At 68.0% G+C, this 55,412-nt stretch carries 60 protein-coding genes (2 of these 60 running past the window's edge); 17 read left to right on the top strand and 43 right to left on the bottom strand.

Annotated features, from left to right (window positions below; genetic code table 11):
* Positions 1–420, top strand: partial view of a VaFE repeat-containing surface-anchored protein gene (locus WFJ01_RS09230; protein ID WP_292883845.1) — the 3' end only. Its footprint begins 915 nt before the window's first position; the window shows 420 of its 1,335 coding nt (coding positions 916–1,335); the start codon falls outside the window, past its left edge; the stop codon is at positions 418–420.
* A gap of 92 nt (positions 421–512) precedes the next feature.
* Here WFJ01_RS09230 and WFJ01_RS09235 read toward each other — a convergent pair whose 3' ends face one another.
* Positions 513–1,397 (bottom strand): hypothetical protein, encoded by an 885-nt coding sequence (locus WFJ01_RS09235; RefSeq protein WP_292883843.1) that lies wholly within the window; start codon positions 1,395–1,397, stop codon positions 513–515.
* Between the two features lie 25 nt (positions 1,398–1,422).
* Positions 1,423–2,490 carry an acyltransferase family protein gene (locus tag WFJ01_RS09240; protein ID WP_336628856.1) on the bottom strand — a complete coding sequence of 356 codons (1,068 nt, stop codon included), beginning with the start codon at positions 2,488–2,490 and terminating at the stop codon, positions 1,423–1,425.
* Between the two features lie 305 nt (positions 2,491–2,795).
* Here WFJ01_RS09240 and WFJ01_RS09245 point away from each other — a divergent pair, with 305 nt between their 5' ends.
* From WFJ01_RS09245 to WFJ01_RS09260, 4 genes are all read left to right on the top strand, one after another.
* Positions 2,796–3,983: an ABC transporter permease gene (locus tag WFJ01_RS09245; RefSeq protein WP_292883839.1), complete on the top strand. Its 1,188-nt coding sequence runs from the start codon at positions 2,796–2,798 to the stop codon at positions 3,981–3,983.
* Between the two features lie 39 nt (positions 3,984–4,022).
* Positions 4,023–4,583 (top strand): acyltransferase, encoded by a 561-nt coding sequence (locus WFJ01_RS09250; protein WP_336628857.1) that lies wholly within the window; start codon positions 4,023–4,025, stop codon positions 4,581–4,583.
* Positions 4,570–6,459 (top strand): glycosyltransferase, encoded by a 1,890-nt coding sequence (locus WFJ01_RS09255; RefSeq protein WP_292883835.1) that lies wholly within the window; start codon positions 4,570–4,572, stop codon positions 6,457–6,459. Before WFJ01_RS09250 ends, WFJ01_RS09255 begins: the two co-directional genes overlap by 14 nt.
* A 310-nt stretch (positions 6,460–6,769) precedes the next feature.
* Positions 6,770–7,654 (top strand): glycosyltransferase, encoded by an 885-nt coding sequence (locus WFJ01_RS09260; protein WP_292883833.1) that lies wholly within the window; start codon positions 6,770–6,772, stop codon positions 7,652–7,654.
* A gap of 81 nt (positions 7,655–7,735) precedes the next feature.
* On the opposite strand, the gene WFJ01_RS09265 is transcribed toward WFJ01_RS09260, so the two are convergent.
* The gene (locus tag WFJ01_RS09265) at positions 7,736–9,466 is read right to left on the bottom strand and encodes a glycosyltransferase WbsX family protein (protein ID WP_292883831.1); all 1,731 of its coding nucleotides are present in this window, start codon (positions 9,464–9,466) and stop codon (positions 7,736–7,738) included.
* 362 nt (positions 9,467–9,828) lie between these two features.
* Between WFJ01_RS09265 and WFJ01_RS09270 the strand changes: the two genes are divergently transcribed.
* The 4 genes from WFJ01_RS09270 to WFJ01_RS09285 all read left to right on the top strand — a co-directional run bounded on the left by WFJ01_RS09270 (position 9,829) and on the right by WFJ01_RS09285 (position 14,770).
* Positions 9,829–10,728 (top strand): glycosyltransferase family 2 protein, encoded by a 900-nt coding sequence (locus tag WFJ01_RS09270; RefSeq protein ID WP_292883829.1) that lies wholly within the window; start codon positions 9,829–9,831, stop codon positions 10,726–10,728.
* 225 nt (positions 10,729–10,953) lie between these two features.
* Positions 10,954–12,039, top strand: coding sequence for a glycosyltransferase (locus WFJ01_RS09275; protein WP_292883827.1), 1,086 nt, complete (start codon positions 10,954–10,956; stop codon positions 12,037–12,039).
* Positions 12,036–12,980, top strand: a complete 945-nt coding sequence (locus WFJ01_RS09280) for a glycosyltransferase family 2 protein (RefSeq protein WP_292883825.1) — start codon at positions 12,036–12,038, stop codon at positions 12,978–12,980. The genes WFJ01_RS09275 and WFJ01_RS09280 overlap by 4 nt, the downstream gene beginning before the upstream one ends.
* Positions 12,977–14,770 (top strand): ABC transporter ATP-binding protein, encoded by a 1,794-nt coding sequence (locus tag WFJ01_RS09285; protein ID WP_336628858.1) that lies wholly within the window; start codon positions 12,977–12,979, stop codon positions 14,768–14,770. The genes WFJ01_RS09280 and WFJ01_RS09285 overlap by 4 nt, the downstream gene beginning before the upstream one ends.
* A 129-nt stretch (positions 14,771–14,899) precedes the next feature.
* Here WFJ01_RS09285 and WFJ01_RS09290 read toward each other — a convergent pair whose 3' ends face one another.
* The 9 genes from WFJ01_RS09290 to WFJ01_RS09330 form a co-directional block, all read right to left on the bottom strand.
* On the bottom strand, positions 14,900–16,699 hold the full coding sequence (locus WFJ01_RS09290; RefSeq protein WP_292883821.1) for a hypothetical protein: 1,800 nt from the start codon (positions 16,697–16,699) through the stop codon (positions 14,900–14,902).
* 233 nt (positions 16,700–16,932) lie between these two features.
* On the bottom strand, positions 16,933–19,179 hold the full coding sequence (locus WFJ01_RS09295; protein ID WP_292883820.1) for an N-acetylneuraminate synthase family protein: 2,247 nt from the start codon (positions 19,177–19,179) through the stop codon (positions 16,933–16,935).
* Entirely contained in the window at positions 19,176–19,925 is a 750-nt protein-coding gene (locus tag WFJ01_RS09300) for an acylneuraminate cytidylyltransferase family protein (protein WP_292883818.1), read from the bottom strand. The genes WFJ01_RS09295 and WFJ01_RS09300 overlap by 4 nt, the downstream gene beginning before the upstream one ends.
* Complete coding sequence (locus tag WFJ01_RS09305) at positions 19,922–20,962, bottom strand: RNA-binding protein (protein ID WP_292883816.1); 1,041 nt, start codon at positions 20,960–20,962, stop codon at positions 19,922–19,924. The genes WFJ01_RS09300 and WFJ01_RS09305 overlap by 4 nt, the downstream gene beginning before the upstream one ends.
* Entirely contained in the window at positions 20,953–21,942 is a 990-nt protein-coding gene (locus WFJ01_RS09310) for a CgeB family protein (protein WP_292883814.1), read from the bottom strand. Before WFJ01_RS09310 ends, WFJ01_RS09305 begins: the two co-directional genes overlap by 10 nt.
* The gene (locus WFJ01_RS09315; RefSeq protein ID WP_292883812.1) at positions 21,939–22,967 is read right to left on the bottom strand and encodes an NAD-dependent epimerase/dehydratase family protein; all 1,029 of its coding nucleotides are present in this window, start codon (positions 22,965–22,967) and stop codon (positions 21,939–21,941) included. Before WFJ01_RS09315 ends, WFJ01_RS09310 begins: the two co-directional genes overlap by 4 nt.
* A 69-nt stretch (positions 22,968–23,036) precedes the next feature.
* Positions 23,037–24,629 (bottom strand): polysaccharide biosynthesis tyrosine autokinase, encoded by a 1,593-nt coding sequence (locus WFJ01_RS09320; RefSeq protein WP_336628859.1) that lies wholly within the window; start codon positions 24,627–24,629, stop codon positions 23,037–23,039.
* Positions 24,630–24,799: 170 nt separating this feature from the next.
* Positions 24,800–25,849, bottom strand: a complete 1,050-nt coding sequence (locus WFJ01_RS09325; RefSeq protein WP_292883808.1) for a glycosyltransferase family 4 protein — start codon at positions 25,847–25,849, stop codon at positions 24,800–24,802.
* Positions 25,846–27,018, bottom strand: a complete 1,173-nt coding sequence (locus tag WFJ01_RS09330) for a hypothetical protein (RefSeq protein ID WP_292883807.1) — start codon at positions 27,016–27,018, stop codon at positions 25,846–25,848. Before WFJ01_RS09330 ends, WFJ01_RS09325 begins: the two co-directional genes overlap by 4 nt.
* 93 nt (positions 27,019–27,111) lie before the next feature.
* On the opposite strand from WFJ01_RS09330, the gene WFJ01_RS09335 reads away from it, so the two are divergent.
* From WFJ01_RS09335 to WFJ01_RS09350, 4 genes are all read left to right on the top strand, one after another.
* Positions 27,112–27,396 (top strand): hypothetical protein, encoded by a 285-nt coding sequence (locus WFJ01_RS09335; RefSeq protein ID WP_294979880.1) that lies wholly within the window; start codon positions 27,112–27,114, stop codon positions 27,394–27,396.
* Between the two features lie 115 nt (positions 27,397–27,511).
* Positions 27,512–28,165, top strand: coding sequence for a nucleotidyltransferase family protein (locus tag WFJ01_RS09340; RefSeq protein WP_292883805.1), 654 nt, complete (start codon positions 27,512–27,514; stop codon positions 28,163–28,165).
* Complete coding sequence (locus WFJ01_RS09345; protein WP_336628860.1) at positions 28,162–28,446, top strand: hypothetical protein; 285 nt, start codon at positions 28,162–28,164, stop codon at positions 28,444–28,446. Before WFJ01_RS09340 ends, WFJ01_RS09345 begins: the two co-directional genes overlap by 4 nt.
* An 86-nt stretch (positions 28,447–28,532) precedes the next feature.
* Entirely contained in the window at positions 28,533–30,542 is a 2,010-nt protein-coding gene (locus WFJ01_RS09350; protein WP_292883802.1) for a DUF4012 domain-containing protein, read from the top strand.
* 39 nt (positions 30,543–30,581) lie between these two features.
* Here the strand turns inward: WFJ01_RS09350 and WFJ01_RS09355 are convergent, their stop codons facing one another.
* The 4 genes from WFJ01_RS09355 to truA form a co-directional block, all read right to left on the bottom strand.
* Entirely contained in the window at positions 30,582–31,604 is a 1,023-nt protein-coding gene (locus WFJ01_RS09355; RefSeq protein ID WP_292883799.1) for a hypothetical protein, read from the bottom strand.
* Between the two features lie 92 nt (positions 31,605–31,696).
* Positions 31,697–33,007, bottom strand: coding sequence for a UDP-glucose dehydrogenase family protein (locus tag WFJ01_RS09360; protein ID WP_292883796.1), 1,311 nt, complete (start codon positions 33,005–33,007; stop codon positions 31,697–31,699).
* 112 nt (positions 33,008–33,119) lie between these two features.
* Positions 33,120–33,788, bottom strand: coding sequence for an endonuclease/exonuclease/phosphatase family protein (locus tag WFJ01_RS09365; protein ID WP_292883793.1), 669 nt, complete (start codon positions 33,786–33,788; stop codon positions 33,120–33,122).
* A gap of 80 nt (positions 33,789–33,868) precedes the next feature.
* A complete protein-coding gene (gene truA, locus WFJ01_RS09370) occupies positions 33,869–34,780 on the bottom strand; it encodes a tRNA pseudouridine(38-40) synthase TruA (RefSeq protein ID WP_292883790.1) in 912 nt (303 codons plus the stop codon).
* A 376-nt stretch (positions 34,781–35,156) separates the two neighbouring features.
* Here truA and WFJ01_RS09375 point away from each other — a divergent pair, with 376 nt between their 5' ends.
* The gene (locus WFJ01_RS09375) at positions 35,157–36,731 is read left to right on the top strand and encodes an AMP-binding protein (protein ID WP_292883787.1); all 1,575 of its coding nucleotides are present in this window, start codon (positions 35,157–35,159) and stop codon (positions 36,729–36,731) included.
* 181 nt (positions 36,732–36,912) lie between these two features.
* Here WFJ01_RS09375 and WFJ01_RS09380 read toward each other — a convergent pair whose 3' ends face one another.
* Positions 36,913–37,377, bottom strand: a complete 465-nt coding sequence (locus WFJ01_RS09380) for a GtrA family protein (RefSeq protein WP_292883784.1) — start codon at positions 37,375–37,377, stop codon at positions 36,913–36,915.
* Between the two features lie 70 nt (positions 37,378–37,447).
* Between WFJ01_RS09380 and WFJ01_RS09385 the strand changes: the two genes are divergently transcribed.
* Together WFJ01_RS09385 and WFJ01_RS09390 are read left to right on the top strand one after the other, a co-directional pair.
* Positions 37,448–38,260, top strand: a complete 813-nt coding sequence (locus WFJ01_RS09385) for a glycosyltransferase family 2 protein (protein ID WP_292883782.1) — start codon at positions 37,448–37,450, stop codon at positions 38,258–38,260.
* Entirely contained in the window at positions 38,257–39,765 is a 1,509-nt protein-coding gene (locus WFJ01_RS09390; RefSeq protein WP_292883780.1) for a hypothetical protein, read from the top strand. The genes WFJ01_RS09385 and WFJ01_RS09390 overlap by 4 nt, the downstream gene beginning before the upstream one ends.
* Before the next feature lie 74 nt (positions 39,766–39,839).
* On the opposite strand, the gene rplQ is transcribed toward WFJ01_RS09390, so the two are convergent.
* The 7 genes from rplQ to WFJ01_RS09425 form a co-directional block, all read right to left on the bottom strand.
* Positions 39,840–40,412: a 50S ribosomal protein L17 gene (rplQ, locus tag WFJ01_RS09395; protein WP_292883778.1), complete on the bottom strand. Its 573-nt coding sequence runs from the start codon at positions 40,410–40,412 to the stop codon at positions 39,840–39,842.
* A gap of 35 nt (positions 40,413–40,447) precedes the next feature.
* Positions 40,448–41,437 carry a DNA-directed RNA polymerase subunit alpha gene (locus WFJ01_RS09400; RefSeq protein WP_045249904.1) on the bottom strand — a complete coding sequence of 330 codons (990 nt, stop codon included), beginning with the start codon at positions 41,435–41,437 and terminating at the stop codon, positions 40,448–40,450.
* A 117-nt stretch (positions 41,438–41,554) separates the two neighbouring features.
* Positions 41,555–41,953, bottom strand: coding sequence for a 30S ribosomal protein S11 (gene rpsK / locus WFJ01_RS09405; protein WP_045249905.1), 399 nt, complete (start codon positions 41,951–41,953; stop codon positions 41,555–41,557).
* Positions 41,954–41,980: 27 nt separating this feature from the next.
* Positions 41,981–42,355, bottom strand: coding sequence for a 30S ribosomal protein S13 (gene rpsM / locus WFJ01_RS09410; RefSeq protein ID WP_292883774.1), 375 nt, complete (start codon positions 42,353–42,355; stop codon positions 41,981–41,983).
* A gap of 145 nt (positions 42,356–42,500) precedes the next feature.
* Positions 42,501–42,617: a 50S ribosomal protein L36 gene (rpmJ, locus tag WFJ01_RS09415; RefSeq protein WP_005050492.1), complete on the bottom strand. Its 117-nt coding sequence runs from the start codon at positions 42,615–42,617 to the stop codon at positions 42,501–42,503.
* Positions 42,618–42,683: 66 nt separating this feature from the next.
* Positions 42,684–42,905, bottom strand: coding sequence for a translation initiation factor IF-1 (infA, locus tag WFJ01_RS09420; protein WP_018171468.1), 222 nt, complete (start codon positions 42,903–42,905; stop codon positions 42,684–42,686).
* Between the two features lie 147 nt (positions 42,906–43,052).
* Positions 43,053–43,724 (bottom strand): DsbA family protein, encoded by a 672-nt coding sequence (locus WFJ01_RS09425; protein WP_292883771.1) that lies wholly within the window; start codon positions 43,722–43,724, stop codon positions 43,053–43,055.
* Positions 43,725–44,068: 344 nt separating this feature from the next.
* On the opposite strand from WFJ01_RS09425, the gene WFJ01_RS09430 reads away from it, so the two are divergent.
* The gene (locus WFJ01_RS09430; protein WP_336628861.1) at positions 44,069–45,088 is read left to right on the top strand and encodes a hypothetical protein; all 1,020 of its coding nucleotides are present in this window, start codon (positions 44,069–44,071) and stop codon (positions 45,086–45,088) included.
* A 107-nt stretch (positions 45,089–45,195) separates the two neighbouring features.
* Here WFJ01_RS09430 and map read toward each other — a convergent pair whose 3' ends face one another.
* From map to rplB, 19 genes are all read right to left on the bottom strand, one after another.
* Positions 45,196–46,047 carry a type I methionyl aminopeptidase gene (gene map / locus WFJ01_RS09435; RefSeq protein ID WP_336628862.1) on the bottom strand — a complete coding sequence of 284 codons (852 nt, stop codon included), beginning with the start codon at positions 46,045–46,047 and terminating at the stop codon, positions 45,196–45,198.
* 1 nt (position 46,048) lies between these two features.
* Entirely contained in the window at positions 46,049–46,663 is a 615-nt protein-coding gene (locus tag WFJ01_RS09440) for an adenylate kinase (protein ID WP_336628863.1), read from the bottom strand.
* On the bottom strand, positions 46,660–47,982 hold the full coding sequence (secY, locus tag WFJ01_RS09445; protein WP_251445572.1) for a preprotein translocase subunit SecY: 1,323 nt from the start codon (positions 47,980–47,982) through the stop codon (positions 46,660–46,662). The genes WFJ01_RS09440 and secY overlap by 4 nt, the downstream gene beginning before the upstream one ends.
* Positions 47,983–48,085: 103 nt before the next feature.
* Positions 48,086–48,613: a 50S ribosomal protein L15 gene (gene rplO / locus WFJ01_RS09450; RefSeq protein WP_336628864.1), complete on the bottom strand. Its 528-nt coding sequence runs from the start codon at positions 48,611–48,613 to the stop codon at positions 48,086–48,088.
* On the bottom strand, positions 48,613–48,798 hold the full coding sequence (gene rpmD / locus WFJ01_RS09455; protein WP_045249910.1) for a 50S ribosomal protein L30: 186 nt from the start codon (positions 48,796–48,798) through the stop codon (positions 48,613–48,615). The genes rplO and rpmD overlap by 1 nt, the downstream gene beginning before the upstream one ends.
* Positions 48,798–49,487: a 30S ribosomal protein S5 gene (gene rpsE, locus WFJ01_RS09460; protein WP_442928055.1), complete on the bottom strand. Its 690-nt coding sequence runs from the start codon at positions 49,485–49,487 to the stop codon at positions 48,798–48,800. Before rpsE ends, rpmD begins: the two co-directional genes overlap by 1 nt.
* Positions 49,484–49,843: a 50S ribosomal protein L18 gene (gene rplR / locus WFJ01_RS09465; RefSeq protein ID WP_336628865.1), complete on the bottom strand. Its 360-nt coding sequence runs from the start codon at positions 49,841–49,843 to the stop codon at positions 49,484–49,486. The genes rpsE and rplR overlap by 4 nt, the downstream gene beginning before the upstream one ends.
* Before the next feature lie 2 nt (positions 49,844–49,845).
* Complete coding sequence (gene rplF / locus WFJ01_RS09470; protein WP_336628866.1) at positions 49,846–50,382, bottom strand: 50S ribosomal protein L6; 537 nt, start codon at positions 50,380–50,382, stop codon at positions 49,846–49,848.
* Between the two features lie 6 nt (positions 50,383–50,388).
* Positions 50,389–50,787 carry a 30S ribosomal protein S8 gene (rpsH, locus tag WFJ01_RS09475; protein ID WP_045249914.1) on the bottom strand — a complete coding sequence of 133 codons (399 nt, stop codon included), beginning with the start codon at positions 50,785–50,787 and terminating at the stop codon, positions 50,389–50,391.
* A 140-nt stretch (positions 50,788–50,927) separates the two neighbouring features.
* Complete coding sequence (gene rplE, locus WFJ01_RS09480) at positions 50,928–51,518, bottom strand: 50S ribosomal protein L5 (RefSeq protein WP_336628867.1); 591 nt, start codon at positions 51,516–51,518, stop codon at positions 50,928–50,930.
* On the bottom strand, positions 51,518–51,877 hold the full coding sequence (rplX, locus tag WFJ01_RS09485) for a 50S ribosomal protein L24 (RefSeq protein ID WP_233312360.1): 360 nt from the start codon (positions 51,875–51,877) through the stop codon (positions 51,518–51,520). Before rplX ends, rplE begins: the two co-directional genes overlap by 1 nt.
* 3 nt (positions 51,878–51,880) lie before the next feature.
* Complete coding sequence (gene rplN / locus WFJ01_RS09490; RefSeq protein WP_045271048.1) at positions 51,881–52,249, bottom strand: 50S ribosomal protein L14; 369 nt, start codon at positions 52,247–52,249, stop codon at positions 51,881–51,883.
* The gene (gene rpsQ / locus WFJ01_RS09495; protein ID WP_052674221.1) at positions 52,246–52,563 is read right to left on the bottom strand and encodes a 30S ribosomal protein S17; all 318 of its coding nucleotides are present in this window, start codon (positions 52,561–52,563) and stop codon (positions 52,246–52,248) included. Before rpsQ ends, rplN begins: the two co-directional genes overlap by 4 nt.
* Entirely contained in the window at positions 52,563–52,877 is a 315-nt protein-coding gene (gene rpmC, locus WFJ01_RS09500) for a 50S ribosomal protein L29 (protein ID WP_336628868.1), read from the bottom strand. Before rpmC ends, rpsQ begins: the two co-directional genes overlap by 1 nt.
* The gene (gene rplP, locus WFJ01_RS09505; RefSeq protein WP_251445556.1) at positions 52,877–53,296 is read right to left on the bottom strand and encodes a 50S ribosomal protein L16; all 420 of its coding nucleotides are present in this window, start codon (positions 53,294–53,296) and stop codon (positions 52,877–52,879) included. The genes rpmC and rplP overlap by 1 nt, the downstream gene beginning before the upstream one ends.
* Entirely contained in the window at positions 53,296–54,051 is a 756-nt protein-coding gene (rpsC, locus tag WFJ01_RS09510; RefSeq protein WP_233312362.1) for a 30S ribosomal protein S3, read from the bottom strand. Before rpsC ends, rplP begins: the two co-directional genes overlap by 1 nt.
* A complete protein-coding gene (gene rplV, locus WFJ01_RS09515; protein WP_336628869.1) occupies positions 54,051–54,431 on the bottom strand; it encodes a 50S ribosomal protein L22 in 381 nt (126 codons plus the stop codon). Before rplV ends, rpsC begins: the two co-directional genes overlap by 1 nt.
* Positions 54,431–54,712, bottom strand: coding sequence for a 30S ribosomal protein S19 (gene rpsS, locus WFJ01_RS09520; protein WP_251445553.1), 282 nt, complete (start codon positions 54,710–54,712; stop codon positions 54,431–54,433). Before rpsS ends, rplV begins: the two co-directional genes overlap by 1 nt.
* A gap of 12 nt (positions 54,713–54,724) precedes the next feature.
* On the bottom strand, positions 54,725–55,412 hold the 3' portion of the coding sequence (gene rplB, locus WFJ01_RS09525; RefSeq protein WP_251445550.1) for a 50S ribosomal protein L2. Its footprint extends 152 nt past the window's final position; the window shows 688 of its 840 coding nt (coding positions 153–840); its start codon lies off the right edge, out of view; its stop codon occupies positions 54,725–54,727.

Raw genomic sequence — 55,412 nt, forward strand, 5'->3', positions numbered from 1 at the left:
GAGCTCATCCGCAAGTCCGACGGCACCAGCACCGGCATCACCGGGAAGACCACCTTCACCCCGACCGAAGCCAACGGCACCACCACCGTGACCTTCACCGTCCCGGCCGGCTACGACGGACAGATCCTCGTGGCCTACGAAGAGCTCTACACCGGCACCACCAGCACCGGGCAGCCCATCGCCGTCCACAAGGATTTCAACGACACCGCCCAAACCATCACCATCAACAACAAGCCGAAGGTTCCGACGACTCCGCCGGATCACGGCACGACCCCGTCGGGCCACGGCACGACCCCGTCCGACAACGGGACCCTCGCCTCGACTGGTGGGGTCGCTCCGCTCGCGCTCGGTGGTCTCGCGATCCTGACCATCGTCGCCGGCACGACGCTGCTCGCTGTGAGACGCCGCACTCGTAGCTGAGGATGACGTCGGAGGGCGGTGGGGTTTCAGAGCCCACCGCCCTCTGTCATGTCATGGCGCAGTCAGGTCATTGGAGCGCTGCTGCGCGCGTCTCATCCCTCGCCGCCGTCGCCTGCTCCCCGGCGCCCGGGGAGCAGGCCTGCGAGAGCCGCAACGCCCGACGAGAGCGCATGACGGATCCTGTCCCTCTGCTCGGCCGCGATCTCCTGGCGGGTCGGCTCATGCCCCAGTTCCATGCGCAGCCGGGCCCGGTTCACTCGCATGGCCTGGACGACGATGCGACTTCTCTCTCGCATCCCCTGTGCGCTGCGCAGGCGCGCGACCCACTCGACCACCCTGTTGTCCTCCGGCGCCGACCAGTGCTTCCACAGCGCATAGTCACGCGCGTCCCGGAACGAGGCGAGCTCACCGAGACCCGCTGCGAACGCCACCTCTCCACCGAGTTCAGCGGCCAGCGCGCGCGTCCTCTGCCGCAGCTGATCATCGGCTTGGCTCCAGGTCTCCGATTCACCCGTGCCGTGGGAACGCGCCACATGGGTCACCTGGATGAGCACCTGCGCAGGCGGCGCGGGGATCGAACACTCCCGATGGGCGATCTCGGCCGTCTGTCGTGCGTCCCACAGACGATCGAAGACCTGTGCGGGATCGAGCGACAGGCCCGGGATCGAGCGGTGCACGTCCGCCGCAGCCCACGAGGAGTGCCCGAAGTTCGCGGCGTGACCGAACGGCGATCCATTGTCGAAGTTCGTCAGACGCGACCAGCCGTCCGCTTCCAACGCGTCCAGGAACCTGCTCATATGCGCGGGACGGACGAGGACATCGGTGTCGGTCGAGTAGTGCGGCCGCGCCCGCAATGCGGCATCCGTCGGCCCCTTGATGTGCAGGATGTCCGCGCTCGCCCGATCGGCGATGACCTGGATCGCCGCATGAGTGAGATGCACCATCACCCATACCGGTGTCTGACGCGTAGCAACCATGATTCGAGTATGGCCGACGGAATCGCTACGAGCGCTCGGGCGTCCGCGCAAGTCTGTCCGTCCGCGCGAGGCGATCGCGCAGCATCCGCTGCAGCGGCAGGAATCCCGCGTGCATGCCGGCGCCGATCACGATGGCGAGCGGGACGGCCCACCATGCCACCACGGCAGGGGTCACTCCGAGCGCAAGCGTGGCGCCGATCAGCACCGGATAGTGCACGAGGTAGATCTCGTAGCTGATGCGGCCGAGATAGACGAGGGGCCGAGTCTCAAGGAATCGACGCAGCATGCTTCGATCGCCCGACATGACGCCGGTGATCGCGATCACGGCTCCGAAGTCGGCGATGAGATAGCCCGCGGTCGAGAGGGGGCCATCGTTTGCGAGGAAGGCGCCCGCGACGATGATGGCGACCCCGCTGGTTACCAGACCCCGGAGCGGGTGTCTCCAGGAGTAATGCCGAAGAAAGACCGCCAGCGCGCAGCCGATGGCGATTCCTCCGACACGGAACTGCCCTGCGGATGCCGTATGGCTGGGGTCGATGATGTTCTTCGCGACGAGGAGGAGGATTCCGGCACCGAGAGCAAGGCTTGCGGCGGTACGCCAGGACAGACGTCTGCGGAACATCCATCCGAGCACGACAGGCCAGAAGAGATAGAAGTACTCTTCGAGGCCGAGCGTCCACGTATGCCCGAACCAACTGCCCGGCGTGGGAACGATGATGCTCGTGATCGGCGTCAGATAGAGCAGCGCGAAGATGCCGCCTAGGATGACGTCGCGGTGCTGCGAACTGATGAGAAGCGCGATCGGAATCGTGAGCACAACGGTCAGGATCAGTGCCGGGGCGAGCCGGATCATGCGCCGAGCGGAGAACGTGACCAGCGACAGCGTCGATGCAGCAAGATCGCTCATGAGGATCGTCGTGATGAGGTACCCCGACAGCACGAAGAACACGTCCACGCCGACGTCGCCCCCGAAATGAGCTGGATGAACGACGTGACTCGCGATGACCAGAGCGATGGCGATGCATCGGAGGCCGTCGAGCGCAGGAGTGTAGACGAGGGACGCTGCGTTGTTTCCTGCCACGGCGACGGTCATGCGATCGCCTCAGGAGAAGCGCCGCGAGTTGCCCTCCGACAAGGGCTCCAGGTGCCATCGAAGGCGACCGAAGACACCAGCAACCCGACCATGCCGACAAACACTACCGGACGTCGGAGAACGTCAGCGCGACGACCTGACCATGCATATGGTAAAAAGGGAAAAGGGTCTTGCCGTGTGCCCGGGCGACAGCGTGTCGTTGATCCGCGCATCCGGTAGTGGGGAATCAGCATGGGGCGGGCAGGATCGATCGCGTCATCGCACGCCGCCTTCGCCGGGACGGAATCGGGCAGGAGCCGCCTGTCATGACCTCTGTCACAACAGGTGCTCCGAGCACCTCCTCACCGCGAACGAAACCAGCGAAGACGATCGACCCCGTCGAGCCCGCCTTCGCCTGGCGCGAAGTGCGGCTCTACGAATTCGTCCTCGGCCTGACCGTTGGCCTGTGGCGCTATCCGGTGATCGCCGGAATCCCGGGCGAAGTCCTGATGATGCTGATCGTCGTCGGCTTCGGCATCTTCACACGCCCGCGAGTCAGCTCACCCAATCTCGTCTGGTTCGGGCTTGTCTATGTCGGGGCGATAGCGAACGCTGCTCTCGTGTCGTTCAACGCAGGCGAATCGTGGGCACAGCGCGCCTTCCGGCTCCTGCTGCTAATGGCGTTCGCGATCATGATCGCGGGCGGACGCCTGCACTGGCGTTCGCTGGTCGCGGGCGCGATCTTCGGGCTCGCGATAAACGCGGGTGCGTTCTATCTGCACCTCACGCCCAACCTGTATCCGCCCTACCTCACCGGCTGGCTGGGCGACAAGAACGTTTCCGGTCTGTATTATGCGGCGTTCGGGCTGCTCGCGCTCAGCCTGGTGCGGCGCAGATGGACGCAGCTGTGCCTTGTCGTCGGGTTTTTCTGCCTGCTCTGGCTCACCGGCTCCCGAACCTCGCTCGCCGCCTTCGTCGCCGCGCTGGCCTGGTGGCTGCTCCGCAATCGGCTCGGACTGTTCCTGCGACTGGTCGTCTTCGCCGGCGGTGCGCAGTTCCTGGTGTGGTTCGAGGCCGAGTTCTCGCAGGTCGGGGTCTTCGCGGACCGCGAGGGCACCGACCTGCTCCGAGGGACGATCCACGCGGCCGAGGCCGCGAAGGTCGCGCTGACCCCCTGGTATGGACAGGGCCTGAACACGGCATGGGTCAGTATCCGCAACTACCCCCACATGTGGTTCCACGATTCGTACGCCGCACTCTTCGTCGAGGGCGGATTCCCGATGCTGCTGATCGTGCTGTTCCTCGTGTGCATCGTCGGGCTCGGCCTGTTCAGCCGCCGCCGTCGCGTGAGCGCCGGGCTGCGGGCCGCGGAGGGAGCCCTCATCGTGGTGCTGGTGACTGCCTGGCAGCTCGGCGAGGTGTTCTTCACGTCGGTGGCCTTCCTCGCGCTCGGGATCGCCTGGTACGAGCGGTTCGGTGTTCCGAACGACGACACACAGCGGCTCCCTGGATGAGGCGTTCCGAGGGGACAATCCAGAGATGAGGCGAACGGGATGAGACTCGCACGACTGCTGGTCGAGAAACGCGCGGGCATGAAATACCACCTCGCCCGGCTGGGGATGCCGATCATGCGGGCGGCTTTCGCGTCCATCGGTCAGCGCACGGTGATCATCCGCCCGCAATACCTGCAGGGCGTCGACCGCATCAGCGTGGGCGACGACGTGATCGTGCGCGATACCGCCTGGCTTGCGGCCGAAGGCGCTGCGGGTCGATTGACCATCGGATCGCGCACCTACGTCGGGCATCGCTGCCATTTCCACTCCATCGACCCGATCACCATCGGCGACGGCTGCGTCTTCGCCGACAATGTCTTCGTCGCGAGCACGGATCATGGGCGCGTCGACCGGCATGCGGTGGTCGGCACCGGTCCGATCGTAATCGGCGACGACGTCTTCCTCGGGCAGAACGCCGTCGTGCTCGGAGGAGTGAGCATCGGCGACCGGGCGACCGTGGCCGCCGGGGCCGTGGTCACCCGCGACGTTCCCGCCGGCGGCGTCGTCGGCGGCGTCCCCGCTCGTCCACTGCACGGATCGGTCGCCCATGCCCGACGCTGACGGGACCGCATCCTCTGGCACGGTGCCCCCGGCCGCATCCGTCATCATCCCCTGTCGCAACAGCACTCGAACGCTGGGTCTGCAGCTCGAAGCACTCGCACGCCAGGTCGACGTCCCGCCCTTCGAGGTCATCGTCGCCGACAACGGCTCTGCCGACGACCTCGCCGGTCTGCTCGACCAGTGGCGCGGCAGGCTCTCGCTGAAGCTCGTCGATGCGGCGGAGCACCCGGGCGCCGCCTACGCGCGCAACGTGGGGATGTCCTCCGCTGGCGCGGACAAGCTGCTCTTCTGCGACTCGGACGACATCGTCGCCCGGGACTGGGTGTCCCGCGGATGCGAGGCGCTCGACCTTGTCGACGTCTTCAGCGGCCCGGGTCTCCGGGTCGCCGACGGCGCCATCGGCGACGACCTCGACGACGTCTGGCGTCGGCTCGATCGGGAGCTCGAACCGGATCTGCCCGTGCGAGCGGGGGCGCCGGTGCCGTGGCCGATCATCCTGGGCGGCAATTCGGGGATGCGGCGCGCGACTGCAGGGGCGGTGCGTGGGTACGACGCCGGACTGCCCGGCGATGTCGAAGACAACGACCTCGCGATCCGGCTGCAGGACGCGGGCTTCGCGATCGCCTCGGCCCCTGGCGTACGCATCGTGTACCGGTCGCGCACCGGGGCACGGTCGGCGTTCCGCAGCGCGAGATCCCGTGGCGTCTCGCATGTATCCCTCTGCGCACGGCACGACATCGCAGAACGGTCTCCCGTCCTCGCGAGCGGACGCTGGCGGTCCGAGCCGATCCGCGTCGCTGCCAGCGGATGCCGGATGCTCCTGCGCCCGACGACGCGCGATCTCGAGGGCCTCGCCTCCCGCGCGGGGCTCGCGATCGGGGTCTACGAAGGACAGGTGCGACAGGCGATGGGACAGGGCCGCGCCCTCCCCTTGATCGGAGTCGGTTGGGAGGAAGGAGTCAGCGAACAACTGCTCCATCGTCCGACGCTCATCCTCTCCCCCCATCTCGACGATGCGCTCTTCAGCGCCGCTGAGCTCATCCGCCGCGGCACGCCGGAGGTCTGGACGGTGTTCGCCGGCGAGCCGAGCCCGCCGATCACGACTGACTGGGACCGCTCGTGCGGCTTCAGCGACTCGCGGCAGGCTCTGGAGGTACGGCGCAAGGAGGACACAGAAGCGTTCGCGGGATCAGCCGCCCGGGTTCGCCGGCTCGACCATCTGGACGGGGCGTACACGACGCCCGAGCGCCGGCGTCGCGATCTGACCAGCCTGATCGCCGAAGTGACCGCGTGGGTCTCCGCTCATGCCGGCTCCGACCCCGTGGTGGTGCTGCCCGCGTGCGCGGGCGTCCCCGTCGCACGCGCGACCGAGACGAACGACGGCAGGAGCACCGAGCTCGCCCGGCGAGCGGAGCGCTCGCCACTGGCTCCCCTGCTCGCGCCGTTGCGCACCCTCAAGCATCGGCTCTATCTGCGGCGCCGTCGGCATGCGCAGGCACATGGTCTTGCGGTGAACAATGACCATATCGCCGTCCGAGACGCGATCGGTAACGCTCTGGCGAACGATCCCAGTGTCACGCTGGCACTGATGGAGGATCTGCCCTATCTCTGGTGGTATCCAGCCGACGAGGCCGTCGCCAAAACGGCGTCACGCTGGCGGCGCGCGGTGGTCCCTCTCAGCAGCCCCGTCGATCGTGCGTGGAAGCACGAACGTATTCGTCGGTATTCGTCTCAGTTGGAGGTCATGGACAACGGCGAGCGGCGCCTCTCTCGTGCCGAAACTCTCCCGACGCGTGAGCGTCTCTGGCTCTTGCCGCCGGTCACGGCGCCCGGTTCTCGGCAGAGCCTCACCGAGTCACCAGGGTCCGGTTCCTGATCCTTCGAATGGCGTCGCCCACGTTGCGGGCGCGGATGCGATCACGGAGAGACGCGATCACGGAGCCGACTCTGAAGCGTGCCGACGCTACTCACCTGTAAAGAATGAGAAGTCGTAGTGCGTTTCCATATCGCTCTTTCTTAGCCGCAGCGGCCCAACAGAAAGTCGACGTCTTCCGATCCATCGATATGTCGCCCGAGCGTTGGCAGGGCGTTCGAGAGGGACGGACGCAACACCCCTCCGCGAGACGGACTCGACGTAAAGTGCCCCCAGTTGGCCAATCGGAGGGTTTCCGGCTACAGTCCGGCATGTGGACCTCGTTCAAGGACTGAAGAACGCCAAGCACCGCGCCCATATTGCGCGGCTGCAGGCCCTGCATAAGAAACGTGTGCTGGGCGCGCGCATCTTCGATATCGCGGATCGGATCCGCCCCTTCGAGTGGGTCCCCGAACGGTACGGAGACGCATTCTTTGCCCAAAGCGATCCTAAGATTCTCTTGCAGCCGGAATCAGTACCCGAGAGGCTCTGGTTGATCTGGACGGGCGAAAACGAAATGAGCAGTGATCGTAAGGATCGCTTGCGGGAAATATACGAAAAGAACAGTGATATTGAAGTCACGCTCGTGACTCCGCGCAATCTCGGCGACTTTGAGGTGCACAACTCCCCCATCAATCCCGCCTATGAGCATCTATCTCTTGTGCACAGGTCTGACTATCTGCGATGCTACCTGTTGCACCATCATGGCGGCGGATACATCGATATCAAGACACCTCGGATCTCCATTTCCGAGACCTTCGACGCATTTCGTGACCCAAATATCTGGCTGACCACCTACAGCGAGCCCCTCACGATTCTGACCGCATGGATGGAGGGACCCATCAATCGCGATCTCAACGTGCACCGACGATGGGTGCCGGGGCAAGCCTCAATGGTGAGCCGACCCCGGACACCCATCACGTCAGAGTGGTACACCGAGCTCGAGAGACGGATCGACGCAAATGCCGATCGGCTCGCGGCGGAGCCAGGCGGGGTCTATGGACAGGGCGTGCCCGGCGGAGCCCCACCCTCGAACCCGAGCTACCCTTTCCACTGGGCCGATCTGCTTTCGCGGATTTATCATCCGCTCGGCCTAAAGTACCGCGATCATGTCTACTACGAGGAACGGATGTTCCCGTCGTTGTCCAACTACCGCTGAGAATCCTGCACCGTGGATGCGTTCCGCCTCACGGAGTCACGAGTACCGTCTCTTCGCCCGTCCGGGTCCGACCACGCAGGATCAGCCTTCCGCGAGGTCCCTGAGGACTCCCAGATATGAGTGACCGAACTCGACTGATGGTTCGAGGACGGCGCCTTCGGCCCATTCGTTCCACGCATTGACGAACACCAGGCGGTGTTCGCGCGGCCGACTCGCGACGCTCTCGGCGGCTGCGAGCAGCCAACGGCGGAACGTGTACGGATTCGCCCCGAGCCACGTATGCGCACCTGACTGCCGGCGCGGCGTGTTGTCCCAGCCGACCATCACTCCCGGGAATTGGTCATCACGATGCCGGTCGAGGTTCGCGATGTCTGCTTCCACCAGCCCGCGATAGGAGAACAGCGCTCCCCGAAAACCGCGGTCCAGGCGAAGCCCGGCGCCGTTGGCACGGACATACTTGCGGTTGTGGGGCGGGAATGCCATGGTGCCGTCGAGTGCGCTGCGAGACGCCGGGCTGATCGTGCCGTACTCGACCCCGAGGATCATGAGCTCCAAACCATGTTCGAGCGCAGATTCTCGCCAGCGCATCACGACGTCCGGAAAGCCGGGAACGGAGTCCGGGCGGTACACCGCAAGCACTTTCTTCCCTCCCACCGAGATATATCGTCCGTCACGGAGGTACGGCATCAGGTCGTCGATAAACCCGTCAGCGGAGACCTCGTCGTATCTCTGCCCCATCAAGATCTCTGCGGGGTTGCCGTCCCATGATCTGGTCCAGTCCTCGTTCGCCCACATGACACAGAACGGCTGCGCCAGGTCGCTTTGCAGAAGCGCCTTCAGCGGATCGGCGAGCAGCCGTTCGCCCGCAAACCAATAGTGGTAGTACATGAACGAGTCGATGCCTGCCCCTGCCGCGAGAGCCGTCTGCTCCTCCCGGACGCTGTCAAGCCTGAGATCGTAGAAGCCGAGGTCGGACGGGAGCTTCGGCTGATAATGACCCTCGAAGTTCGGCACCGCGGCCGCAACATTCGTCCACTCCGTGAACCCTCTGCCCCACCACCGATCGTTCTCGTCGGTCGGGTGAAACTGCGGAAGATAGAACGGAACGAAACGCGGCGACAATGGGCGTGATTCGACATCTGCGGGCCGTTCGGGTGCCATCGATGCCGTGCCCGCTGCCGCCTCGTGGGCGAGCAGGCCGATCAGCGCCGTGAGCCGTGCACGGTGATCGTGCGCGTCCAGGTGATGCACCGAGGCTCGCAGACCTCGAAGTCCCTGCAACAGGAATGCCCTGCAGACGAAGTCGAGAGTACCGGGACCATCGACCTCGTCCGAGGGGATCTCCCATTGGCGCTCCCGAAATCGCCTGGCCGCCCATTTCCTCGCGGACGACGACGGGAGGGAGCGCGATTCGGCGACAACGCCGACGCGAGGGTCTCGCAGCGCAGCCATCGCGTGCCCCAGACCGCTCGCTGTCACATGCTGACGATCCGCGAGTACCACCGTTCGATAGGGATCGAAGAGGCCCGCGTTCGCCCCCGCGAGAACACGCTGAGCGGCGTTCCAGTTCCGAGGAGAGGCAAAAGAAAGCTCGTCTTGACCAGCAGCCCCACTCGTGAGATCCAGAACGTCGCATGTGAAGCCCTGCTCCGTCAGGTACGTCTGTTGATCATCCGGACGGCGTCCGTTCAACCAGACCAACGCGACATCCGCCTGGCGCGACTGCGCACGCCACGACTTCGGGAACAGAGTCCCATCTCTCCGCGGGCTGCGAAGATCGCGCAGCGCCTCCGGGTACAGCTGCTGTGACATCTCGGTGAGGAACCGCCGACGTCCAGCCTGGCGACTGTCCCGAGTTCCTCGGAGACTGATGGCATCACGAGCCAGGCCCGTCAAGTGTCGCAGCTTGCCCATGAAAAACTGTCCCCCGGAGTGCTCGCCAAGATACCGATGGCCAAAATCCTAGTTGGAGACAGCTCTCGGGCGGACGCAGCCGTGACCCCGCTGCCTCCCGAGGCGTGCTTGAGAGCCCGCCACGGTGTTCCCGTCCGAAGCAGGTGCACCGGTAGCTCGATCCGGGGAGCGCGGGACGCATTTGCACCCGAGACGGGGGTCCGGCAACCTTGTGAAGGCTGGCGCGCGACGCCGGCCCCCGCATCGACGATCGGATACCGATGGACAAGACGGTCAGTGTCGTAGTCCCGCACTACGGCGACCCCGACCCCACCACCGCGCTGATCGATCAACTCCGTCCGCAGGTGGAGTCCATTGGGGAGATCATCGTCGTCGACGACGCCTCCCCCGTGCCCTACCCGGAACAGCCCGGCGTCACTGTTATCCGCCGCCCGCGCAACGGCGGCTTCGGTTCCACATGCAACAGCGGTGCGCAAGCGGCGAGCGGAGCGCTGCTGCTCTTCCTCAACTCGGACACCCAGGTCGCGCCGACATTCATCGGCGACCTGATCGCCGCAGCGGCGCCCTGGCAACCTTGCGTGGCGGGCCCCCGGATCGCGGAGGCCGCAGGCATGAACGCATCCGCTCGGCGCTTCCCCACGATCAGCCAGCAGTTCGTCGAGTGGTTGGTTCCCCTCGCCCGGTTCCACCACACCCGCCGCATGTCGAAGCTGCTCGGACACGACACGATGGTGCTGGAAAGCGAGACGCCGGGAGTGACGGACTGGCTCGTCGGCGCCGCGATCCTCGTTCCTCGCGATGAATTTCTCGCCGTGCACGGATTCGACGAGACATACTTCATGAACTGCGAAGAGGTCGATCTTCAGCTGAGGCTGAACAAGCGGAACATCCCTGCTGTCTTCCTGCCCGGCATCGTCGTGGAGCACATCGGGGGAGGATCCTCGGCCGATGAAAAGCGCCGCTTCTGGGTGGCCTCTGCCCGCGACCTCTATGCGAGGAAATGGGGACACCCCCGTACACTGCGCGCGGCGCTGACCACGGCGACGTTCGTGAATCTCGCGTGGAACAGCGTGAGACGTCTGAAGAATCGCGAGATCCGCCCCCTGTCCACCGCGCGGCTCGAACTCGCTCTGATCTATTCCGGGCAGGGCTCGCACTAGCCCGGCGAGACCGATCCGTCGGCAGAAGCGTGGTCACGATATCATTTCCGTGTTGGGGATCCCGGTGGTCGGGCAGGCACGCCAGCATTCGCAATCGCGCCGCAGAACACACGCACCGGTCCATGGGGGCACGGGAGGTGCTTGTCTGATGATGCGACGCACTTTCTCGTCTCAACCGCGCGCAGAACGCGCGGGCATCACGACAGGACACCAGAACTGAACGGAATGCCGAACCCCATCGCGCTCTGGGTAAGCCCCGTCTCGGAGCTGGCCGGGGTCGCCCGCCACATCATCGACGTGGCGACCGTCGGCCTCCCCGGCTGGCGCCTCGTCGTGGCTGCACCGGAGGGCCCTCTCCTCGATCGCCTCCGGGAGCTCGGGGTCGCCGTACTCCCCCTGCCGATGACATCCACCAGGCGCACGACACTCGCACTGCGGCACATCCTGAAGCGGCTCCGCCCGACGATCGCACACTCGCATCTCGCCAAGGCCGACATCCTCCTCGCCGCCGCATCCGCAGGGCTCCCCGTCGTTCTCGTCACGACTGAGCACCACATCTCGCCTGACCGCTACATGTTCCATCCCACGCGCACCTCCGCGGCGACGATGGAGACCGTGCATCGCATACGCCTGACCCGCTTCCGCGGTGCGATCGCCGTGAGCGAGTCGACCAGGCGCGACATGCTGGCGCGCTGGCATCCACGACTGCCGATCCACACGATCCTCAACGGAGTCGACCGCCCGGTTCCATCGCCCGCGCGACAGCCCGGGCTTCGTCTTCTCTCGCTGTCGCGACTCGCGCCCGAGAAGAACGTCGCCATGGCTCTGCGCGCCTTCTCGCTCCTCGCCTCCGAGCACCCCGATGCCCGGCTCACCGTGGCCGGACAAGGCCCGGAGGACGAGGCTCTCCGTGCCCTAGCGGCCTCGCTGGGCGTCGACGATCGGACATCCTTCCCCGGCTTCGTCGATGCTCGGCGCGCGATGGCCGAGCATGACGTCCTGATTCAGCCTTCACTGTCCGACAACTGCTCTTACTCACTCCTCGACGCGGTCGCGAACGGCATGGGCGTCGCCGCCAGCCCGATCGGCGGCAACCCCGAGATCCTGCCCGCACGCTGCATCGCTGACTTCGGCGACGACCGGGGGCTCGCCGACATCGCCGTCGCCCAGGGGCAGGAGCTGCGGCTTCGCGCGGCCCTCGCCGATCACGTGCCCACCGTCGCCGGGATGGCCGAGCAGATCACCGAGGTCTATCGCGAGGTCGCCGCACCGGGTCGCACGCGGGATGCGCGAACGGAGGGCACCCGATGAAGGCATCGATCATCGTTCCGACGAGAGGCGGTGCCCGCCGGCTGCCCACACTGCTTGCCTCGCTCGCTGCGCAGACTCATCACGATTGGGAGGCGATCGTCGTCATCGATGGCGACATCGACGAGTCGGAGGCCGTCGTTCGGCGGTATGCGCATCTGCCGATCCGCTCCGTGGTCTTCCCCGAGAATCGAGGACGCGCAGCAGCGCTGAACGTGGGTCTCGCTGCCGCCAGTGGAGATGTGCTGATCCGCGCCGACGACGACTTCGAGTTGGATCCTGGCCACCTCAGCGCCCACGTCCAGTGCCACGAAGCCTCCGAGTGCGGCGTGATCGGGCTGCCCCGAAACATCGCCCCTCCCACCCGATACATGCGGGTGTACGGCCTCGACGCCGACGGCCGAGGCCGGGAACACGCCTACCAGTCAGCGCCCGATGCACGGTGGCGACTCTGGGGCGGCAACGTGTCGATCAGCCGGGAGTCGTACGAGCGGATCGGCGGATACGACACCCGCTACCGTGGCTACGGCTGGGAGGATGTCGACTACGGCTACCGACTGCAGCAGGCGGGGATTCCGATCGTGCTCGCCCAGGGTGCCGAAGTCCTTCATCACGTCGCCTCCACGACCACCGCGATCCGCGCGCTCCGCGCGTTCGACTCCGGAGCGGCGCGATGGACCTTCGACACGATCCATGGCATAGGCGCAAGCGGACCTGCGGAGCCCGAGGCTTTCTCTCCGTGGAACCGTACGGTTGTCGGCCTGTCCCGGTGGCTCACGCGCCGCCGCAGCGACATCATCGCACGATGCGTCGATGGGACCATCCACGTGCTGCCATCCGCCATCGCTCGTCGCACTGTCGGAATGGTCGTCGAAGCGTCGAGCGTCGCGGGGTATCGGAGCGCACGAGATGCCGATGATGCGAACGGAGTGCCACGCGGATGAGATCTGACCTGTGGTATCTCATCCAGTCGTTCCCCGCGCGCGATCGCCTCCTTCTCGGGCTTTATGTCGTCCTGCAGTTCTTCGTCTCCCTGATGGACCTCGTCGGGCTGGCAGCGGTGCTCCCCCTGATGAACGTGCTCCTCGGAGCGGACATGTCCCCCGGCTACCTCGGAGTCATCAGCGGCCTGCTCGGCCACCCGGGACGTACCCAGTTCGTCATCATCCTCGCCGCCTTCATGGTGCTTGCCTTCGCACTCAAGGCCGTGCTCAGCCTCGCGATCCAGTGGTGGAGCCTCGGGCTCGTGCTCCGCCTTCAGGTCCGCACCTCATCACGCATGCTGGGCGCCTTCCTCAACGAGGACTATCTGACCCACCGCCAGCGTGACGTGGCGGAGCTCAGTCGCACCGTTGACGCGGCTGCCACGGACGCACACAACAAGGTGCTCGGCGGCGTTCTCTCCCTGATCGCATCCGGGCTCTCGATCGTGATGGCCCTTGCACTCGTGATCGCCGTCATGCCGCTTCCGGCCCTTGCCGCGATCGCCTACTTCGGGATCGCCGTGTTCGTGATGCAACAGGTGCTCAGCCATCGCAACCAGCGTGCCGGCCATGATGCCCTGGTCTCGGCTCGCCTGAAGAGCCTCGCGCTGATCGATGCCATGCACGGCTTCCGCGAGGTGCGCACGCACGGCGCGGTCGCGCACTTCGTCGAGGCCTTCGACGAAGCGAATCGCGCCCAGGGGCTGGCGAGCCGTCGTGCGAACTTCTACTCCCAGATGCCCCGCTACCTCCTCGAGGCGGTCGGAATGGGCGGCATCGCCCTCCTCATCGCGCTGGTCACGCTGTCCGGCCAGTCGACGGAGGCGGTGGCCACGCTCAGCCTTTTCATTGCGGCGACGCTGAAGATGCTCCCCTTGATGTCGTCGCTGACGGCGACCTTCGGGTTCATCCGCAACGGCACACCGGGTCTCGCGATCACCGTCGAGACTCTCCGTCGTCTCCCTGCCGCTCACGAGAGCGTGACGGCCGCGAAACGTGCGCCTCTTGCCAGAGCCGAGACCATCACGGTGGACCGGATGTCGTTCCGCTACCCGGACGGCCGCAGCGACGTGCTCTCCGACATCGACTTCTCGATCCCCCCCGGCTCATCGCTCGCACTGTGCGGTCAGAGCGGGTCGGGCAAGACCACGCTCGTCGACATCATCCTCGGACTGATCACGACCGACCGGGGCGTCGTCTCCTACGGGTCCACTCCTGTTTCGGAGATGGGCGACTCCTGGACGGATATCGTCGCGTACGTGCCGCAGGACGTCTTCCTGCTGCACGACACCCTCGCGGCGAACGTCGCGTTCGGACAGGATCCCGCCGATCGGGACGTGGCGAGGATCCATGATGCGCTGGCTCGTGCGCAGTTGACCGAACTGGTCGCCGCGCTGCCGTACGGCATCGATTCCGAACTCGGCGACCGCGGCTCGAAGATCTCCGGCGGCCAACGTCAGCGCGTGGGCATCGCGCGGGCGCTCTACCGCAGTCCGCAGGTCATCGTCTTCGACGAGGCGACCTCCGCGCTCGACAACGAGACAGAGGATCGCATCGCCGCCACCATCCGAGGTCTCTCCGGCGAGATCACGACGATCCTGGTGGCGCACCGTCTCTCGAGCGTTCGCGACGTCGATCAGCTCCTGTTCCTCGAACACGGTCGTGTGGCCGGTCGCGGGACCTTCACCGAGGTCCAGAGCACGACACCCGGTTTCGCCCGGCTCGTGGAGCTCGGCCGCCTTGACGACTGAGCGAGGACGTCAGGGCCCCTTCGGCCGGACGAGCGAGACGGCGACGGGTCCCGCCGGCCTCGCCGCTCTCGTCCCGATCACGGGCTGCTACAGCCACGCCTCCAGAGCACGGCCGAATGCTGGGGTGCCTCAGCGCGTAGCGCCGCGATCCTTCGTCAAGATGATCGGATCTTCGCTGACCTCACGATAGCCGGTAGGTACCTGGTCAAGTTTATCCCAGGGGCTGAGGAAAAGATCTGGACCATTGATCGAAGATGCATCCGAGATATGCCGAATCTTCACCGAACCAGAGTCGCTGAGATATCTCCACCAGATGTACTCATGGTAGTAGGAATGCGGCCCGAAAAGACTCACCGTCTCCGGGTTCTCCTCACTGACGGTCGATAGCGTCGAGGCGACCCTTGCACGGTCGGCTTCTGACAATGCCGCTGTCAGTTCAGCGAAGTCGCTGCGAAACAGCACGCTGTCCGATCCGACGAGCGGTCGCCATTTCTGCGCCAATGTCCAAGGCAACGCCTGCATCGCGCAGATCGTGACGATAGTTCCGATGTATATGCCCTGGCGATGTCGCATTCCGTTCAAGGCAAGCGCCACCAGCACTGCACCCATCGCCAATGCCGGAAGCAGGAACCTTCCGCCCCAGGTCTGATAGCGAACGAGCGCCGAGAACACAAAGTATCCCGTGACGAGCACCAATACGACCGGCCATCCTCGCCTTCGCAGACGCGGGACTGCCAGCACTACGATCGCGGCCACCGCGATCAGAAGGGCTTGGACGATGTTTCCCGCGCGGTCCTCGTTACGTTCGGAAGCCATGCTGAATGGTGTGAACGACGATGCGGGATCGTTGATAGGCGCGCCTGAAACAGTCTCTGCCATCTTCGTCAAGATCGAGGTGATCACCACATTGACACGGTCGGAAGGAACTGCCAGTTCGTGCCCGAGGTTCTTGACGCCGTTCAGCGCTCCCGACTGAAGCAGATTCCCTTGCACCGTCAGCCCAAGATCAGGACCAGTCGCGTGACCATACTGCTCGAGGTTGCGGGCCACCCAACCAGCGTTGATCAGTGCCACCGCCAGCAACGCACTTGCCAGCCCCAGCGCCACCTTGAGGAAGGCCTTGTCGCGCAGTAGCAGAACGACTCGGAAAGCGGCCCACACCCCGATGGGTACCGCAAAGAGCCCCACGGGCGGCTTTACGGCCAGCACCGCCCCACACATCACCAACGCAAGTACCAAGGACACGAATGGTTCCCGAGTGCTCGACCTCGGACGATACCCTCGCGCCGAGTCTGTGACGGCAGGCACCCCGGCCGAATGAGTGACAAGCGCAAGAGCCGCGATGACGTATGCGGTCGCCAACAGGTCGTTCTGAGTTGTGGCAGCCTCGCCGATGATGCTCGGCGCTGTCATGGCAACGATAGCGCCAGTCAGGCCGCTGAGTCTGGAACAGCCGAGGTTCCGACTCGCCGCAAAGGTCGCACAGCCGAGCGACCACCACGCCGCCCACTGAACCAAGAACATTGCATGATCGGTTGCGAATGCTGCCAACATGATCGCCATAATCTGTTCCGCGCCGGGCGGAAGGTAGAGCTGCGCCGGATATGGCGTGGCGAAGGCCTCGATTCGACCCGCTTGCAGCCACTCGAAGATGCGAGGGAGATGATATGAGAGCGAATCAATATTGTTGGGCGCCGTCGCCAAACCGGTGGCCAGCGTGACAAGGCCGAAAACCCCGATAGTCGCGATCAGCACCCATTCGGCACGCGCCGCGCCTCGCACCGAACGCCACAGCCTCTGCCATAGTTCGCTGAACGCACCGGAAATCGATGCGACTACCGTGACCACCGAGCCGCACACCCAGAGAAGCACAGCCAACGACGTCAGGCTGTAGAGGCCCGCCGCCGATAGCAACTCGCTCCCCAGCATGAGTCCGACCCCAAACACAAGTGGCGCGCAGGCGACGCTGAGGACGCTCGACCGGACCGCTCTGAACAGAAGGGCAGCGCACCCAGCCAGGCCACCTGCCGCGGTAACCACAGATAGAATGACCAAGAAGGGCGGAATCATCGTCATCTAGGCCGTGCCGTTCGAATATCCTGGGCCGTTCTTGCGCAGATGAGAGCCGCTCAAAAAACAATGCCTAGGAGCTAGATCAGGCATCACAGCCACGCCTCCAGCCGGTCCAGCGCCGTCCAGAAGCCCGAGCCGTTGTCGACGTGACCCTGCCAGATCTCGGGGATGAACGGAGTACCCGGAGAGAGCCGGTCCATCCGCTCTGCGAACTCCGGCCAGTCGATGTCACCTTCGCCCACCTGCACGCCTTCGCCGTCGACGCCGGTGGCGTCGACCAGGTGCCAGTGGATCGTGTACGGCGCGAGCAGGTCGACGGCCTCGGAGAACGCGAGTCCCAGCCAGTTGGTGGCGAGCTTGGTGTGCGAGGCGTCGAAGCACAGCGCGGTGCCCGTCTCCTCCGCGAACCGGGCGGTGTCGCGCGGGTCGACGAACAGGTTGTGGAACTGCTGTCCGCCCATCAGCCACGGATACGGCGGCAGGGTCTGCGCGGCGATCCGCACGCCGGTGGTGTCGAGGCGCTTCAGCGCGGCCGCGATACGGGCGTACTTGTGCGCGCGCCCCTCGGGGGCGATGTGCTTGTCCTTCGTGAACCCGCCCATGGTGACCACCATGATCGGGTCCTCCTCGAGGGTGAACCAGGTGCGCAGCTTGCGGGTGACGTCGATCGTGCGCTGCACCTCGCGGATGGAGCGCTCCCAGATCTCGTCGTCGTCGGAGCCCAGGTCGACGAGGAAGTCGCCGGCGAACAGGTCGGGCAGATGCGTGGTGAACCCGATGGGCAGCTTCTCGGTGAAGAAGTCGTCCATGTCGACGTCGAGATCCTTGTACGAGAAATGGAACTCGAGGAAGTCCGGGTTCGACTGCGCCAGCAGGGCAGCGGCGTCGTGATAGCGCACCGGCAGACCCCAGGGCCGGCGGAACGCGAACGGCCGTCCCTCGGGGGCCGCGTCACGCAGATCGCCGTCGAAGAAGAAGTCGCCTTCGGCCATGTCGCGCTTGACCGCCCGACCGAGCAGCTGCGGCAGCGCGTTGGGCTGCAGCCCCCGCCCCGGGCTCTTCACGACCACGTCGGCCGCGGTGAGCACGGTTCCCGTGGCGAGCGGACGCGAGGCCACCAGCGACTTCGCCAGGGTCACGCGGTTCATCTGCTCGCCGGTCGAGACGACGCGCGAGTCGCCGGATCCCATCGACGTCTCGATGTCGCGGATCTGCTCGACCATGGTGCGAAACTCGTCGGGCAGCAGCGACACGGTGTGGTCGTTGCCCTCCATCGTGCGGTCGATCGTGAAGTGCTTCTCGATGATGTGCGCGCCGCGTGCGACGGCCGCGACCGGCACATGCCAGCCGCGCTCGTGCCCGGAGTAGCCGACCACGCACTGGCCGATCTCGGCCAGACGGTCGAGATAGCGCAGGTTGAGGTCCTTGTAGGGCGCCGGGTACGTCGACTGGCAGTGCAGCAGCGCGAAGGGCGCGCCCCTCCCGCGCAGCAGCGCGACGGTCTCGAGGATCTCGCTCTCCCTCGACATTCCCGTGCTGAGCACGAGAGGCAGTCCCTTGTCCGCCGCATCGGCGATGAGCTCGTGGTTGGTGAGATCGGCCGAGGCGATCTTCAGCGCCGGGATCCCGTAGTCGGCGAGCGCCTGCACGCTGGGCGCATCCCACGGCGTGCACATCACGTCGATGCCGGCGTCCCTGGCGTGGTCGAACACCTCGAACAGCTTCTCCGCGGGCAGCGAGAACCGGCGCAGCAGGTCGAGGGTGTACTGCACGCCCAGGTCCTCTCCCCCGGTTGCCGCACCACGCTGCCGGTACAGCGCGTCCAGGTCGCGCAGCTGGAACTTCACCGCATCGGCGTTCGCCTCGACCGCGAGGTCGACGAGCCGTTTGGCGAGGTCGACGGATCCGTTGTGGTTGTTGCCGACCTCGGCGATGACGAACGCGGGGTGACCGTCGCCGATCTCGTGCGCACCGATGCGCAGCGTGTCGCTCTCATCGATCGCGATCGCCCAGAGGTGCCCGCGTTCGTCGACGAGCGGCACATGGTGCACTCCGCCACGCCCGAGGAGCGGCGCGATGTCAGCGGGCGTCGCGGTGTGCGGCGCGGTCTGCACCCCGCGGTTCGCCACGGTCGCGCAGGAGACATCGAGCGAAGCGGTCGGGTTCTGGATGATCCAGCGCCGGAAGTCGCCGTCGGAGAGGGACCCGCGCAGGATCCCGTGCTCGTCGACGCAGAACACGATGCGCTGCCTGTTCGCGTTGATCTTCGCGAGACCGGTGAGGACCGGATCCTCCGCGAAGACGATGTACGGTGCGAGATCACGCTCGATGATCATGCCTCGTCCCCCTTCTCCCCCGCCGGATCGCCGGCTCCCGCCGCGCGGTCGAGCGGCTCCGACTGCAGGTCCCCCAGAACCTGCTCGGCGATCCTCAGATCAACCAGCGTATCGATGTCGACGCCCTCGGCCTCGTCCATCACGAACAGCCCCACCCGGCCGCCGATCCTGTTGTTGTCCCGCTCGTAGATCTCGGTGCGGGTGAGATACAGCGAGCCGGTCTCCTTGTAGAAGTAGTCGCCGGCCGCCAGCTCCTGACGGCGCGGGCGCGCCGCCGGATCGTACTCGGCGGTCGCGCCGCCCTGCCCGTCCGCGGCCGGATGCCAGAAGAACGGCGTCTGCGGGACGACCCCGACCAGGCTGTCGACCCCCGTCTCACGGAACTCCCGCACGGCGCGGGCGATCGTTCCCGGCAGCCGCACCGGCGAGGTCGCCTGCAGCAGCATCACCGCCTCCGGGCGCCGGCCCCCGGCGACGCGATGCGCGATCGCGTGCAGGATCACCGGCTCGGTGGGAGTCGTGTCCTGAGCGAGCTCAGCAGGCCGCAGAAACGGCACGTCGGCCCCGGCCCTGCGGGCGATCTCGGCGAGGTCGGCGTCATCGGTCGAGACGAGCACGTCGAGGCCTGCCGCGAGCGCCTGCTCGATGCTCCACACGACGAGAGGCTTACCCGCCACGGAGCGGGCGTTCTTTCCGGGGATGCCCTTCGACCCGCCGCGCACGGGGATCACGCAGAGGATGTTCATGAGGCTCCTTCGGCCAGGGCGAGCACGGCATCGGCGATCGCCTGGGCGGGTTCGACGGCAGGTCGGGCAGGGGCGGGGGTGGGATCGGCATCGACCTCCCAGCGACGGATCCCGTAGCGCTCCCAGAACTCGGCCAGCCAGCGCGGCGGATCCGGATAGAAGGACCACGACGGAAGCCCTGCCGCGGCGGCTTCCAAGATGCCCGTGGAGAAGGCCGCCACCACCGGGCCGCCGAGGGCGGCGAGCGGCCGCTTGCTACGGTCGATTCGCATGCCCTGCCGTTCCCAGAGCGCGTGCTGAACGCGGGAGAGCCGATCGACCTCCGACGGATGCGGACGGTAGACCGCGCCGGTCTCGTGCCAGAACCGGCTCGCCGCCCGCGCCATGCCTCTGCGCGGCAGCTCCGCCCCGTGCAGCTGGCCGAGGTACTGCGGCACACCTCCGGCCGCCGGCTCCGCCGACGCGTCAGCGGCGTCCCAGAACAGCTGGGATCCGACCACGGTCCATCCGACGTCGTCACGACCCGACGCCCAGAAGGCGCCCTCTGCCTCGCTGAAGGCCAGCACGTGCGCCTGCGGCGGCAGCGGCGGGTTGAACGGGGTCAGCAGGCCGTGCTGGACCACCGTCATGGGAAGCCCGCGCCGCGTGGCCAGCATCCATGCGGCCGCGCCGGCCGGCAGGTAGTGGCCCGCGCCGACGACCAGAGCGAGCGAGTCCGGGAGCACATCGATCTCGGAGATGCGCGCGCCGGTCTCCTCTCCCCCGAGAAGCTCCCTCAGCTCGGACGGGCTGTGCACGCAACTGACCACGGCGAGCTCCGGGACGCGGGAGAGAAGACCGTGCAACGAGGCGATGCCGGACGGGGAGCGGGAGTCGATGGCGAGGAGCACAGTCGGAGCGGCTCCCCGCACGGCGATGCCGAGGGTGGGAGTCTCCCGTGCCGTGCCGCTCAGACGCGCGCGCATCCGCTGCAGCCGGTGCTGGCCCGCCTGCCAGCGCCGCCAGTCGTCGAGCTCCGTCGGGAAGTTCAGGCCCACAGCTGCTCCAATCGGCGCAGCCGGTGTGCGAGGGTGTGCTCCGCGAGGGTCCGGGCCCGTGCCCGCGCGCGGATGCCGTCCGCCCACCGCGGGTCGGCGATAACGCGGCGGCACTGCTCCACCAGCTCGTCGGTGCTCGCGTAACTGAGCACCTCGGCACCGGGCTCATAGAATCGATCGACATCGGGCCGGTCGCAGATCTCGACAGCTCCGACGCCCGCGGCCTCGAAGGTCCGCATCGTGAACCCGTCCTGGTCCGCGTGGAGGTTGAGCGTCGCCGCAGAGTCCCGCATCGCACCGTAGGCCTGACCTCGCGACAGTTCACGACCGGATCGGACGCCGGGGTGCGCGTAGGCTCCGGTCCGGAGCACGTCGACGGGGTGACGAGACCAGTCCCTCCCGAAAGCCGTGACCTCGACGCCCGCTCCGGCCAGCCGTCGCAGTGCTTCCTCTCGGCTCGGGTAACGCGCTCCGATCAGAGTGACCCCGCGGGTCGGCCTGGCGCGGATGGGCTCCAAAGCGTCGAAGCCGAGCGGGACGTGATGCGCTCGCACACCGCGAGTCCGCAGGGCATCGGCGTCACGCGCACTGTAGGTCGCCAGCACGCCGATCCGCCCGAGAGTCTCGTCACTGTACGTCATCCGGCGCAGCTCGTCGTACATCCACGTCACCCGACGGGCGGGGTGGCCGGCGAGTGCGTCCCACCACGCCTGGTCGAGAAGATCGCCGCGCACCACCAGGACCGCATCCGGGCGATACATCCGAAGCGCGTCGATCGCGCGCTCCGTCAGGTTCCGTCGGGTCCGCTGCGCCAGCGCGTGCTCCGGGCGGCGATGCAGCAGCCGCATGCCGATGCGGTCGACCCCCGCTCCCGCGTGGTCGTACACGTGCACGCGAGCGTGATGGCCCAGCGAGGCGAAGGTGCGCCCGAAGGACGACGCGTATCCATGGAAGCCGGGGCTGACGACGAGGATCCTCACGACCCGTCCACCAGACCGCGACTGCTGAGCTCGTCGAGCGCCTCGTCCCACACCCGGGAGGGCGCCACATCGCCCTGCCACGAGCCGACGATGAAGTCGGCCACGGCCTCGGAGGTCGTCCGTGACGGCAGGGGAGCTCCTACAGCGCGCAGGCGGCCGAGGTCTGCGCACGCATGCTCGATGTCGCCGGCGCGATGGACGTCCACGTGTTCGATCACGGACGCACCCGCCGGCGATGCGGCGGCCGCGTACTCGGCGAGGTCCGTCAGCGAGGTCCGCACACCCGTCCCGCAGTTGAGGACGCGGGGCTGGGACGCCTGCGGCAGGTTGTCGAGGTTCCAGGCGATGAGCACGGCGAGGTCCGCCACATGCACGAAATCCCTCGTCTGCGAACCATCGCCGTAGATCGACAGCGGGCGCCCCTCCCGCAGCCTCGCGAGGAAGGCGGCCAGCACTCCGGTGTAGGGGTTGCGCAGCGCCTGTCCGAGACCGATCACGTTCTGAGGCCGGATGATCACGGCCGGTGCGGCATCCCCGACCTCGTCGATGACGGCCGCTTCGGCCTGAGATTTCGTCTCGCCGTAGAACGAGACCGGTCTGTGCGGGTCGTCCTCGCGAGAGGCGCGGAGCGCGCCGTCCTCGTCACGGAGCCCTTCGCCGTACACTGCGCGGGAGCTGAGCGAGATGATCGGCACCCCGAGGTGGGCGGCGGCGCGCGCCGCGAGGCGGCTGCCTTCGACGTTCACGCGCTCGTAGCGTTCACGCTCGTACATGGACTGCGCGGTTCCGGTCTCGGCCGCCAGATGGATCAGCGCGTCGAACGGCGGCAGCTCCGCCCACGCCTGCGCGTCTGCGACGTCGGCACGGATGACGTCCCCCGGGAACCGCCGGACGGCGCCTTCCGGATCCGAATGCACCTGTGCCAGGAGCAGGTCCATCGCGACCGTCTCGTGGCCGCGATGTGCCAGCTGTGAGGCGACATGCTGCCCGATGAAGCCGGTGCCGCCGGTGATCAACACCTTCATGAAGGCCCCCCTTGCTTCCTCACGGGCCGTCGCGCACGTTCCCTCGCGGGAGTCGTCGGCCGTCGCATATCAGGATCGAGAGCTGCGTCGCAGCGGGGGCGTCTCGGCCCGGGCTCCCACCGGTTGCGCCGACGGGGTGGGCTGCGCGTCGCGGGCAGCGGTCGCCGGATTCTGAGCGGCAGCTTCGACGGACGCCGGCTGAGCCTGCGCAGGAGCGGATCCCTGAACCTGCCCCGCAGACGTCCTCCTGATCGGCGTGGCTTCCCGCTCGACGGGAACGTGGGGAACGACCGCGGGTGCGGGCGCGGTGCGCCTCCCCCCGCCCTTCTCCTTCTTGTCCTTCGCCGGCTTCAGGTAGTAGCTGTTGTTCTGCCGGTAATAGCCGTAGCTGTGGCTGTCGACGCCCTTGAGCGGCACCATGTTCAGCACGATGCCGAGGATGCGCGCGTGCACCTGCTCGAGCTGCGCGCGGGCCGCGGCTCCTGCCGCCTTGCGCGTCTGCCCGACGGCGAGCACGAACACCACGCCGTCGACGAGGGTGCTGACCACCGTGGCGTCAGTCACCGGGAGCACCGGCGGGGCGTCGATGATGATGAAGAAGTCCTTGCGGAACTCGCGCAGCAGATTGCTCAGTGCGACGGACCCGAGCATCTCGGATGGGTTCGGCGGGGTTCCCCCCGACGGCAGCACGAACAGGTTCGGGTCCTTGGTGGGCTGGATCGCGTTGCGCACCGCGACCTGACCGCTGAGCACCTCGCTGAGCCCGATCGTGCCGTCGATGCCGAAGTTGCGCGCCACCTTCGGCCGGCGCAGGTCGCCGTCGACGAGCAGCGTGCGCTGACCGGACTCGGCGATCACACGTGCCAGCGATGCGGCGGTCATCGACTTGCCCTCGCCCTGGCTGGCGCTGGTGATCATGACGACGCGCACTTCGCTGTCGACGCTCGAGAAGCGCAGCCCGGTGCGCAGTTGCCGGAACGCCTCGTTGGCGATGGTCTCGGTGCGCGAATCGCCCTCGGGCGTGCCGTTGCGTCCGAGCTTCGGCACACGGGCGAGCACGCCGGTGCCCATGAGCTCCCTCAGGTCGGTGTGAGCGCGGACGCGCACATCCAGAGCGCGACGCAGGAGCAGCCACACGTATCCGAGGACGAGACCGGCGGCTGCACCGATGCCGATCGCGAGCTTGAGGTTCGGCGTCGCCGGCGAGGTGGGCACGACGGCGTCGTCCATGGGGACGATCTCGATCGAGGATCCGTCGTTCTGCGTCTTCGACTCGATCTCGCCGACAACCGTCGCGAGCGCGTGCAGCGCACCGTTGGCGAGCTTCTGCGCATTCTGCGGCGAGCTGGACGTCGCCGTCACCTGGATCAGGGTCGATCCCGCGGCCAGGCGCGCGCTCAGCGATCCGTCCAGGGTCGCCGAACCCGCCTTGGTGTCCTTGAGGATCGCCTCGCGCACCTGCTTGCTGTTGATCAGCGCCAGATAGGAGCCGGCCTTCGACGTCGCCGCATCGGAGCCCGCGAAGACCGTCGTCCCCTGGGTCGCGATGAAGCCCGAGGACTGCGCCTCGTAGGTCTTGGGGGCGAAGAACCCGTAAGCGGCGCCGACCAGTGCGCCCCCGACGATCAGCAGGACGAGGATCTTCCATCCACGCCTGGTCATGGCGAAGAAATCAAGGACTGTCACGTGTCGGATCCCCCAATGTATAAGTCAGACGTCTACCGCGTTCGGCCGCATGCGGACGCACGCCGATCGTCATTCCCCGCAACGATGATACCCAGTGCGGATGAACGATCGGGAAACCGCCGCCCGCACCGCTTCTGCGCGGGCTCTCACTCCCCGAGCCGCCCCGCCGCACGGGTAGCCGTCTCCATCAGCTCCGCGACGCGCTCACGGCCGGCGGCGGGCGAGAACATCCTCTCCCACCGCAACCGCTGATCGACGGTCCGCGCCTCGGACTTCTGCTGCGCGAGCGCGGCGATGGCGTCCACGAGCGCGCCCCGGTCGCCCGCCGGAACGGTCGCGCCGTGTTCCGGCCCGACGACCTCGGGGAGTCCGCCCGCGTCGCTGACGATCACGGGAACCCCCGCCGACATCGCCTCGGCGGCGACCAGCCCGAACGGCTCCGCGACGACGGAGGGCACGACGAGCACGTCCACCGCATCGAAGAGATCCTGCGGCCGCACCCAGCCGACGCGATCCGTCAGCGCCGAGACGCCGGCCAGCGCCTCGGCGACGACTTCGCTCGATCGTGAGTCCACGAAGCGGGACTCGCCGGCGAGACGCAGGCGCACCCGACCGGGCATCCGCTCGGCCAGCTCGCCGATCGCCCCGGCCAGCACATGCACGCCCTTGTCCATGCCGAGACGCCCCAGATAGCCGACCACGAAGGGGTCCTCCGGCCGGCGACGCCGGGCGGTGGGTTCGAAAGCACTCGTCCAGTTCAGCAGCACGACCGACCCCGGCACCGTCCCCGCGAAGTGCTGCGAGGGAACCACCGTCAGCAGCGCGCGCACCCGCGCGAGACGGGCGACGATCCCCTTCTTCCCCTCCGGGTACTGATGCAGATGCACGATTCGGTTGCGCCGCCCCGCCGTCGCCGCGGCAGGCACCAGCCCGTTGCACCACAGGATCCCGTCGCGATGGCGACGATCCCACCGGCGCAGCGCAAGCATCCAGGTCACCCGGTCATGCGCGTCGAGCACCTCGACGTCCAGCGCCTTCGCCCGCGCTGCGTCGGCCAGGTCCGACGGATGACGCGGCGCGACCACCGTCACATCGCGGCCGAGCTCGCGCAGCGCCTCCGCGATGTGCATCAGCATCACCTCGCCGCCACCGATCGCACCGTTGTTCGTGGCGATCCAGACCCGCGACGCGCTCACGATGCCCCCTCCGCGACCGCGACCGTCACAAGACGACGCGCACTCAGCTCCCGCAGCGCCGTCTGCATCAGCGTCGCGGCGTCCGGATGCGGACCATGCTCGCGCGCGAGCACATCGTGCAGTTCGGCGACGGTGAGCGGGCGAGCGCAGGCCAGCCAGATGGTCACCGCGATACCCGCGAGGCGTGTGAAGGACGCCCCGGCCAGCACCGACACCTCGCCGTCCTGCTCGACGGCATCGGTCCATGGAGCCCGCGAGACGACGACATCATCGTCGACGTCGCCGCTGAACACGGCTCCCCCCTCCTCGTCATCACGCCACCGTTCGCCCTCAGGCGGGCGGTGCTCGCTCCATTCGAGGACACCGTCGGGGCGGTCCGCTTCCAGCAGCCCGCGCACGAGCGGCTCCGCATCGGCGATCTCCGCATAGGCCAGCCGAAACAGACCTCCTCCGCGCCGTGCCGCCTCCGCCAGCCTCTGCAGCGGGCGGTCCACCCGCCACAACGACGATGTCTGCGGCACGACCTCCGCGATCAGCTCATGCAGACCGATCGAGTCGAAGCGCGGCGGCACGGCCTCTTCGGAGCGAGAGAGGCAGACCATGGCCGCGAGACGGGGCGGTGCGATCGGGGTGGCGCCGAGCGCGAGGGCATCCGGTGAGGACTCCTCCTTCCCCCCGGGAAAGCCCGGCACGATCAGCGAGATCGGCTTGGTGAGCCCGTGCAGCTCCTCGTGCTCGTCGATCATCATCAGCTCGTCGCTGAGATATCCGAGCCGTCGTCCCAGGTGCCGGGCGGCCGTGCTCTTGCCCGTGCCGGAGGAGGCGACGAGCACGACCCCGCGACGTCCGTCCTCGGAGGCGAGCCCCGCGGCGTGCAGCAGCAGAGCGGAGCCGGCGTGGCGCTCGATCACGGCCTGCGTGATCGCCCTGGAGAACGCGTAGGGGAACGATCCATCCGTACGATCCGCGATCCGGGGGCTCAGGGTCGACAGGGCGTCCTCCCCGTCCGGAACCGGGCGGAAGCGGACATCGTCGTCCTCCCCCGAGTCGTCGATGACGCGACCCCACAACTCGCGCAGGGAGACGATGAACGCCGCAGGATTCGCGTAGGCGGACAGGTCGACCCGCCATCGTTCGCCGAGCAGACGCAGCACCACCGAATCGACCACGCCTCCCCCTTCCCCCGCGGTTCCGAGCGGACCGCCTCCTCCCCTAGGGTAGAGGCCATGGGGGGTGTCGGAGGTCCTGGGGCGGGGCGGATCGTGACCGCGCACTACGCCATCGCCCCCGAGATCGCCTGGGTCGACGGCGCCGACGGCGGCCGCGAAGAGAGCGCCGCCTGGATCGCCCGCCTCGACAACGCCGAACTCTACGAACTCCGCGACGCAGCCTGGCTCGTCTGGGTCCTCATCGCCGACGGCATCTGCACCGTCGACAGCATCCGCGCCGAAGTCGCAGACCTCCACGCCACCATCGACTTCGGCGAACAAGGACTCCAAGGCTTCCTCGACGACCTCGAACAACGCGGACTCGTCACCCGACGCTGATCCCGCAGCAGGCGGCTGCCCCGGGACGAGAAGCACATGGACGCACCGCGGAGATTCGCATCGTCATGCCGTCCGACCTCTTGGCCGACCGCTGTTCTCCCCTAGGGTAGAGCGCATGGGGGTGCCGGAAGTTCCGATCTGGGCGTTGACGCACCTCACCCATGCGTCCCTCCAGCGCACGGCGGAGCAGCGCTCCATCGACCTCCTGCACATCAAGGGTCCCGCGACCCGGCTCTCTCTGCGCGACGGCTGGCACGACTCGTCCGACGCCGACGTCCTGGTACGTCCGGCGCACCAGGACCGGTTCCTGAAGGCGCTGGTCGAGGACGGATGGACCCTGTTCAGCGGCTTCGACGAGAATGCGCCGTTCGAGTACGCGGCCAACTTCACGCACCCCTCGTGGACCTACGCGGACGTGCACCGTCAGTTGTCCGGACCTCGGGCGACGCCGGAGGCGGTGTTCGAGCGGCTCTGGCGCGATCATGAGACCGCCGACATCGGCCACCACCCCTGCCCCGTGCCCTCCGTGAGCGGGCAGATTCTCGTGCAGACCCTGCACATCGCCCGGTCGCACGACCCCGAACGCGCCGAGGCGTGGGCGCTGTCCACGCCCGAGCTGCGTGATGCGGCGCTGGTGCTGGCGCACGAACTCGACGCCGACGAGGCCTTCGTCGCCGGCATCGGCGACCTCGACGCACCATCCTCCGGAGCCTCGTCCAGGTGGGATTCGATGCCGCAGGATCCGCGTCACGGGCGGGGCGGATCGTGACCGCGCACTACGCCATCGCCCCCGAGATCGCCTGGGTCGACGGCGCCGACGGCGGCCTCGAAGAGAGCGCCGCCTGGATCGCCCGCCTCGACAACGCCGAACTCTACGAACTCCGCGACGCAGCCTGGCTCGTCTGGGTCCTCATCGCCGACGGCATCTGCACCGTCGACAGCATCCGCGCCGAAGTCGCAGACCTCCACGCCACCATCGACTTCGGCGAACAAGGACTCCAAGGCTTCCTCGACGACCTCGAACAACGCGGACTCGTCACCCGACGCTGAGGCGCATCGTCCGCTCCGGATCCTGCCGCAGGATCCTCGACGTCGATTGCGGGGGATCCCTCAGCCGTGATCCCTAGAATCGTGCCGTGACGTCCCGCCGCGAAGCCCGTGAAGCCCGCCAGTCCTCCGACGCCGCGACTGCCGGCACCGATGCCGCGGAGCCGCGCGACGACCTGGCGGCGATCTTCGGCGACGCGTCGACGGCAGCTCGCGACGAATCCGCCTCCGAGGGCGGTTCCTCCGACGGCGGCTCTGGGCGTGACGACTCGGGGCGAGGCGGATCCGACGATGGCGATCGATCCCGCGGACGCAAGCCCCGTCGCCCCCTGCTGAAGAGCGCACGGTTCTGGGTGCCGATCTCGCTGCTGCTGGTACTCATCGTCGCCGGCGTCGCCGGAGGAGTCGCCGCCAAGAAGCTGTACGACCAGGCGATGTCGGCGAAGTCCGATCTCGAGCAGGCCATCCCGCTTGTCGGGCAGGTGCAGCAGAGCATGCTCGCAGGTGACACCGCGACGGCCAAGACGACGATCGCGCAGATCGCCGCACTGACCGCGCAGGCCAAGCAGAAGACCAGCACCGGGCTGTGGAAGAACCTCGAGTGGGTGCCCGTGGCCGGCCCCAACCTGACCGCCGTGCGTGTCGCCGCCGACTCCGCCGATACGCTCGTGCGCGACGCGATCAGCCCCCTGACCGCGATCGATCTGCAGGCCGTGATGCCCAAGGACGGCGCGGTCGACGTGAAGAACCTCACCGACCTCGCCGGCAGGGTCAGCACCGCGGACGAGACGGTCACGCGGATCCAGCACGACCTGAACGCGCTGGACCGCTCCGTGCTCATCCCCCAGGTCGCCTCGGGCATCACGAAGCTCGATGACGAGCTCGACAAGGTGGGCCCCGTGCTCACCCCGGCGCACAACGCCCTCATGATCCTGTCGAAGGCCCTCGGATCGGACGGACCGCAGCACTATCTGCTGATCTTCCAGAACAACGCCGAGTCCCGCGGCACCGGCGGCAACCCGGCCGCGATCGCGATGCTGACCGCCGAGAACGGCCGGATCACGCTCACCCAGCAGGCAGGATCCGCCGACTTCCACAACGGCCGCGACACACCGATCATCCCGCTCGATCCGCAGCTGGAAGCCCTCTACGGCACCAAGATCGGACGCTGGATCCAGGACTCCACGCTCTCCCCCGACTTCACCGACACGGCGAACATCGTGCGTGCCTACTGGGCCGAGTCGTTCGGCACCCCGGTCGATGCGGTCGTCTCGTTCGACCCCGTGGCGCTCAGCTATCTGCTGCGGGCGATCGGCCCGGTGACGCTTCCCACGGGCGACGTGCTCACGGCCGACAACGCGGTGCCGCTGCTGCTGAACGAGGTCTACGCGAGGTACCCCGAAGGCCCCGAGCAGGACGCGTTCTTCGCGGCAGCGGCGAAGGCCGTGTTCGAGGGGCTGCTCAGCTCGCACCCCGATCCGAAGACCCTGCTCGACGCGCTCAGCAAGGCCGCGAACGAGGGCCGCCTGATGTACGCACCCGGAGCGAAGGAGCAGGCCGCACTGCTGGCAGGCACCCCCGTCGGCGGCAACATGCCCGCCGACAACACCCAGACGACCGACCTCGGCGTCTACCTCGACGACATCACCGAGGGCAAGCTCGACTACTACATGCGGATGAGCATCGCGGCCACGAGCACTCAGTGCCGGGCGTCCGCCGCACCCACCTTCACCAGCACCGTCACCCTGAAGAACACGCTCGACCCGGGCGCCGCGGACGGCCTCCCGGTGTACATCTCGCCGGCGCGGTTCTTCCCCAAGGGCGACGTCTCGACCGACATGTACCTCTACGGCCCGGTCGGATCCACGCTCACCGGCGTGACGATGAACGGCCAGCCCGTGGCCGCGACCGGGCAGCCGCATCTGGGCCGCACCGCGGTCAAGGTGAACGTGCTGACCCACCCGGGCGAAGCGGTCACGGTCGAGGCGACGTTCACCGCACCGGTCGGAGCCTTCGGCCCGCTCGAGGTGCGGCACACGCCCATGGTCGCCGAGACTCCGGTGACGATCGACGCCCCTGGCTGCACCGCGAAGAAGTAGCCGGGATCCGGTCCTCGTCGAGCCCCTGAGCCACCGGCGTCACGGTGTGGGCGGCGTGGTCGGATCCGGCTCGGGCGGCGTATCGGGGACCGGCGGCTGCGTGGGCGCCGGGTCGACGGGCGGCGCCGACGGCGCTGCCGGGGCGTCGCCGCCACCAGGCCCGCCCCCGTCGCCGTTCGACGGCTGGTCGCTGGAGGATCCGCCCGCATCCGCGATGAGTGCGGCGAGCGCTGCGCGCCATGCGTCCCACGGACCGAACCAGGGCGGCGTGAACGGATCCGAGGACGCCATCGCGATCGCCGCACTGGTCGCCGCCTTGCGCAAGTCGCTGGATCCGTCGGCGTTGTCCTCCACGACCCGCACGGCATAGCCCGGCATCGTCCCGAGGAACGTCGAGATCGCCGAGTGGAACGCCGCCCGTGCAGTGATGATCGCGTCCTGGGCGGCGGCCGTGTTCTTCTCGATCACGGCGAGGGTCGCGTCATCGGCGGTGCGCGGGGGCTTGGCCGGGACTGTCACCTCGCTCAGCGCCTGCACGAGCGCCTGCCGCGCGCTCTCCGCCGCGGCGCGTGCGGGCTCGTCGCTCGCGCCCTGCAGCGCGGCCAGTCGAGGCCCGAACTCCGTGGCCACTCCCTGGGACTCCTCGAGCTGTGCGGCCACACCGTCGATCGCGGCGGCAGCCTTGACGGCGCGCGCAGGATCCGCGGTGGCCGATGCCGTCGGAGCAGGGCGCATCGAGCCCGGAGCGGCGACCGCCCAACCGACCCCGGCGAGCGTCACGACGACCCCGACGCCCATCGCGATGAGCTGTCCGCGGGTCAGCCGCATGGCGCCGCCGGTCCGCTGCGGTCCGCCCGCGTGCTCCGGCGCCGGCTGCGGCCCCCGCCTCTCGCTGCGCGGAGGCCTCCCGAACCCGTCGAGCAGGGATCCCCCCGTCTCCGTGTCGGAGCGCGCGGCCGTCTCATCGCGGTCGCTCACGGGGGATCCGTCGGTCGTGGGCGCGCCCGCTTCCGGGTCGATCCCTCTCTCGGTGCGCTCCCGATCGGCATCCGCTTCAGACATGCTTCCCCATCCCCCGGTGACGCGGGCTGATGCCGACTTTACCGGCAACGCCCCCGTTCCGATGGCCAGGGCCGCCGGAGGATGGTGCCGGGCTACGGCCGCCCCATGCCCAGGTAGGTCCAGCCCGCGGCGCGCCAGGCCTGCGGATCCAGGCAGTTGCGCCCGTCGACGATGATACGGCCGCGGGCCAGCGTGGACGCATGCTCGGGTGCGAGCTCGCGACGATAGAGGTCCCACTCCGTGACGAGCACCACCGCATCCGCGCCTTTGAGCGCCTTGTCGCGATCCGCGACGTACTTCAGCTGCGGGTGCACTGCGGCCGCGTTGCCGAGCGCCTCCGGATCCGTCACCCGCACCTTCGCGCCCATTCCCCGCAGGCGGATCGCGACCTCGAGCGCCGGCGAGTCCCGCACGTCGTCGCTGTGCGGCTTGAACGCAGCGCCGAGCATGGTGATGCGGCGTCCGACGACGCTGCCGCCGAACGCGTCGACGACGAGGCGCACGGCGTGCTCACGGCGACGCAGGTTGATCGCGTCGACCTCGCGCAGGAAGCCGACCGAGGCTCCGCGGCCCAGCTCCTCCGCCCGCGCCGCGAACGCCCGGATGTCCTTGGGCAGGCACCCCCCGCCGAACCCGATCCCCGCGCCGAGGAAGCGCCGTCCGATCCGCTCGTCGTGGCCGATCGCCTCGGCGAGCCGGGTGACGTCGGCGCCCGAGGCCTCGGCGATCTCCGCCATCGCGTTGATGAACGAGATCTTCGTGGCCAGGAACGCGTTGGCCGCCCCCTTCACCAGCTCGGCCGTGGCGAGATCGGTGACCAGGAACGGGCTGCCCCCGGAGATCGCGTCGGCGTACGCCTCGCGCAGCACCTCGACCGCCCGCTCCCCCGCCTCGCCGGCGGCGGCGCCGACCACGAGCCGATCGGGATGCAGCGTGTCGTGCACGGCCCAACCCTCACGGAGGAACTCCGGATTCCACACCAGGACCGCCCCGGCGTCGGCCACCCGCTCGGCAAGCCCCGCCGCGGTGCCCACGGGCACGGTGGACTTTCCCGCCACCACATCGCCCGGCCGCAGCTGCGGATGCAGCGCATCGAGCGCGCCGTGCACGTAGCGCAGGTCCGCCGCGGATCCGTCGGGCTGCTGCGGGGTGCCCACGGCGACGAAGTGCACCTGAGCGCCGTGCGCATCGGCGATGTCGGCGGAGAAGGTCAGCCGTCCGCTCGCGACACCGCTCGCCAGCAGCTCGTCCAGCCCGGGCTCGAAGAACGGGGCGCGTCCTGCGGCGAGCGCGGCGATCTTCTCCGGATCCGTGTCGATCCCGATCACGTCGTGCCCGATCGACGCCATGGCCGCCGCATGTACGGCGCCGAGATACCCGCAGCCGATCACAGACATCCTCATGAGGACACGACACCCCGGGCGTCTCACCGGAGCGCGACCGGCGGGAGTCGTGTCGACGACGGGCGGGTGAACGGTTGGGGACGTGCCCTGAACGACAGCGTTCCGGATCCGGCTACCTCAGCGTCGCGGTCACGAGGATCGGCAGGTGGTCCGACTCCCCCTGCGGCAGCGTCCGCACCGTCTCCACGACGAAGCCCGAGGCGGCGGCGAAGTCGTAGAAGCCGCGGAACACCCGGTAGCGCGTGTACGTGTGCTGGTCGCTCATCACGAGCTCGTAGCCGACGTCGCGCATGTGCTCGCTGAGCCGCTCCTTGAACACCGGGTAGTTGAAGTCGCCGACGATGAGCTGCGGCAGCCCCCAGCCGAGCTCGGAGAGCTCCGACAGTGCGGAGCGGATCTGGTCCCGGCGCAGCGCGTTTCGTGCCGTGAGCGGCGCCGCGTGCAGCGACGCGATGAGGAAGTCGCGGCCCGCGTCGATGTCGCGCAACCGCACGCCGAGCAGCCGTTCGTGCGCGGGGCGCAGCACATGGTCGTGCAACGACTTCTTGACCGAGACGGTCGCCGAGTCGACGAGGCGGAACGCGCTGGAGCGGTAGTAGATCGCAAGACCCAGCCGATTGCGCTGGGTGGTGTGCGCGAGCACCAGGCCCCCCGCCTGCTCCGGAAGCGACGCGGTGTCCCCCTCCTGCAGGCAGAGCACGTCGGGGTCATGCGCATCGACGAGGTCGTCGAGCTCATGCGCCGCGCGATGCTTGCGCAGGTTGTAGGAGATGATCCGCACGCCCCCACCGTACCGGCGTGCCCTCTCGCCAGCCTGAGCGGACGCCCGAGTTCATCGGATGTTGCGGATCCGGATCCGCCTCAGTCGTCCTGGTCGCGACGGTTGCGGGTCTGCTCGGCGCGCGCCGCCAGCAGGTCGTCGGGCGGATACCCGACCTCGGTGAGCGTGAGACCGCGCGCGGCGAGCACCTTGAATGCGCTGGTGCGGGTGAGGTCGTCGCGCAGTCGAGCCACGTCGGCGATCTCGAGGCGCCCCTCCCCGACGGCAGCGCACGCGCCCACGAGCGCGCGCACCATGCTGTGGCAGAACGCGTCGGCCTTCACCTCGGCGACGAGCACCCCCGCCGCGTCCCGCGTCCAGCGGTAGTCGAGCAGGGTGCGGATCGTGGTGCCCTCCTCGCGCGGCTTGCAGTACGCGGCGAAGTCGTGCAGGCCGATCAGCGTCTGCGCGGAAGCGTCCATGGCGCCCTCGTCCAGGGCCGCGCGGACGGTGGTGGTGTCGTGGCGGAGCAGGGGGTCGTACCCGGCGCGGGTGTCGGCGAGTCGGTACCGGTAGCGACGCCAGACGGCGGAGAAGCGGGCGTCGAACCCCTCCGGAGCGAGCGACGTGCGCGACACGGTGACGTCGGGGTACTGTCCGAGCACGCCGCGGATGCGCGACGCCAGCGACGCCGCCGGGTCGTTCGCGGCCCGGCCGTTGCGGGACTGCACGCGCGCCCACTGGCGTGCGTCCAGGTCGACGTGCGCGACCTGTCCGGTGGCGTGGACGCCCGCGTCGGTGCGGCCGGCGACGACGAGACGCGGGCCCGCCGTGCCCGGCTCCCCGCCGCCCGGCTCTCCGGCATCCGGATTCCCACCGTCCGACGCCGCCGCCGGCCCGACGATCCGGGCGAGGGCCGCCTCGATGGTGCCCTGGACGGTCCGCAGTCCGGGCTGCTTCGCCCAGCCCCGGAAGTGGGTGCCGTCGTAGGCGATGTCGAGACGGATGCGCACGGATCCAGGGTACCGACCCCCCGCCCCCGTCCCCCGTGCGTGCCCCGCCCCGTGCGCGTCCCCGTCCCGCGTCCCGTCCCGTGCGCGTCCCCGTCCCGCGTCCCGTCCCGTGCGCGCCCCCGCCCGGGCTTCCGCGAGACTCTACTTCCTGCGCCAGACTCGCGTTCTGCCGTGCCGTCTCATGCAAAGAGTGGAGTCTCGCGGAAGGGGGCGACGGGTCCGGGCCTGGCGCGGATCCGGAACATCCTGGGACTCAGTCTCAATCTGTGCGAAACTGAATCTCAATCTATGCGACACTGAATTCCAGGTGACCGACGCCGGCACCCGAGTCGGCGGCGCAGCGGCATCGAGTCAGACCGAGATCGAAGGAGATCCCATGGTCAGCAGCACCTTCCCCGACGTCGAGATCCCCGCGGTCCCGATCCACGAGTATCTGTTCGGCGACATCTCCGAGCACGACCTCGACCGGGTCGCGCTCATTGACGGCATGTCCGGAGCGGAGACCACCTATCGCCAGCTCATCGGCCAGATCGATCTCTTCGCCGGCGCGCTCGCAGCGCGGGGCATCGGCCTGGGCGACGCGGTGGGGCTCCTCTGCCCGAACGTGCCCGCCTTCGCGACCGTGTTCCACGGGATCCTCCGCTCCGGCGCCACGGCCACCACGATCAATGCGCTCTACACCGCCGACGAGATCGCGAACCAGTTGCGCGACGCCTCGGCGTTCTGGCTCATCACGGTCAGCCCACTGCTGCCGCAGGCGCAGGCCGCCGCGGAGCAGCTCGGCCTCCCCGCCGACCAACTGATCGTCCTGGACGGCGTCGACGGCCACCCCTCGCTGCGGGACCTTCTCGGCGAGGGACACCATGCGCCCGACGTGCACTTCGACCCCGCCACGCACGTGGCCGTCCTGCCCTATTCGTCGGGCACGACCGGCCGCCCCAAGGGCGTCATGCTCACGCACCGGAACCTCGTCGCCAACGTCGCCCAGAGCACGGTCTCCATCGACTTGAACGACGACGACCGGATCCTCGCCGTGCTGCCGTTCTTCCACATCTACGGCATGACGGTGCTGCTGAACCTGGCCGTGCGCCTGCGCGCGACCCTCGTCACGATGCCGAAGTTCGACCTCGTCGAGTTCCTGCGCATCATCGCGGAGCAGCGCACCAGCTGGCTGTTCATCGCACCGCCCATCGCTGTGGCCCTGGCCAAGCATCCGCTGGTCGCGCAGTACGACCTGGGTTCCGTGAAGGTCGTGTTCTCGGGCGCCGCACCGCTGGACGGAGCCCTCGCCCACGCCGTCGCCGAGCGCCTCGATTGCGTGGTGCGGCAGGGCTACGGCATGACCGAGACGAGCCCGGTGACGCACACGATCCCGGTGGAGCGCGACGACATCGACCTCTCGTCGGTGGGCCTGCTCAGCCCGAACACCGAAGCCCGGCTTCTCGCAGAAGACGGATCCGATGTCCTCGTCCCCGCCGAGGGCGCGAGCGAGCCCGGCGAGCTGCTCATCCGCGGCCCCCAGGTCATGAAGGGCTACCTGAACCGCCCGGATGCGACGGCCGACATGCTCGACGCCGACGGCTGGCTGCACACCGGCGACGTCGCCACGGCGACGTCGGGAGGTGTGTTCCGGATCGTCGATCGCCTCAAGGAGCTCATCAAGTACAAGGGCTACCAGGTCGCCCCGGCCGTGCTCGAGGCGGTGCTCCTCGAGCATCCGGCGATCGCCGACGCCGCCGTGATCGGCACCCTCGACGAAGACGGCCAGGAGGTGCCCAAGGCGTTCGTGGTGCTGCAGCAGGGCGCGTCCCTCGACGAGGAAGGCGTGAAGGCACACGTCGCGGCCCACGTCGCCCCGCATGAGAAGGTGCGGATGGTCGAGTTCATCGACGTGATCCCGAAGTCGAGCTCGGGCAAGATCCTGCGCAAGGACCTCCGCGCCCGGCCCTGACCGCCGCCCCCTCACGTGAGACTCCACTTTCTGCGTGAGACTCCCCTGCTACGGGTCAGTCTCATGCAGAAAGTGGAGTCTCGCGGATCCGGGCCCGCGGATCCGAGCCCGCGGATCCGGGCCCGCGGATCCGGGCCCGCGGATCCGAGCCCGCGGATCCGAGCCTGCGTCGGGCGGGGTGTCAGACCGCCGCGTTGTCTGGTGCGTCCTGGGGCGCACGCCGGAACACGACGTAGTGGTACAGCAGGAAGCGCACCACCACGATCACCGCGATGCTGCCGAGGTTCACGATGTTGACCAGAGCCGGGCCCGGGGCATGCCCGGTGAGCACCTCGACCGCCTCGGCGCCGAGCCAGACCAAGCCCGCGCCCAGCAGTGTGCAGGCGAGGTTCACGCCGATGAACAGTGCGATCTCGGCCCCCCGTCCGCGCCGGTCGCGGTGGCGGAAGGTCCACTCGCGGTTGCCGAAATACGCATTGATCAAAGCGACGAGCGAAGCGGCGATCTTGCCGACGACCAGATCCCACCCGAAGACGTAGACGAAAAGGTTGAACGCACCAACCTCGATGAGGGTGCTGATGCCGCCGACAATCAGGAACCGGGTGCCGATTCCCGCCAGACGGCGCAACCGGGAGCGGCGATCCATAGCGCTACTAGAATACCCGGGGGAGGCGCGGCCTGTGACGTCTTCCGTTCCGCCGACACCTGAGGTTCGAGTGCAGTACGCCCACCTGGCCATTGTGATGCCGGCCTACAACGAGGCCGAGGGCATCGGTGGTTTCATCGACGAGATCCGCTCCGCCGTCGCCCCACTCGCCCAGCGCGTCACCTTCATCGTCGCCGACGACCGCTCCACCGACGGCACCGCGGCCGCGCTCGCCGGCATCGCCGACGTCGACGTGCAGACCCAGCCCGCGAACCGCGGGCACGGCCCCACCGCGCTGGCCGCCTACCGCGCAGGGCTCGCGCTCTCCCCCGACGCCATCGTGCACGTCGACGGCGACGGGCAGTTCGTCGGATCCGAGATCGCGGCCGCCGCTCGCGCCCTCTCCCGGTCCGGCGCCGACGTGGTGCACGGCGTGCGGCACTCCCGCACCGACGCCTGGTACCGGCGCGTGCTCACCGCCTGCGTGCGGCTGCTCGTCGCCGCGTTCGTCGGTCGCGGCGTCCCCGACGTGAACACCCCCCTGCGCGTGTACCGCCCCGAGCCGCTGCGGATCCTCGTGAACGCCGTGCCCTCCGATGCCCTCGTGCCGCATGTGCACTTCTCCCTCGCCGAGGTGCGGGCAGGTCTCGCCGTGCGCTATCTGCGGGTGCGCAGCATCCCCCGGCGCGGCACGTCCAGCACCGGCACGATGTGGGGCCGGGTGTCGCGACCGTCGCTGCCGCCGAGGAAGCTGGTGCTGTTCGCCGTGGACGCCCTGCGCGAGGTCTGGAGCTGGTCCCTGCGTCCCGGTGCGCCGCTCCGGGCGCTCGCGCTCGAGGGGCCCGACCCGGCGGGCGCCGCAGTCGGATCCGGATCGTCATGACCCGCCGCCTCGCCGGCGCCGCTTTCTGGATCCTGCTCGCGCTGCTCGTCGTCGCGAACGCGCTCGTGATGTGGCACAGCCTGACCGTGCTGCGGCTGTGGGAGGACGAGGCGTTCAACCTGACCGTGCCACGCAACCTCCTCGCCGGTCTCGGCTACACGAGCGACGGCACCCTGTCCGGTTCGACGCTCACCCCGTTCGATCCGCGCATCTCCACCGGGCCCGTGGTGCTGCTCCCGGCCGCCGGGGTGCTGATGCTCGGTGTGGATCCGGTGATCGGCGCCCGGCTCGTTCCGCTCGCGTACTGGGTGCTGCTGCTGGTGGGGTGCGCGGTGCTCGGACGCCGCGTCGCCGGTCGCTCCGGCGCGCTGATCGCGGTGGCCCTGCCTCTCGCGTTCAACACGGCCGAGAGCGTCTCGCCCATTCAGGGCCCGGCCGACCTGCTCGGCGAGATCCCCGCGGCGGCGCTGATCGTGTGGGCGCTGATCGCGCTGCCGCGCCGCGGCTGGCTCGCCGGGCTGCTGCTGGGGCTCGCGGTGCAGGCGAAGCTCATCGCGCTGCTCGCGCTGCCGGCATTCGCCGTCGCGCTGTTCCTGCTCACCCCACCGGCCCCGTTCGGACGGCGCCTGGTCGCGACGCTGCGCCGCAGCGTGCTGCCCCTGGTTCTGGTGGCCGCGCCGACGCTGCTGATCGAGCTCGTGGCCCTCGTTTCGCTGGGTGCCACCGGCTATGCCCGGCACGTACGCGCGCTCGGCGGTTTCTTGCTCAGCGGTGGTCAGCACATCGCGCCCACCACGGTGCCGCAGAAGCTCGGCACGCTCGCCGGGGCGTGGTTCGTGCCCTGGTGGCTGATGGCGGCTGCCGTGGCCCTGGCCGTCGCCGCCGGGATCTGGGCGGCCGTACCCGCGCGCGGCACCGCACCGAGCGGAGCCCGGCGTCGCTGGTGGCAGCGCGATCCGCAACTGCTCGCCCTCGGCCTCGGCTCCGCCGTGGGCCTGCTCGCCTTCGTCGGATGGTGGGCGCAGGCCTCCCAGTTGCCGCTGTGGGTGCGCCACCCCGCGGTCGGGGTGTTCGCGTTCGCCCCGGTGCTCGCCGCGATCGCCGCCCGCGCGGTGATGGCTCTCTGGCACCGCCGGTCGCCGTCCGGCTCGCCGAGCCCCGCACGGTTCCTCGCGGTCGCCGCCGCGGTGCTCCTGGGTGTCGTGGTGTCCGCGGGGGTCGCCGGTGACGCGGCCCGTGCGGCGCGCCCGCCAATGACGGAGACCCTCGCACAGCAGCGGGCCGCGATCGCGCCGCTCGCCGAGTGGGTCCGCGACAACGACGTGACCTGGCTGGCGGCGAAGCCCTGGGGCGGACCGGTGTCGTCGGTCGTGCTGACCGGCGCTCATGTGGGCCTGTTCGACGCTCCCGCGATGCGCCGGACGCCAACCCTCGAGTACGGCGCCTGCGGAACCGGATCCCCCCTCGCCGCGGCCGGCGGCATCGTGATCTGCCCCGCTCCCTGACCGGATCCCGAGCCGCGTCGACGACGAAGCCCGCCGCCCCACAGGGGACGACGGGCTTCGAACGATGGGGCGCCTTACTCGGCGGCCTTCTCCTCGGCAGGAGCGTCGGCGGCGGCCTCGGTGATCTCCTCGGCCTCCTCGACGACCTCAGCCTCGGCGGCGACCTCTTCGGCGACCTCAGCCTCGACGACCTTGGCGGCCTCCTCGACGACCTCGGCAGCAGCAGCCTTCTCCGCCTTGGCGGGCTTCGCTTCGTCTCGCTCCGTGCGGCGCTTCACCTTTGGCGCGACGGGCTCGAGCACGAGCTCGATCACGGCCATGGGCGCGTTGTCGCCCTTGCGGTTGCCGACCTTGGTGATGCGGGTGTAGCCGCCCTCACGCTCGGCGACCAGCGGAGCGATCTCGGCGAACAGCACGTGCGTCGCCTCCTTGTTGCGCAGCACGGACAGCACGCGACGACGCGCGTGCAGGTCACCGCGCTTGCCGAAGGTGACGAGGCGCTCAGCCAGCGGACGCAGGCGCTTGGCCTTGGTCTCGGTGGTCTTGATCGACTTGTGCACGAACAGCTGAGCGGCGAGGTTCGCGAGCAGCAGACGCTCGTGGGCGGGGCCGCCTCCGAGGCGGGGACCCTTGGTGGGCTTGGGCATTGTTCTCTAGCTCCTGGATCGGAAAGGGTCGGGTATCAGAAGGACTCGTCTTCGGAGCCGCCGTAGAAGTGGGCGCCGTCGAAACCGGGCACCGAATCCTTCAGCGACAGGCCGAGCGAGACGAGCTTGTCGCGCACCTCGTCCACCGACTTCTGTCCGAAATTGCGGATGTTCATGAGCTGCGTCTCCGAGAGGGCGACGAGCTCCGAAACCGTGTTGATGCCTTCGCGCTTGAGGCAGTTGTACGAGCGGACGGACAGATCGAGGTCCTCGATCGGCATCGACAGCTCGTTCGAGAGCACGGCCTCTACCGGCGCGGGGCCGATCTCGATGCCCTCGGCCTCGACGTTCAGCTCGCGGGCGAGGCCGAACAGCTCGGTCAGCGTGCGACCCGCCGAGGCGACGGCGTCGCGCGGGATGATCGAGTTCTTGGTCTCGACGTCCAGCACGAGCTTGTCGAAGTCGGTGCGCTCGCCGGCACGGGTGGCGTCGACGCGGTAGCTGACCTTGAGCACGGGCGAGTAGATCGAGTCGATCGGGATCTGGCCCGCCTCGGCGTACTCGCTGCGGTTCTGCGCCGCCGACACGTAGCCGCGACCGCGCTCGATGGTGAGCTCGAGCTCGAACTTGGCGGTGTCGTTGAGGGTCGCGATGACCAGCTCGGGGTTGTGCACCTCGACGCCGGCCGGAGCGGAGATGTCCGCCGCGGTGACCTCGCCGGCACCCGTCTTGCGCAGGTAGGCCGTGATGGGCTCGTCGCGCTCCGAGGAGACGACCAGCTGCTTGATGTTGAGGATGATCTCGGTGACATCCTCCTTCACACCGGGGATGGTGCTGAACTCGTGGAGGACGCCGTCGATGCGGACGCTCGTGACGGCCGCGCCGGGGATCGACGACAGCAGGCTGCGACGCAGCGCGTTGCCGATCGTGTAGCCGAAGCCGGGCTCCAGCGGCTCGATGACGAACCGGCTGCGGTTCTCGGAGATCTTTTCCTCGGTGAGAGTGGGACGCTGTGCGATGAGCACTGTGTGTTCCTTTCGATCACGTGCCCGCTATATGACACGTGTGGGTGAGGTCTTGAATTGTGGAAGAACGCGGGTGAGGATCCCCGGTCTCGAACGACCGGGGATCCTCAGAGTGCGTCAGACGCGGCGGCGCTTCGGCGGGCGGCAGCCGTTGTGCGCCTGCGGCGTCACATCCTGGATCGAGCCCACCTCGAGGCCGGCGGCCTGCAGCGAGCGGATCGCGGTCTCGCGGCCGGAGCCCGGACCCTTCACGAAGACGTCGACCTTCTTGACGCCGTGCTCCTGCGCCTGGCGGGCAGCGGACTCCGCGGCCATGCCGGCGGCGTACGGCGTCGACTTGCGCGAGCCCTTGAAGCCCACGCCACCGGACGAAGCCCAGCTGATGACGGCGCCGGACGGGTCGGTGATCGAGACGATGGTGTTGTTGAACGTCGACTTGATGTGGGCCTGGCCCAGCGCGATGTTCTTCTTCTCCTTGCGGCGCGGCTTGCGCGCGGCGGCCTTGGGTGCAGCCATGAAAGTGTTCTCCTATTCCCTGGCCGCTTAGCGGGCCTTCTTCTTGCCGGCGACCGTGCGCTTCGGACCCTTGCGGGTGCGCGCGTTGGTCTTGGTGCGCTGACCGCGGACCGGCAGGCCACGGCGGTGACGAAGACCCTCGTAGGAGCCGATCTCGACCTTGCGGCGGATGTCGGCGGCGACCTCGCGGCGGAGGTCACCCTCCACCTTGTAGGTGCCTTCGATGTGGTCGCGGAGGGCGACGAGCTGGTCGTCGGAGAGGTCCTTGACGCGGATCGACTCGTCGATCTCGGTGGCCTTGAGGATCTCGACCGAACGGGTACGGCCGATGCCGTAGATGTAGGTGAGGGCGATCACCACGCGCTTGTCGCGCGGGATGTCGACGCCGGCAAGACGTGCCATGCGGTAACTCCTGGAGTGTTGTGGAGGTGTGGAGCAGGATCGGTGCCCGGGCCTCCGCCCGAGGTGTCCCCCTTGCGGGTTCTGATCCTGCCTGTCAGTTGTTGAGTTGTGAGATCGCGAGAGATCCGGGCCGAGGCCCGGGTACTCAGCCCTGGCGCTGCTTGTGGCGCGGGTTGCTCTTGCAGATCACCATGACGCGGCCGTGGCGGCGGATCACCTTGCAGTGGTCGCAGATCGGCTTGACGCTGGGGTTGACCTTCATGTTGCTTCCTTATCGCTGTCTTCACCGGGCAGGCGCGGACGCCTGGGGTGTTACTTCTCGACCGGCCTAGCGGTAGCGGTAGACGATGCGACCGCGGGTGAGGTCGTAGGGCGAGAGCTCCACGACGACGCGATCCTCGGGGATGATGCGGATGTAGTTCTGCCGCATCTTTCCGGAGATCGTTGCAAGGACCTTGTGTCCGTTGGAGAGCTCAACGCGGAACATCGCGTTGGGCAGTGCCTCGGACACGACGCCTTCGATCTCGATGACACCGTCTTTCTTAGCCATAGCCTCGCTGACGCTTCTGCAGACCGGTCGATCTGCGGTGGGTGGGTGGTGGTGGAGCTGTGCGGATCCGGACACGCCGGACCAAGGCGCAAAGCACCAAAGATCTATGATAGTCCGGATCCGCCGATCCGCAAAATGCGGTGGGTCCTACTTCTGGTCGACGATCGCCTGCAGCTTGGCGACGTCGGCCTGCTTGCTCGTGTCGAGGCGCTGTCCGTTGATCTCGATCGTCGGCGTGCCCTGGATCTTGTGCGCCGTCGCCTGCGCGGTCGGGAACTTGAGGAACGTGCCCGCCTTGATCGTCGCCTCGGACTTGTCGGCGCCGACCTGCTTCGCGTAGTCGATCAGCTGCTGGTCGGTGAGACCGGGGGTGTTCTCGGTCGGCTGGTTCTCGAACAGGATGTTGAGGTAGTCGAGGAACTTGTCGGGGTTCTCCTGCGCCACGCTGTACGCGGCGGCCGCCGCTCGCGAGGAGTAGTTCGTGCCCTGCGAGTAACGGTCGAGGATCGCGATCGGGTGGTACTCGAGCGTGATCTTGTTGTCCTTCGCGAGCGCCTGGAGCTTGGAGCCGTATTCGCTCTCGAAGCTCTTGCAGATCGGGCACTGGAAGTCGACGAAGACGGCGACCTTGTCCTTGCCGGATCCCGTGATGACAGCGCCGGTCTCGGAGTTGATGATGGCGCTCTTGGGCGCGGCGCCCGGATCCGTCGCCTTGTTGTTCAACCAGACGACGACGCCGACGAGTGCGATGAGCACGGCGACGACCGCGGCGGTGATTCCGATGGCGAACCCGTTGGTCCTGCCCTTGGCAGCGGCCATGTGTGTGTCTCCTTCTTCGGGATCCGTGCCGTGGATCCGCTCAGCTGTGTCTTCCCATTGTGCCCGATGCAGGCTTTGAGCCCCGTGGGAGCCCCCCTCCCCTCCCCCCTCCCCTCCCTCCTCGCCTCCCCGCCCGACCGCTTCCCACCCGACCGCTTCTCGCGAGACTCCACTTTTTGCATGAGACGTCACGCCAGACGCAAAGTCTCGTGCCGAAAGTGGAGTCTCGCGAACGACGAGTCACCAGAATCTGTCCGTCCTCCCCAGACCCCCTGGGTCGCGATGAGTTCACCGGTTACGTGCGCCGAGCCTGCTGCACCGTTCGACACGGCACGATCGGACACATGCTCCAGAAGCTCGCAGACCGCGCAATCCTGACATCCCCGCAGCCGCTCGTCCGGTCGCGGCTGAGTCGTGAGATCGGATCCGCGTCCGACCGCGCCTCACTCGTACGGGTCCGGCGCGGGGTGTACGCAGACGCCGCCGGCTACCGGAGACTCCCCGGCTGGCAGCGCTACGCCGTCCGCGTGCACGCCTTCGCGGCACAGCACCCCGACGCCGCGCTGGCCCTGGAGGCGGCGGCGGTCATACACGGTCTGCCGTGGTTCGGAGAGGCCGCGATGATCCACGTGCACGATCCGGATCGCACGCACTCGGGACGCTTCGGCGACGTCGTGGTACACACGAGCGAGGCGCACCGCAGCCTCGTTCGCGTCGGTGGACTCCTGGTGACCTCGATGCTCGACACCGTGGTGGACCTGGTCCGCGTTCTGCCTCACGCACAGGCACTGGCGGTGCTCGACTCCGCGCTCTCCTCAGCCCAGGGAGGACCCCTCCGCCTCGCGGAGATCCGAGAGTGCGCCTCTGCACGCCCGGGGACCAGGGGAACTCGACGCGAACGCTGGGCCTGGGAGCGGGCCGATCCGCGATCCGAGTCGCCCGCGGAGAGCATCAGCCGCACGGTCATCGAGTGGTGGGGCTTCGAAGCACCGGACCTCCAGCGCACGTTCCGCTACGAGGGCGTCGAAGACCGCGTCGACTTCTTCTTCGCTTCCCGTGGGGTGATCGGCGAGGTCGACGGTTGGGGCAAGTACCGGTTCGAGGATCCGGAACGGGCAGCCGAACTGCTGCGTGCGGAGAAGCGGCGCGAAGACAGGCTGCGCAGACACAGGCACCCGTTCGCGCGGTGGGAGCTCGGCGACGCCTGGCGCGCCGACCCGTTGCGCATGGCCTTGTCCGCCGCCGGAGTTCCTCGCATCCGCCCCGCCGAGATCATGATGCTCGGCACCCTTCAGGACCGGCGTCGCCAGCTCATCCCTCGTCCCCACGTCGCACGGGCGCGCGAGACTCCACGTTTTGCATGAGACACAGCTCCGGGTCCGGCGTCTCATGCGAAAAGTGGAGTCTCACGCGAGGCGCACCTCACGCGAGGCGCACTCCCGACGAGCGCACCCGCAAGAGCGGGGCGGAGCTAGGCGAACGGGGCGGGGGTGATGCCGAAGGCAGCGAGGCCCGCCGCACCGCCATCGGCGGCCGTGAGCACCCAGATGCCGTCGTCGTGCAGGGCGACACTGTGCTCCCAGTGCGAGCCGTCCGAGCCGTCGGTCGTGGTGACGGTCCAGTCGTCGTCTTCGACGTAGGTCTTGTCCGAGCCCGCCGTCACCATGGGCTCGATCGCCAGCACCAGCCCCGGACGCACCTCGGCGCCACGATCGGAGGTGCGGTAGTTGAACAGGCTCGGGGACTCGTGCATCTTGCGGCCGATGCCGTGCCCGACATACTCCCGCAGGATCCCGTAGGGCTTGCCGGAGACGGCCGAAGGACCTGCGGAGAGGATGTGGTCCTCGATGGCGGCCGAGATGTCGCCGAGATGGGTGGCCGAGGCCATGGCGGCGATCCCCGCCCACATCGACCCCTCGGTCACGTCGGACAGTTGCCGCCGCGCCTCCACGACCGCAGCCTGCGCCTCATCGGGCACGACGACGGTGATGGCGCTGTCGCCGTTCCAGCCGCGATACTGGGCACCGGCGTCGATCGACACGATGTCTCCCGGCTGCAGCACGCGAGACCCGGGGATCCCGTGCACCACCTGGTCATTCACCGAGATGCACGTGGCGTTGCGGTAGCCGCGCACGAGCTTGAAGTTCGACTCCGCCCCGCGGTCGACGATCACGCGGTCCGCGATCGCGTCGAGCTCGCCCGTCGTGATGCCGGGACGCACGGCGCTGCGCACGGCATCGAGGGCCGCGGCAGTGATGAGCCCCGGCTCGACCATCGCCTCGAGCTGTGCGCGGCTCTTGTAGATCGAGCGACGGAACGCCACGTCAGACCGCAGCCGTGCGCACGAGGCCGCGGAGGGCCAGCGCGGTGAAGATGCGCTCGGAGATCTCGTCGAGGCTGCCCACGCCGTCGATCCGGTCGACGATGCCCCGGGCGCCGTAGGCGTCGAGGATCGGCGCCGTCTGAGCCTCGTAGATGTCCAGACGGTGCGCGATGGCCTCAGGGGTGTCGTCGGCGCGGCCCTGCTCGGTGGCGCGCAGGGTCAACCGGGCGATGCTCTCCTCGCGCGGGACGTCGAGCAGGATCACGGCATCGAGCGCTGCACCCTGCTCCCCCAGGAACGCGTCGAGGTGCGCGACCTGGGCAGCGTTACGCGGGTAGCCGTCGAGCAGGAACCCGTTCACGGCGTCGGCCTGCGACAGCCGGTCGCGCACGAGCGCACCGGTGAGCTCGTCCGAAACCAGGTCCCCGGCGTCGAGGATGGCCGTCACCTGCTTGCCGAGGTCCGTGCCCTCCTTGATGTTGGCGCGGAAGATGTCTCCGGTCGAGACCACGGGGATGCCGTAGGCCTCGGCGATCCGCACTCCCTGCGTGCCCTTGCCGGAGCCCTGCGGCCCCACGATCAGCAAGCGTGCGGTGGAGTGAGCGGATGCCGTCATCGGAGGAGCCCTTCGTAGTGTCGCTGCTGCAACTGCGCGTCGATCTGCTTGACCGTCTCCAGCCCGACGCCGACGATGATGAGGATCGAGGCGCCGCCGAACGGGAAGTTCTGGTTCGCCCCGACGGTCGCCAGAGCGATCAGCGGGATCAGCGCGATGAGACCGAGGTACAGCGACCCGGGAAGCGTGATCCGTGTGAGCACGTAGTCGAGGTACTCCGCCGTCGGGCGGCCCGCGCGGATCCCGGGGATGAATCCGCCGTACTTCTTCATGTTGTCGGCGACCTCGGTCGGGTTGAACGTGATCGCTACGTAGAAGTACGTGAACCCGATGATCAGCAGGAAGTAGACCGCCATGTAGATCGGGTGGTCGCCCTTGACGAAGTACGTCATGATCCAGGTCGCCCACGCCGGCGGCGTCTTGCCGTCCTGCGGGATGTTGAACTGCGCGATCAGCATCGGGATGTACAGCAGCGACGAGGCGAAGATCACCGGGATCACACCGGCCATGTTGACCTTGATCGGGATGTAGGTATTGGTGCCGCCGTACGTGCGCCGGCCGACCATCCGCTTCGCGTACTGCACCGGGATCCGGCGCTGCGACTGCTCGATGAAGACGACGAGCGTCATCACGATGATCCCGACGAGCAGCACGAGCAGGAAGACCTCGAAGCCCTTGGTCTGCCAGATCGCCCACATCGCGCCGGGGAAGGTCGCCGCGATCGAGGTGAAGATCAGCAGCGACATGCCGTTGCCGATGCCCTTCTCGGTGACGAGCTCGGCGAACCACATGATGAGGCCGGTACCGGCCGTGAGCGTGATGATGAGCAACAGCTGCGCCCACCACACGTCGTTGGTGAGCAGCTGGTTGCACGCCGCGACCCCGGTCTGACCGAAGAGCTGGCCGGTGCGGGCGACGGTGACGAGAGTCGTGGACTGCAGCAGGGCGAGCGCGATCGTCACGTAGCGGGTGTACTGCGTGAGCTTGGCCTGACCGGCCTGGCCCTCCTTGTGCAGCGCCTCGAAGTGCGGAATGACCACGCGCAGCAGCTGGGTGATGATCGAGGCGGTGATGTACGGCATGACGCCGAGAGCGAAGATCGACAGCTTCAGCAGCGCGCCGCCGGAGAAGAGGTTGACGAGCCCGAGCAGGCCTTCGGTGCCGCTGTTCTGGGCGAGGCACTCGGAGACGTTCGGGAAGCTCACGAACGGAGCGGGCACGGTGGATCCGAGGCGGTAGATCGCGATGATCGCGATCGTGAAGCCGATCTTCCGACGAAGATCCGGCGTGCGGAAGATCCGCGCGATGGCGCTGAACAAAAGCTTGCCTTCCTGAAAAGGGATGATGCCCCACGAGGGACAGTCAATTACCCAGGGTAACGCAAGAGGGGCCGGAGAAATCTCCGGCCCCTCTCGACGCTTGTTACTTGACGGATCCGCCGGCGGCGACGATCTTCTGCTCCGCGGAGCCGGAGACCTTGTCGACCGACACGGTCAGCGCCACGGCGATGTCGCCGTTGCCCAGAACCTTGACCTTCTCGTTCTTGCGAACCGCGCCCTTGGCCACGAGGTCGGCGACGGTCACGTCCCCGCCCTTCGGGTAGAGCTCGGCGAGCTTGTCCAGGTTCACGACCTGGTACTCCACGCGGAACGGGTTCTTGAAGCCGCGGAGCTTCGGGGTGCGCATGTGCAGCGGCATCTGCCCACCCTCGAAACCGACGCGAACGGTGTTGCGGGCCTTGGTGCCCTTGGTGCCGCGACCGGCGGTCTTGCCCTTGGAGCCCTCACCGCGACCGGCACGGGTCTTCGCGGTGTTGGCGCCGGGGACCGGACGCAGGTGGTGCACCTTCAGGACGCCGGGACGGGAGACCGCGGTCTCCTCGGCCTTCTTGGCGGCCGGCTTCTTGGCGCTCTTTGCGGTGGTGGTGGCCGCTTCCTTCTTCTCAGCCATTAGTCGATCTCCTCAACCTTGACGAGGTGAGCGACCGCGCGGACGTAGCCGCGGGTCTGGGCGTCGTCGGGACGGACGACCGAGTCGCCGATCCGCTTGAGGCCGAGGGAACGCAGCGTGTCGCGCTGGTTCTGCTTCTCACTCACCTTGGACTTGACCTGCGTGACCTTGAGGCGCGCAGCCATCAGGCACCTGCCTTCTGCGCAGCGATGGCGTCAGCCTCTGCGCGGACGAGACGCGCCGGAGCGACCTGGTCGAACTCGAGGCCACGACGCGCGGCGACCGCACGGGGCTCCTCGAGCTGCTTCAGGGCCGCGACGGTCGCGTGCACGATGTTGATCGTGTTCGACGAGCCGAGCGACTTCGACAGCACGTCGTGGATGCCGGCGCACTCGAGCACGGCGCGGACCGGACCACCGGCGATGACACCGGTACCGGCAGCGGCCGGACGCAGCAGCACGACGCCGGCCGCGGCCTCGCCCTGCACGGGGTGCGGAATGGTCGACGCGGAGCGCGGCACGCGGAAGAAGTTGCGCTTGGCCTCCTCGACGCCCTTCGAGATGGCGAGGGGGACCTCACGGGCCTTGCCGTAGCCGACGCCCACGAGACCGTTGCCGTCACCCACCACGACGAGCGCGGTGAAGCTGAAGCGACGGCCACCCTTGACGACCTTCGACACGCGGTTGATGGTCACCACGCGCTCGAGGAACTGGTTGTCCCCCCGGTCACGGGAGTTGCGGTCGCGACCGCCCTGGCCGCGGTCGCGGCCACCACGGCCGCCGCGGCGCTCGTCGCGCTGCGGAGCCTCGGAACCGGCCGCGTTCTCGGCGGCAGGAGCCGTCTCGGTCACTTCGTTCTCCTTGATGTCACTCACAGTGCCAGCCCCCCTTCACGGGCGCCATCGGCGATGGCCGCGACGCGACCGGCGTACCGGTTGCCACCACGGTCGAACACGGCCTCCGAGACACCGGCGGCCTTCGCGCGCTCGGCGACGAGCTCGCCGACCTTGCGGGCCTTGGCGGTCTTGTCACCGTCGAACGCGCGCAGGTCGGTCTCGAGGGTGGAGGCACTGGCCACGGTGTGGCCCTTGCTGTCGTCGACCAGCTGCACGAAGACGTGGCGGGCCGAACGGGTGACGACCAGGCGCGGACGCACCTCGGTGCCCTGGACCTTCTTGCGAAGGCGGGCGTGACGACGCGAACGGGCGTCGGACTTCGTCTTGATAGCCATGGTTACTTACCACTCTTTCCGGCCTTGCGACGCACGACCTCGCCGGCGTAGCGCACACCCTTGCCCTTGTACGGCTCGGGCTTGCGGATCTTGCGGATGTTCGCAGCCGCCTCACCGACGGCCTGCTTGCTGATGCCGCTGACGGTGAGCTTGTTGTTGCCCTCGACCGTCAGGGTGATGCCGGCGGGCGGGTCGATCAGGACCGGGTGCGAGAAGCCGAGGGCGAACTCGACCGAGCCGCCCTTCTGCTGCACGCGGTAACCGGTGCCGACGACCTCGAGGCCCTTGGAGTAGCCCTGGGTCACGCCGATGATGTCGTTGCTGATGAGCGTGCGGGTCAGACCGTGCAGCGAACGCGAAGCGCGCTCGTCGTCCGGACGGGTGACGAGAACCTGGTTCTCCTCGACCGACACCTCGATGGGGGAGGCCACGGTGAGCGAGAGCTCGCCCTTCGGGCCCTTCACCGTGATCGCACGGCCGTCGACCGAAACGGTCACGCCCGCGGGGATCTCGATGGGAAGTCGTCCAATACGCGACATTTCAGATCACCACACGTAGGCGAGAACTTCTCCGCCCACGCCCTTCTGCTCTGCCTGGCGGTCCGTGAGGAGCCCCGAGGACGTGGACAGGATAGCGACGCCGAGGCCACCGAGAACCTTGGGCAGCTCGGTCGACTTCGCGTACACGCGGAGACCGGGCTTGGAGACGCGCTTGATGCCGGCGATCGACCGCTCGCGGTTCGGGCCGTACTTCAGCGCGATGGTGAGGTTCTTGCCGACACGGGCGTCGGAGACCTCCCAGCCGGCGATGTAGCCCTCCTGCTGGAGGATCTCGGCGATGTGGGTCTTCAGCTTGCTCGACGGCAGGGTCACGGAGTCGTGGTGCGCCGAGTTCGCGTTGCGCAGACGGGTCAGCAGATCTGCGACCGGGTCTGTCATCGTCATAGTTGTCTTCTTTCGTTCATGAGGTTCCGGCTGCCGTTACACGGCAGACGGCCTGCGATGAGCACGCAATTTTCAATTGTACGTCAAGCGAGACACGCCCGAAGACCGGATCCTGTCGGATCCGGCCTTCGGTGCGTGACTTACGCCTGCGCGTCGTTCGACTTGAACGGGAAGCCGAGGTGGCGGAGCAGCGCCCGGCCCTCGTCGTCGTTCTTCGCCGTGGTGACGACAGTGATGTCGAAACCGCGGACGCGGTCGATCTTGTCCTGATCGATCTCGTGGAACACGCTCTGCTCCGTGAGACCGAAGGTGTAGTTACCGTTGCCGTCGAACTGCCGGTCCGAGAGTCCGCGGAAGTCGCGGATACGGGGCAGCGCCAGGTTCACGAGCCGGTCCACGAACTCCCAGGCGCGGTCACCGCGGAGGGTGACGTGCGCGCCGATGGGCTGACCCTCGCGCAGCTTGAACTGCGCGATGGACTTGCGGGCCTTCGTGACGATCGGCTTCTGGCCAGTGATCTTGGTGAGGTCGTCGACCGCACCATCGATCACCTTGGAGTCGCGCGCCGCCTCACCGACACCGGTGTTGACGACGACCTTGACCAGGCCGGGGATCTGCATGACGTTCGAGTAGCCGAACTCGTCCTGCAGCGCCTTCTTGATCTCGTTGTTGTACTTCGCCTTCAGGCGGGGCTGCACCTTGACAGCGCCCGCGGCGTCAGCAGCCGCCATCAGAGGTCCTTACCGCTCTTCTTCGCGTAGCGCACGCGGACCGTGCGCTTCACGCCGTCCTTGACCTGCTCCTCGACGCGGTGACCGACCTTGGTCGGCTTCTTCGTCTCGGGGTCGACCAGGGCGACGTTCGAGATGTGGATGGGGGCCTCGATGGTCTCGATGCCGCCCGTCTTGGTACCGCGCTGCGTCTGACCGACGCGGGTGTGCTTGGTGGCGTAGTTCACGCCCTCCACGATCACGCGGTTCTGCTCGACGAGGACCTCGAGGACCTTGCCCTGCTTGCCGCGATCGCCGCCCTTTTCCTGCTTGCGGCCGGTGATGACCTGGACCAGGTCACCCTTCTTGATGTTCGCCATGAGTTACAGCACCTCCGGGGCGAGCGAGACGATCTTCATGAACTTCTTGTCACGGAGCTCACGACCCACCGGGCCGAAGATACGGGTGCCGCGGGGCTCCCCGTCGTTCTTCAGGATCACGGCGGCGTTCTCGTCGAACTTGATGTACGAGCCGTCGGGACGGCGGGTCTGCTTCTTGGTGCGGACGATGACGGCCTTGACGACGTCACCCTTCTTCACGTTCCCACCGGGGATCGCGTCCTTCACCGTCGCGACGATGATGTCGCCCAGGCCCGCGTAGCGGCGGCTGGAGCCGCCGAGCACGCGGATGGTGAGCAGCTCCTTGGCGCCGGTGTTGTCGGCGACCTTGAGTCGGGACTCGGTCTGGATCACTTTGCCTTCTCCAGGATCTCCACCAGACGCCAGCGCTTCGTGGCGCTCAGCGGGCGGGTCTCGTTGATGAGAACGAGGTCGCCGATGCCGGCGGTGTTGTTCTCGTCGTGCGCCTTGACCTTGGTCGTACGGCGGATGACCTTGCCGTAGAGCGGGTGCTTCACGCGGTCCTCGACCTCGACGACGATGGTCTTGTCCATCTTGTCGCTGACGACGTAGCCGCGGCGCGACTTGCGGTAGCCACGGGCGTCGGCGTCGCGCACGTCGTGCGAGACGACCTCTGCCTCTGCGGCAGCAGCCTTCTTCTCAGCCATTACTCGGCCTCCTCCTTCGGCGCGTCAGCCTCTTCGGCCTTCTTCGCCTTTGCCTTGGACGCCTTCTTGGTCGGAGCCTCGACCGGAGCGGGCGTCGCACGGATGCCCAGCTCGCGCTCGCGGATCACGGTGTACAGGCGCGCGATGTCGCGCTTGACGGCGCGGATGCGGCCGTGGCTCTCCAACTGGCCGGTGGCCGACTGGAAACGGAGGTTGAACAGCTCCTCCTTGGCCTTGCGCAGCTCCTCGACGAGGCGCTGGTCTTCGAACGTGTCGAGCTCGGTCACACCGAGCTCCTTGGTGCCGATCGCCATTACGCGTCGCCCTCCTCGCGCTTGATGATGCGTGCCTTGAGCGGCAGCTTGTGAATGGCACGGGTCAGGGCCTCACGAGCGAGTTCCTCGTTGACGCCCGCGACCTCGAAGAGGACGCGACCCGGCTTGACGTTGGCGACCCACCACTCGGGGGAACCCTTACCGGAACCCATGCGGGTCTCGGCCGGCTTCTTCGTGAGCGGACGGTCGGGGTAGATGTTGATCCACACCTTTCCACCACGCTTGATGTGACGCGTCATCGCGATACGAGCGGACTCGATCTGACGGTTGGTCACGTAAGCGGGGGTGAGGGCCTGGATGCCGAACTCGCCGAAGGAGACCTTCGTGCCGCCGGTGGCCGCACCATCACGCTTGGGGTGATGCTGCTTGCGGAACTTGACCTTACGAGGGATAAGCATCAGGCAGACGCTCCTTCTGCGACGGGAGCCTCGTTGCGCGGGCCGCGGCGGCGGTCGCCACCACGGTCGTCACGACGGGACTTCGGTGCGTTGGCCTGCTCGCGGGCAAGCTCCTTGTTGGTGAGGTCACCCTTGTAGATCCAGACCTTCACGCCGATGCGGCCGAAGGTGGTCTTGGCCTCGTAGAAGCCGTAGTCGATGTTCGCGCGCAGCGTGTGCAGCGGCACACGACCCTCGCGGTAGAACTCCGACCGGCTCATCTCCGCGCCGCCGAGGCGGCCCGAGACCTGGATCCGGATGCCCTTCGCGCCGGCGCGCTGGGCGCCCTGGAGGCCCTTGCGCATGGCACGACGGAACGCGACACGAGCAGAGAGCTGCTCGGCGATGCCCTGGGCGACGAGCTGAGCGTCGGCCTCGGGGTTCTTCACCTCGAGGATGTTCAGCTGGATCTGCTTGCCCGTGAGCTTCTCGAGGTCGCCACGGATGCGCTCCGCCTCGGCGCCGCGGCGGCCGATGACGATGCCGGGACGCGCGGTGTGGATGTCCACACGCACGCGGTCGCGGGTGCGCTCGATCTCGATGTTGCTCACGCCGGCGCGGTCGAGCTGCGTCTGCAGGAGCTTGCGGATCTTGATGTCCTCGGCGACGTAGTCGGCGTAGCGCTGACCCGGCTTGGTCGAGTCAGAGAACCACCGGGACACGTGGTCCGTGGTGATGCCGAGGCGGAAGCCGTAGGGGTTTACCTTCTGTCCCATTACTTGCTCGCCTTCTCGTTCCCCGCGACCTCGGGGGTTGCCAGCACGACCGTGATGTGGCTCGTGCGCTTCTTGATCTGGAACGCGCGACCCTGGGCGCGGGGCTGGAAACGCTTCAGCGTCGTCCCCTCGTCCACGAAGGCGTTCTTGACGTAGAGGTCCTGCTCATCGAGGAACTCGCCGTCGCGGTCGGCCTTCACCTGGGCGTTGGCGATGGCGGAGTGCACGAGCTTGTAGATCGGCTCGGAGGCGCTCTGCTGCGCGAACTTCAGGATGGCGAGGGCTTCCTGCGCCTGCTTGCCCTTGATGAGGGCGACGACACGACGAGCCTTCTGCGGGGTCACGCGGATGTGCTTCACGCGTGCGATGGATTCGACCATTAGCGGCGCCGCCCCTTCTTGTCGTCCTTCACGTGGCCGCGGAAGGTGCGGGTGGGCGCGAACTCGCCCAGCTTGTGACCGACCATGCTCTCCGACACGAACACGGGGATGTGCTTGCGTCCGTCGTGCACGGCGATGGTGTGTCCCAGCATGGCGGGGATGATCATCGACCGGCGCGACCAGGTCTTGATGACGTTCTTGGTACCGGCATCGTTCTGACCGACCACCTTGCGAAGCAGGTGCTCGTCGACGAAGGGGCCCTTCTTAAGACTGCGAGGCATCTTCTCTTACTCCTACTTGCGCTTCTTGCCGGCGTTACGACGACGCACGATGTACTTGTCGCTTTCCTTGTTGGCGTGACGGGTGCGCCCCTCAGCCTGGCCCCACGGGGAGACGGGGTGACGTCCACCGGACGTCTTGCCCTCTCCACCACCGTGCGGGTGGTCCACCGGGTTCATCGCGACACCGCGGACGGTCGGGCGGACGCCCTTCCAGCGCTTGCGGCCGGCCTTGCCCCAGTTGATGTTGGACTGCTCGGCGTTGCCGACCTCGCCGATCGTCGCACGGCAGCGCGCGTCGACGTTGCGGATCTCGCCCGAGGGCAGACGCAGCTGGGCGTAGGGGCCGTCCTTCGCGACCAGACGCACGGAGGCGCCGGCCGAACGGGCCATCTTCGCGCCGCCGCCGGGGCGGAGCTCGATGGCGTGGATGACGGTACCCGTCGGGATGTTCTTCAGCGGGAGGTTGTTGCCCGGCTTGATGTCGGCGCCGGCACCCGACTCGACGACGTCGCCCTGCTTCAGCTTGTTCGGGGCGATGATGTAGCGCTTCTCGCCGTCGAAGTAGTGCAGCAGCGCGATGCGCGCGGTGCGGTTGGGGTCGTACTCGATGTGAGCGACCTTGGCGTCGATGCCGTCCTTGTCATTGCGACGGAAGTCGATGACGCGGTACTGGCGCTTGTGGCCACCACCGATGTGACGG

The sequence above is a fragment of the Microbacterium sp. MMO-35 genome, assembly GCF_037147555.1.
In the GTDB taxonomy this organism is placed as follows: Bacteria; Actinomycetota; Actinomycetes; order Actinomycetales; family Microbacteriaceae; genus Microbacterium.

Bases quoted from the DNA above. Each gene is read 5' to 3' on its own strand.
- WFJ01_RS09235 (WP_292883843.1), bottom strand. From the start codon at position 1,397: ATGGTTGCTACGCGTCAGACACCGGTATGGGTGATGGTGCATCTCACT.
- WFJ01_RS09240 (WP_336628856.1), bottom strand. From the start codon at position 2,490: ATGACCGTCGCCGTGGCAGGAAACAACGCAGCGTCCCTCGTCTACACT.
- WFJ01_RS09245 (WP_292883839.1), top strand. From the start codon at position 2,796: ATGACCTCTGTCACAACAGGTGCTCCGAGCACCTCCTCACCGCGAACG.
- WFJ01_RS09250 (WP_336628857.1), top strand. From the start codon at position 4,023: ATGAGACTCGCACGACTGCTGGTCGAGAAACGCGCGGGCATGAAATAC.
- WFJ01_RS09255 (WP_292883835.1), top strand. From the start codon at position 4,570: ATGCCCGACGCTGACGGGACCGCATCCTCTGGCACGGTGCCCCCGGCC.
- WFJ01_RS09265 (WP_292883831.1), bottom strand. From the start codon at position 9,466: ATGTCACAGCAGCTGTACCCGGAGGCGCTGCGCGATCTTCGCAGCCCG.
- WFJ01_RS09270 (WP_292883829.1), top strand. From the start codon at position 9,829: ATGGACAAGACGGTCAGTGTCGTAGTCCCGCACTACGGCGACCCCGAC.
- WFJ01_RS09275 (WP_292883827.1), top strand. From the start codon at position 10,954: ATGCCGAACCCCATCGCGCTCTGGGTAAGCCCCGTCTCGGAGCTGGCC.
- WFJ01_RS09280 (WP_292883825.1), top strand. From the start codon at position 12,036: ATGAAGGCATCGATCATCGTTCCGACGAGAGGCGGTGCCCGCCGGCTG.
- WFJ01_RS09285 (WP_336628858.1), top strand. From the start codon at position 12,977: ATGAGATCTGACCTGTGGTATCTCATCCAGTCGTTCCCCGCGCGCGAT.
- WFJ01_RS09290 (WP_292883821.1), bottom strand. From the start codon at position 16,699: ATGCTGGGGAGCGAGTTGCTATCGGCGGCGGGCCTCTACAGCCTGACG.
- WFJ01_RS09295 (WP_292883820.1), bottom strand. From the start codon at position 19,179: ATGATCATCGAGCGTGATCTCGCACCGTACATCGTCTTCGCGGAGGAT.
- WFJ01_RS09300 (WP_292883818.1), bottom strand. From the start codon at position 19,925: ATGAACATCCTCTGCGTGATCCCCGTGCGCGGCGGGTCGAAGGGCATC.
- WFJ01_RS09315 (WP_292883812.1), bottom strand. From the start codon at position 22,967: ATGAAGGTGTTGATCACCGGCGGCACCGGCTTCATCGGGCAGCATGTC.
- WFJ01_RS09320 (WP_336628859.1), bottom strand. From the start codon at position 24,629: ATGACCAGGCGTGGATGGAAGATCCTCGTCCTGCTGATCGTCGGGGGC.
- WFJ01_RS09340 (WP_292883805.1), top strand. From the start codon at position 27,512: ATGGGGGTGCCGGAAGTTCCGATCTGGGCGTTGACGCACCTCACCCAT.
- WFJ01_RS09355 (WP_292883799.1), bottom strand. From the start codon at position 31,604: ATGTCTGAAGCGGATGCCGATCGGGAGCGCACCGAGAGAGGGATCGAC.
- WFJ01_RS09360 (WP_292883796.1), bottom strand. From the start codon at position 33,007: ATGAGGATGTCTGTGATCGGCTGCGGGTATCTCGGCGCCGTACATGCG.
- WFJ01_RS09375 (WP_292883787.1), top strand. From the start codon at position 35,157: ATGGTCAGCAGCACCTTCCCCGACGTCGAGATCCCCGCGGTCCCGATC.
- WFJ01_RS09380 (WP_292883784.1), bottom strand. From the start codon at position 37,377: ATGGATCGCCGCTCCCGGTTGCGCCGTCTGGCGGGAATCGGCACCCGG.
- WFJ01_RS09390 (WP_292883780.1), top strand. From the start codon at position 38,257: ATGACCCGCCGCCTCGCCGGCGCCGCTTTCTGGATCCTGCTCGCGCTG.
- rplQ (WP_292883778.1), bottom strand. From the start codon at position 40,412: ATGCCCAAGCCCACCAAGGGTCCCCGCCTCGGAGGCGGCCCCGCCCAC.
- rpsK (WP_045249905.1), bottom strand. From the start codon at position 41,953: ATGGCTGCACCCAAGGCCGCCGCGCGCAAGCCGCGCCGCAAGGAGAAG.
- rpsM (WP_292883774.1), bottom strand. From the start codon at position 42,355: ATGGCACGTCTTGCCGGCGTCGACATCCCGCGCGACAAGCGCGTGGTG.
- rpmJ (WP_005050492.1), bottom strand. From the start codon at position 42,617: ATGAAGGTCAACCCCAGCGTCAAGCCGATCTGCGACCACTGCAAGGTG.
- infA (WP_018171468.1), bottom strand. From the start codon at position 42,905: ATGGCTAAGAAAGACGGTGTCATCGAGATCGAAGGCGTCGTGTCCGAG.
- WFJ01_RS09425 (WP_292883771.1), bottom strand. From the start codon at position 43,724: ATGGCCGCTGCCAAGGGCAGGACCAACGGGTTCGCCATCGGAATCACC.
- WFJ01_RS09430 (WP_336628861.1), top strand. From the start codon at position 44,069: ATGCTCCAGAAGCTCGCAGACCGCGCAATCCTGACATCCCCGCAGCCG.
- WFJ01_RS09440 (WP_336628863.1), bottom strand. From the start codon at position 46,663: ATGACGGCATCCGCTCACTCCACCGCACGCTTGCTGATCGTGGGGCCG.
- rplO (WP_336628864.1), bottom strand. From the start codon at position 48,613: ATGGCTGAGAAGAAGGAAGCGGCCACCACCACCGCAAAGAGCGCCAAG.
- rpmD (WP_045249910.1), bottom strand. From the start codon at position 48,798: ATGGCTGCGCGCCTCAAGGTCACGCAGGTCAAGTCCAAGGTGAGTGAG.
- rplR (WP_336628865.1), bottom strand. From the start codon at position 49,843: ATGGCTATCAAGACGAAGTCCGACGCCCGTTCGCGTCGTCACGCCCGC.
- rplF (WP_336628866.1), bottom strand. From the start codon at position 50,382: ATGTCGCGTATTGGACGACTTCCCATCGAGATCCCCGCGGGCGTGACC.
- rpsH (WP_045249914.1), bottom strand. From the start codon at position 50,787: ATGACGATGACAGACCCGGTCGCAGATCTGCTGACCCGTCTGCGCAAC.
- rplE (WP_336628867.1), bottom strand. From the start codon at position 51,518: ATGGCGGCTGCTGACGCCGCGGGCGCTGTCAAGGTGCAGCCCCGCCTG.
- rplX (WP_233312360.1), bottom strand. From the start codon at position 51,877: ATGGCGAACATCAAGAAGGGTGACCTGGTCCAGGTCATCACCGGCCGC.
- rpsQ (WP_052674221.1), bottom strand. From the start codon at position 52,563: ATGGCTGAGAAGAAGGCTGCTGCCGCAGAGGCAGAGGTCGTCTCGCAC.
- rpmC (WP_336628868.1), bottom strand. From the start codon at position 52,877: ATGGCGATCGGCACCAAGGAGCTCGGTGTGACCGAGCTCGACACGTTC.
- rplP (WP_251445556.1), bottom strand. From the start codon at position 53,296: ATGCTTATCCCTCGTAAGGTCAAGTTCCGCAAGCAGCATCACCCCAAG.
- rpsC (WP_233312362.1), bottom strand. From the start codon at position 54,051: ATGGGACAGAAGGTAAACCCCTACGGCTTCCGCCTCGGCATCACCACG.
- rplV (WP_336628869.1), bottom strand. From the start codon at position 54,431: ATGGTCGAATCCATCGCACGCGTGAAGCACATCCGCGTGACCCCGCAG.
- rpsS (WP_251445553.1), bottom strand. From the start codon at position 54,712: ATGCCTCGCAGTCTTAAGAAGGGCCCCTTCGTCGACGAGCACCTGCTT.